Annotated in this window: 59 protein-coding genes and 2 pseudogenes (2 of these 61 running past the window's edge); 30 read left to right on the top strand and 31 right to left on the bottom strand. The window is 57.8% G+C overall.

Annotation, left to right across the window (positions count from 1 at the left end; all coding sequences use genetic code 11):
- A protein-coding gene (locus GVL50_RS10425; protein WP_159812805.1) for an aminotransferase class V-fold PLP-dependent enzyme crosses the window boundary here: on the bottom strand, positions 1–561 show its start. Its footprint begins 621 nt before the window's first position; only the first 561 of its 1,182 coding nucleotides appear in the window; the start codon lies at positions 559–561; its stop codon lies off the left edge, out of view.
- Positions 562–589: 28 nt separating this feature from the next.
- Complete coding sequence (locus GVL50_RS10420; RefSeq protein ID WP_003213031.1) at positions 590–826, bottom strand: DUF3820 family protein; 237 nt, start codon at positions 824–826, stop codon at positions 590–592.
- 205 nt (positions 827–1,031) lie between these two features.
- On the opposite strand from GVL50_RS10420, the gene GVL50_RS10415 reads away from it, so the two are divergent.
- Positions 1,032–1,499 carry a PA2169 family four-helix-bundle protein gene (locus tag GVL50_RS10415; RefSeq protein WP_038369175.1) on the top strand — a complete coding sequence of 156 codons (468 nt, stop codon included), beginning with the start codon at positions 1,032–1,034 and terminating at the stop codon, positions 1,497–1,499.
- A gap of 139 nt (positions 1,500–1,638) precedes the next feature.
- On the opposite strand, the gene GVL50_RS10410 is transcribed toward GVL50_RS10415, so the two are convergent.
- Both GVL50_RS10410 and GVL50_RS10405 read right to left on the bottom strand, forming a co-directional pair.
- Entirely contained in the window at positions 1,639–2,109 is a 471-nt protein-coding gene (locus tag GVL50_RS10410; RefSeq protein WP_053123003.1) for a MaoC family dehydratase, read from the bottom strand.
- Positions 2,110–2,151: 42 nt separating this feature from the next.
- Entirely contained in the window at positions 2,152–3,096 is a 945-nt protein-coding gene (locus GVL50_RS10405; protein ID WP_159812803.1) for an alpha/beta hydrolase, read from the bottom strand.
- A 199-nt stretch (positions 3,097–3,295) separates the two neighbouring features.
- On the opposite strand from GVL50_RS10405, the gene fadD2 reads away from it, so the two are divergent.
- Both fadD2 and fadD1 read left to right on the top strand, forming a co-directional pair.
- Positions 3,296–4,984, top strand: coding sequence for a long-chain-fatty-acid--CoA ligase FadD2 (gene fadD2, locus GVL50_RS10400; RefSeq protein WP_159812801.1), 1,689 nt, complete (start codon positions 3,296–3,298; stop codon positions 4,982–4,984).
- Positions 4,985–5,331: 347 nt separating this feature from the next.
- Complete coding sequence (gene fadD1, locus GVL50_RS10395; protein ID WP_159812799.1) at positions 5,332–7,029, top strand: long-chain-fatty-acid--CoA ligase FadD1; 1,698 nt, start codon at positions 5,332–5,334, stop codon at positions 7,027–7,029.
- Positions 7,030–7,264: 235 nt separating this feature from the next.
- Here fadD1 and GVL50_RS10390 read toward each other — a convergent pair whose 3' ends face one another.
- Positions 7,265–7,642, bottom strand: a complete 378-nt coding sequence (locus GVL50_RS10390) for a hypothetical protein (protein ID WP_008082340.1) — start codon at positions 7,640–7,642, stop codon at positions 7,265–7,267.
- A 198-nt stretch (positions 7,643–7,840) separates the two neighbouring features.
- Between GVL50_RS10390 and GVL50_RS10385 the strand changes: the two genes are divergently transcribed.
- From GVL50_RS10385 to def, 3 genes are all read left to right on the top strand, one after another.
- Positions 7,841–8,032: a CsbD family protein gene (locus tag GVL50_RS10385; protein ID WP_053122994.1), complete on the top strand. Its 192-nt coding sequence runs from the start codon at positions 7,841–7,843 to the stop codon at positions 8,030–8,032.
- Between the two features lie 165 nt (positions 8,033–8,197).
- On the top strand, positions 8,198–9,154 hold the full coding sequence (locus tag GVL50_RS10380; RefSeq protein ID WP_053122992.1) for a YihY/virulence factor BrkB family protein: 957 nt from the start codon (positions 8,198–8,200) through the stop codon (positions 9,152–9,154).
- Complete coding sequence (gene def / locus GVL50_RS10375; protein WP_053122989.1) at positions 9,151–9,690, top strand: peptide deformylase; 540 nt, start codon at positions 9,151–9,153, stop codon at positions 9,688–9,690. The genes GVL50_RS10380 and def overlap by 4 nt, the downstream gene beginning before the upstream one ends.
- Positions 9,691–9,771: 81 nt before the next feature.
- On the opposite strand, the gene GVL50_RS10370 is transcribed toward def, so the two are convergent.
- On the bottom strand, positions 9,772–10,179 hold the full coding sequence (locus GVL50_RS10370; protein ID WP_159812797.1) for a GNAT family N-acetyltransferase: 408 nt from the start codon (positions 10,177–10,179) through the stop codon (positions 9,772–9,774).
- Between the two features lie 324 nt (positions 10,180–10,503).
- Here GVL50_RS10370 and GVL50_RS10365 point away from each other — a divergent pair, with 324 nt between their 5' ends.
- The 6 genes and pseudogenes from GVL50_RS10365 (at position 10,504) to GVL50_RS29420 (ending at position 15,958) form a co-directional block, all read left to right on the top strand.
- The gene (locus GVL50_RS10365) at positions 10,504–11,445 is read left to right on the top strand and encodes a fatty acid desaturase (protein ID WP_159812796.1); all 942 of its coding nucleotides are present in this window, start codon (positions 10,504–10,506) and stop codon (positions 11,443–11,445) included.
- A 143-nt stretch (positions 11,446–11,588) separates the two neighbouring features.
- Positions 11,589–12,380, top strand: a complete 792-nt coding sequence (locus tag GVL50_RS10360; RefSeq protein WP_159812794.1) for a phosphate/phosphite/phosphonate ABC transporter substrate-binding protein — start codon at positions 11,589–11,591, stop codon at positions 12,378–12,380.
- Positions 12,381–12,567: 187 nt separating this feature from the next.
- Entirely contained in the window at positions 12,568–13,095 is a 528-nt protein-coding gene (locus GVL50_RS10355; RefSeq protein WP_159812792.1) for a sigma-70 family RNA polymerase sigma factor, read from the top strand.
- A complete protein-coding gene (locus tag GVL50_RS10350) occupies positions 13,092–14,105 on the top strand; it encodes an ABC transporter substrate-binding protein (protein ID WP_159812790.1) in 1,014 nt (337 codons plus the stop codon). The genes GVL50_RS10355 and GVL50_RS10350 overlap by 4 nt, the downstream gene beginning before the upstream one ends.
- A gap of 533 nt (positions 14,106–14,638) precedes the next feature.
- A pseudogene (locus tag GVL50_RS29425) lies at positions 14,639–15,415 on the top strand (PAS domain-containing protein); the annotation flags it as partial.
- 3 nt (positions 15,416–15,418) lie between these two features.
- Positions 15,419–15,958 carry a methyl-accepting chemotaxis protein gene (locus GVL50_RS29420; RefSeq protein WP_246541585.1) on the top strand — a complete coding sequence of 180 codons (540 nt, stop codon included), beginning with the start codon at positions 15,419–15,421 and terminating at the stop codon, positions 15,956–15,958.
- A gap of 117 nt (positions 15,959–16,075) precedes the next feature.
- Here the strand turns inward: GVL50_RS29420 and GVL50_RS10340 are convergent, their stop codons facing one another.
- Positions 16,076–17,494 carry an MFS transporter gene (locus GVL50_RS10340; RefSeq protein ID WP_159812787.1) on the bottom strand — a complete coding sequence of 473 codons (1,419 nt, stop codon included), beginning with the start codon at positions 17,492–17,494 and terminating at the stop codon, positions 16,076–16,078.
- Positions 17,495–17,619: 125 nt separating this feature from the next.
- On the bottom strand, positions 17,620–18,060 hold the full coding sequence (locus tag GVL50_RS10335) for a PACE efflux transporter (protein WP_053122973.1): 441 nt from the start codon (positions 18,058–18,060) through the stop codon (positions 17,620–17,622).
- A gap of 121 nt (positions 18,061–18,181) precedes the next feature.
- On the opposite strand from GVL50_RS10335, the pseudogene GVL50_RS10330 reads away from it, so the two are divergent.
- A pseudogene (locus tag GVL50_RS10330) lies at positions 18,182–19,054 on the top strand (LysR family transcriptional regulator).
- 121 nt (positions 19,055–19,175) lie between these two features.
- Here GVL50_RS10330 and GVL50_RS10325 read toward each other — a convergent pair.
- Positions 19,176–20,207, bottom strand: a complete 1,032-nt coding sequence (locus GVL50_RS10325) for a LacI family DNA-binding transcriptional regulator (RefSeq protein ID WP_053122969.1) — start codon at positions 20,205–20,207, stop codon at positions 19,176–19,178.
- Positions 20,208–20,422: 215 nt separating this feature from the next.
- On the opposite strand from GVL50_RS10325, the gene GVL50_RS10320 reads away from it, so the two are divergent.
- Together GVL50_RS10320 and GVL50_RS10315 are read left to right on the top strand one after the other, a co-directional pair.
- The gene (locus tag GVL50_RS10320) at positions 20,423–20,956 is read left to right on the top strand and encodes a gluconokinase (protein ID WP_159812785.1); all 534 of its coding nucleotides are present in this window, start codon (positions 20,423–20,425) and stop codon (positions 20,954–20,956) included.
- A gap of 82 nt (positions 20,957–21,038) precedes the next feature.
- Positions 21,039–22,394, top strand: coding sequence for a GntP family permease (locus GVL50_RS10315; RefSeq protein ID WP_159812783.1), 1,356 nt, complete (start codon positions 21,039–21,041; stop codon positions 22,392–22,394).
- Positions 22,395–22,557: 163 nt separating this feature from the next.
- Here the strand turns inward: GVL50_RS10315 and alaC are convergent, their stop codons facing one another.
- A complete protein-coding gene (alaC, locus tag GVL50_RS10310) occupies positions 22,558–23,775 on the bottom strand; it encodes an alanine transaminase (RefSeq protein WP_159812781.1) in 1,218 nt (405 codons plus the stop codon).
- Between the two features lie 138 nt (positions 23,776–23,913).
- On the opposite strand from alaC, the gene GVL50_RS10305 reads away from it, so the two are divergent.
- The 3 genes from GVL50_RS10305 to GVL50_RS10295 all read left to right on the top strand — a co-directional run bounded on the left by GVL50_RS10305 (position 23,914) and on the right by GVL50_RS10295 (position 25,748).
- Positions 23,914–24,576 (top strand): LysE family translocator, encoded by a 663-nt coding sequence (locus GVL50_RS10305; RefSeq protein ID WP_159812779.1) that lies wholly within the window; start codon positions 23,914–23,916, stop codon positions 24,574–24,576.
- 67 nt (positions 24,577–24,643) lie between these two features.
- Complete coding sequence (locus tag GVL50_RS10300) at positions 24,644–25,138, top strand: GyrI-like domain-containing protein (RefSeq protein ID WP_053122959.1); 495 nt, start codon at positions 24,644–24,646, stop codon at positions 25,136–25,138.
- 121 nt (positions 25,139–25,259) lie between these two features.
- Positions 25,260–25,748: a GNAT family N-acetyltransferase gene (locus tag GVL50_RS10295; RefSeq protein ID WP_159812777.1), complete on the top strand. Its 489-nt coding sequence runs from the start codon at positions 25,260–25,262 to the stop codon at positions 25,746–25,748.
- A gap of 274 nt (positions 25,749–26,022) precedes the next feature.
- On the opposite strand, the gene GVL50_RS10290 is transcribed toward GVL50_RS10295, so the two are convergent.
- A complete protein-coding gene (locus tag GVL50_RS10290) occupies positions 26,023–26,508 on the bottom strand; it encodes an N-acetyltransferase (protein ID WP_159812775.1) in 486 nt (161 codons plus the stop codon).
- Between the two features lie 141 nt (positions 26,509–26,649).
- Here GVL50_RS10290 and GVL50_RS10285 point away from each other — a divergent pair, with 141 nt between their 5' ends.
- The 3 genes from GVL50_RS10285 to GVL50_RS10275 are packed head-to-tail and all read left to right on the top strand — an operon-like array spanning position 26,650 to position 28,682.
- Positions 26,650–27,075 carry a nuclear transport factor 2 family protein gene (locus GVL50_RS10285; RefSeq protein ID WP_159812773.1) on the top strand — a complete coding sequence of 142 codons (426 nt, stop codon included), beginning with the start codon at positions 26,650–26,652 and terminating at the stop codon, positions 27,073–27,075.
- 40 nt (positions 27,076–27,115) lie between these two features.
- Entirely contained in the window at positions 27,116–27,460 is a 345-nt protein-coding gene (locus GVL50_RS10280; RefSeq protein ID WP_053122952.1) for a YciI family protein, read from the top strand.
- Complete coding sequence (locus tag GVL50_RS10275; RefSeq protein ID WP_159812771.1) at positions 27,453–28,682, top strand: RNA polymerase sigma factor; 1,230 nt, start codon at positions 27,453–27,455, stop codon at positions 28,680–28,682. The genes GVL50_RS10280 and GVL50_RS10275 overlap by 8 nt, the downstream gene beginning before the upstream one ends.
- 120 nt (positions 28,683–28,802) lie before the next feature.
- On the opposite strand, the gene GVL50_RS10270 is transcribed toward GVL50_RS10275, so the two are convergent.
- Complete coding sequence (locus GVL50_RS10270; RefSeq protein ID WP_159812770.1) at positions 28,803–29,528, bottom strand: SDR family oxidoreductase; 726 nt, start codon at positions 29,526–29,528, stop codon at positions 28,803–28,805.
- Positions 29,529–29,639: 111 nt separating this feature from the next.
- Between GVL50_RS10270 and GVL50_RS10265 the strand changes: the two genes are divergently transcribed.
- A complete protein-coding gene (locus GVL50_RS10265) occupies positions 29,640–30,476 on the top strand; it encodes a LysR family transcriptional regulator (RefSeq protein WP_159812768.1) in 837 nt (278 codons plus the stop codon).
- A 120-nt stretch (positions 30,477–30,596) separates the two neighbouring features.
- On the opposite strand, the gene GVL50_RS10260 is transcribed toward GVL50_RS10265, so the two are convergent.
- Positions 30,597–31,451 carry a LysR family transcriptional regulator gene (locus GVL50_RS10260; RefSeq protein ID WP_159812766.1) on the bottom strand — a complete coding sequence of 285 codons (855 nt, stop codon included), beginning with the start codon at positions 31,449–31,451 and terminating at the stop codon, positions 30,597–30,599.
- 89 nt (positions 31,452–31,540) lie between these two features.
- Here GVL50_RS10260 and GVL50_RS10255 point away from each other — a divergent pair, with 89 nt between their 5' ends.
- Positions 31,541–31,978 (top strand): multidrug/biocide efflux PACE transporter, encoded by a 438-nt coding sequence (locus GVL50_RS10255; protein WP_159812764.1) that lies wholly within the window; start codon positions 31,541–31,543, stop codon positions 31,976–31,978.
- 117 nt (positions 31,979–32,095) lie between these two features.
- Here the strand turns inward: GVL50_RS10255 and GVL50_RS10250 are convergent, their stop codons facing one another.
- Positions 32,096–32,854: an SDR family NAD(P)-dependent oxidoreductase gene (locus tag GVL50_RS10250; RefSeq protein WP_159812762.1), complete on the bottom strand. Its 759-nt coding sequence runs from the start codon at positions 32,852–32,854 to the stop codon at positions 32,096–32,098.
- Between the two features lie 121 nt (positions 32,855–32,975).
- Here GVL50_RS10250 and GVL50_RS10245 point away from each other — a divergent pair, with 121 nt between their 5' ends.
- The gene (locus GVL50_RS10245) at positions 32,976–33,872 is read left to right on the top strand and encodes a LysR family transcriptional regulator (RefSeq protein ID WP_159812760.1); all 897 of its coding nucleotides are present in this window, start codon (positions 32,976–32,978) and stop codon (positions 33,870–33,872) included.
- Between the two features lie 144 nt (positions 33,873–34,016).
- Here GVL50_RS10245 and GVL50_RS10240 read toward each other — a convergent pair whose 3' ends face one another.
- Together GVL50_RS10240 and GVL50_RS10235 are read right to left on the bottom strand one after the other, a co-directional pair.
- The gene (locus GVL50_RS10240) at positions 34,017–35,630 is read right to left on the bottom strand and encodes an inorganic phosphate transporter (protein WP_159812758.1); all 1,614 of its coding nucleotides are present in this window, start codon (positions 35,628–35,630) and stop codon (positions 34,017–34,019) included.
- Positions 35,631–35,881: 251 nt separating this feature from the next.
- Positions 35,882–36,904: a transporter gene (locus tag GVL50_RS10235; RefSeq protein ID WP_159812757.1), complete on the bottom strand. Its 1,023-nt coding sequence runs from the start codon at positions 36,902–36,904 to the stop codon at positions 35,882–35,884.
- Positions 36,905–37,111: 207 nt separating this feature from the next.
- Here GVL50_RS10235 and GVL50_RS10230 point away from each other — a divergent pair, with 207 nt between their 5' ends.
- Positions 37,112–37,552 carry a hypothetical protein gene (locus tag GVL50_RS10230; RefSeq protein ID WP_159812755.1) on the top strand — a complete coding sequence of 147 codons (441 nt, stop codon included), beginning with the start codon at positions 37,112–37,114 and terminating at the stop codon, positions 37,550–37,552.
- Positions 37,553–37,756: 204 nt separating this feature from the next.
- Here the strand turns inward: GVL50_RS10230 and GVL50_RS10225 are convergent, their stop codons facing one another.
- Together GVL50_RS10225 and GVL50_RS10220 are read right to left on the bottom strand one after the other, a co-directional pair.
- Complete coding sequence (locus GVL50_RS10225) at positions 37,757–38,062, bottom strand: PepSY domain-containing protein (protein WP_159812753.1); 306 nt, start codon at positions 38,060–38,062, stop codon at positions 37,757–37,759.
- 156 nt (positions 38,063–38,218) lie between these two features.
- The gene (locus GVL50_RS10220) at positions 38,219–39,346 is read right to left on the bottom strand and encodes a glycerophosphodiester phosphodiesterase (RefSeq protein ID WP_159812751.1); all 1,128 of its coding nucleotides are present in this window, start codon (positions 39,344–39,346) and stop codon (positions 38,219–38,221) included.
- A 220-nt stretch (positions 39,347–39,566) separates the two neighbouring features.
- Between GVL50_RS10220 and GVL50_RS10215 the strand changes: the two genes are divergently transcribed.
- Positions 39,567–39,893: a DUF2025 family protein gene (locus GVL50_RS10215; RefSeq protein ID WP_159812749.1), complete on the top strand. Its 327-nt coding sequence runs from the start codon at positions 39,567–39,569 to the stop codon at positions 39,891–39,893.
- A gap of 127 nt (positions 39,894–40,020) precedes the next feature.
- Here the strand turns inward: GVL50_RS10215 and GVL50_RS10210 are convergent, their stop codons facing one another.
- Together GVL50_RS10210 and GVL50_RS10205 are read right to left on the bottom strand one after the other, a co-directional pair.
- Complete coding sequence (locus GVL50_RS10210) at positions 40,021–40,326, bottom strand: antibiotic biosynthesis monooxygenase (RefSeq protein ID WP_159812747.1); 306 nt, start codon at positions 40,324–40,326, stop codon at positions 40,021–40,023.
- A complete protein-coding gene (locus tag GVL50_RS10205; RefSeq protein WP_159812745.1) occupies positions 40,323–41,024 on the bottom strand; it encodes a CTP synthase in 702 nt (233 codons plus the stop codon). Before GVL50_RS10205 ends, GVL50_RS10210 begins: the two co-directional genes overlap by 4 nt.
- A gap of 228 nt (positions 41,025–41,252) precedes the next feature.
- Between GVL50_RS10205 and GVL50_RS10200 the strand changes: the two genes are divergently transcribed.
- Positions 41,253–42,131: a LysR substrate-binding domain-containing protein gene (locus GVL50_RS10200; RefSeq protein ID WP_053122921.1), complete on the top strand. Its 879-nt coding sequence runs from the start codon at positions 41,253–41,255 to the stop codon at positions 42,129–42,131.
- Here the strand turns inward: GVL50_RS10200 and GVL50_RS10195 are convergent, their stop codons facing one another.
- The 3 genes from GVL50_RS10195 to GVL50_RS10185 form a co-directional block, all read right to left on the bottom strand.
- Positions 42,132–42,665 (bottom strand): DUF1003 domain-containing protein, encoded by a 534-nt coding sequence (locus tag GVL50_RS10195; RefSeq protein WP_159812743.1) that lies wholly within the window; start codon positions 42,663–42,665, stop codon positions 42,132–42,134.
- Positions 42,666–42,831: 166 nt separating this feature from the next.
- Positions 42,832–43,887, bottom strand: a complete 1,056-nt coding sequence (locus GVL50_RS10190) for a diguanylate cyclase (protein ID WP_159812742.1) — start codon at positions 43,885–43,887, stop codon at positions 42,832–42,834.
- Positions 43,888–44,044: 157 nt separating this feature from the next.
- Positions 44,045–44,653: a TetR/AcrR family transcriptional regulator gene (locus tag GVL50_RS10185; protein WP_159812741.1), complete on the bottom strand. Its 609-nt coding sequence runs from the start codon at positions 44,651–44,653 to the stop codon at positions 44,045–44,047.
- 214 nt (positions 44,654–44,867) lie between these two features.
- Here GVL50_RS10185 and GVL50_RS10180 point away from each other — a divergent pair, with 214 nt between their 5' ends.
- On the top strand, positions 44,868–45,911 hold the full coding sequence (locus tag GVL50_RS10180) for an MBL fold metallo-hydrolase (RefSeq protein ID WP_159812739.1): 1,044 nt from the start codon (positions 44,868–44,870) through the stop codon (positions 45,909–45,911).
- 12 nt (positions 45,912–45,923) lie between these two features.
- Here GVL50_RS10180 and GVL50_RS10175 read toward each other — a convergent pair whose 3' ends face one another.
- Together GVL50_RS10175 and GVL50_RS10170 are read right to left on the bottom strand one after the other, a co-directional pair.
- Positions 45,924–46,244: a helix-turn-helix domain-containing protein gene (locus GVL50_RS10175; protein WP_053122912.1), complete on the bottom strand. Its 321-nt coding sequence runs from the start codon at positions 46,242–46,244 to the stop codon at positions 45,924–45,926.
- Positions 46,231–46,599, bottom strand: coding sequence for a type II toxin-antitoxin system RelE/ParE family toxin (locus GVL50_RS10170; RefSeq protein WP_159812737.1), 369 nt, complete (start codon positions 46,597–46,599; stop codon positions 46,231–46,233). Before GVL50_RS10170 ends, GVL50_RS10175 begins: the two co-directional genes overlap by 14 nt.
- A gap of 360 nt (positions 46,600–46,959) precedes the next feature.
- Between GVL50_RS10170 and GVL50_RS10165 the strand changes: the two genes are divergently transcribed.
- Positions 46,960–48,477, top strand: coding sequence for an amidase family protein (locus GVL50_RS10165; RefSeq protein WP_159812735.1), 1,518 nt, complete (start codon positions 46,960–46,962; stop codon positions 48,475–48,477).
- Here GVL50_RS10165 and GVL50_RS10160 read toward each other — a convergent pair whose 3' ends face one another.
- Positions 48,478–48,795, bottom strand: coding sequence for an XRE family transcriptional regulator (locus GVL50_RS10160; RefSeq protein ID WP_159812733.1), 318 nt, complete (start codon positions 48,793–48,795; stop codon positions 48,478–48,480).
- 374 nt (positions 48,796–49,169) lie between these two features.
- On the opposite strand from GVL50_RS10160, the gene GVL50_RS10155 reads away from it, so the two are divergent.
- Positions 49,170–49,850 (top strand): hypothetical protein, encoded by a 681-nt coding sequence (locus tag GVL50_RS10155; protein ID WP_159812731.1) that lies wholly within the window; start codon positions 49,170–49,172, stop codon positions 49,848–49,850.
- A 165-nt stretch (positions 49,851–50,015) separates the two neighbouring features.
- On the opposite strand, the gene GVL50_RS10150 is transcribed toward GVL50_RS10155, so the two are convergent.
- The 5 genes from GVL50_RS10150 to GVL50_RS10130 form a co-directional block, all read right to left on the bottom strand.
- The gene (locus tag GVL50_RS10150) at positions 50,016–51,002 is read right to left on the bottom strand and encodes a hypothetical protein (protein WP_159812729.1); all 987 of its coding nucleotides are present in this window, start codon (positions 51,000–51,002) and stop codon (positions 50,016–50,018) included.
- 268 nt (positions 51,003–51,270) lie between these two features.
- The gene (locus tag GVL50_RS10145) at positions 51,271–51,984 is read right to left on the bottom strand and encodes an HNH endonuclease signature motif containing protein (RefSeq protein ID WP_159812727.1); all 714 of its coding nucleotides are present in this window, start codon (positions 51,982–51,984) and stop codon (positions 51,271–51,273) included.
- Between the two features lie 113 nt (positions 51,985–52,097).
- Positions 52,098–52,631, bottom strand: coding sequence for a Bro-N domain-containing protein (locus tag GVL50_RS10140; RefSeq protein WP_159812725.1), 534 nt, complete (start codon positions 52,629–52,631; stop codon positions 52,098–52,100).
- Between the two features lie 349 nt (positions 52,632–52,980).
- A complete protein-coding gene (locus GVL50_RS10135) occupies positions 52,981–54,231 on the bottom strand; it encodes a ribonucleotide-diphosphate reductase subunit beta (protein ID WP_064119947.1) in 1,251 nt (416 codons plus the stop codon).
- A gap of 562 nt (positions 54,232–54,793) precedes the next feature.
- Positions 54,794–54,951 carry the 3' portion of a DUF2790 domain-containing protein gene (locus GVL50_RS10130; RefSeq protein WP_053122884.1) on the bottom strand. The gene runs 103 nt beyond the window's last position, so only the last 158 of its 261 coding nucleotides appear in the window; its start codon lies beyond the right edge, outside the window; its stop codon occupies positions 54,794–54,796.

Raw genomic sequence — 54,951 nt, 5'->3', positions numbered from 1 at the left:
GGCCTGCACCGGCATCACCAGACCGCTGCGATGGGTGACGTGCGTGAGGGCCATCAGTTTCAGTTTCGGGTGACGAATAAAAGTTTCGCGGTAGGTGGCCAGCAGGCTCTCGAAAGTCGCCGGATGCGCGTGGTCAATCTCGATGACTTCGACGCCGCGATGCTTGGCTAGCCAGCGCATGGCACCTTTGACCGTGTCGTATTCGAGGTCGCAGATCAGCACCTGATCGCCGGGTTGCAGGCGGTTGTAGTTGCGGATCAGCGATTGCAGGCCTTCAGTGGCGTTGCGGGTAAACGCCACACTCTGCGCGCGCACGCCGATCAGCTCGGCCAGTTGTGCGCGGATGTCGAGGTTGTCGTATTGCTCGTAGCGCTGGCGCACATACACCGAATTGCTGGTGTTGATCAGCTCGATGTTGCGCTGGTACTCCTCGATCACCGTGCGCGACATGCGTCCGAAGTAACCGTTCTCCAGATTGATCGGGCCGGGTTGGACGTCATAGCGGCCGACAAACATTTGCCAGAAAGCTTCATCACGGGCGCGCAGGGTGTTATCGGGCATGGCGGCTGGCTCTATAGAGGAGGGCGCTTCAGTGGCGCGGGGCGGGTTTGCCATGTTTGGCACGCAGCGGTTCGAGCAGCTCGGACAAACCGTTATGGTCGATCTCCTGCATCAGTGCAAGCAATCCGCCGAGTTCGCCGTGCGGGAAACCTTCACGGGCGAACCAGTTAAGGTAAGGGCCTGGCAGGTCGGCGATGATCCGGCCCTTGTACTTGCCGAAGGGCATTTCTCGGGTGATCAGCAGTTCGAGTTTTTCGGGATTCATCAAAAGGATCGTCTGGCTTCAAATCAGATTGGAAAATACAGGCATTCTGCATGCAGGCCAAATGACAGATCATGCAAATAACCGCAATACAGATAGTTCATTTATCTTTAAGTTATTGATTTATAATTGTTTTATTCCTGAGTAAAAACTGGCACGCACACTGCAATATCCCTTGCATCTTCCACCGATCGCAAGGAATTGAAAAATGACCGACATGAATAAAGAAGCCATCTCTGTACTCAATGACCTGATTGAAACCAGCAAGGACGGTCAGGAAGGGTTCAAGACTTGCGCTGAAGACATCAAGCACCCAGAACTGAAAACCCTGTTCGTGACCCGCTCCGCCGATTGCGCTACCGCTGCAGCTGAGCTGCAAGCTGAAGTTCGCAAACTGGGCGGCGATCCGGAAACTTCCACCAGCGTCAGCGGTGATCTGCACCGTCGCTGGGTCGACGTTAAAGCGATGTTTACCGGCAAAGACGAAGAGGCTGTGCTGAACGAAGCCGAACGTGGTGAAGACCATGCGCTGAAGGCTTACAAAGAAGCACTGGAAAAAATCAACAAGCACAACCTGGTGGGCATTCGTGACCTGGTTGAACGTCAGTACCACGGCGTACAACGCAACCACGACCAGGTGAAAGCCCTGCGTAACCAGGCTCGCGCACGCTCTTAAGCGTACGCCAGTAACAAAAAACGCCAGCTAGTCTGGCGTTTTTTTATGTTTGTTTTAAAAGCAAAAGATCGCAGCCTGCGGCAGCTCCTACAGGGACGCATTCCAATGTAGGAGCTGCCGAAGGCTGCGATCTTTTAAATCAACCGATGCTGATGGCCGGCAATGTCGGCAACGTCACCGTCTGCTGTTTACGCGGTGCCAGAATCTCTGCCTCACCATCCACCACCAACTCATCACGCTGGTTAAACACGCGAGTAGCAATGCGCACGCGAAACTTCGGCAGCTTCTCAAGAATTTCCAGACGCACTGTCAGCGTGTCGCCGATCTTCACCGGCTTCTGAAAGCTCATCTGCTGACCGATATAAATAGTGCCCGGCCCAGGCATTTCGCACGCCACGGCGGCGCTGATCAGCGCCCCACTGAACATGCCGTGAGCGATGCGCTCCTTGAACATGCTGGCGGCGGCGAACTCGGCGTCCAGGTGCACCGGGTTGTGGTCGCCGGACATCGCGGCGAACAGTTGAATGTCGCGCTCTTCGACGGTCTTGCTGTAGCTGGCGGTCTGGCCGACTTCGAGGGCTTCGTAAGGGATGTTGGTAACCTGGGTCATCGGTCTTGATTCCTGTGACGGATTAAATAAATCCACAAAAAATTATTCGCTGCGTTGCGGGCGCGGATGGCTGAGCACCTGATCGATCCAGGCCAGCACATCGGCAATCACCTCATCGCGATTGGTTTCGTTGAACAATTCGTGCCGCGCCTGCGGGTAGATCTGCAGTTGCAGGTTCTGGCTGCCGGCCGAGCGCAAAGCGTTGGCCAGATCAGTCAGACGCTTGCCTTCACTCACCGGATCACATTCGCCGCCAATCACCAGCAACGGCAGGCCCGGGTTGATCTGGGCGAGATTGGACGCTTTGCTGATTTGCTGCAAGCCACCGAGCAGGTCGATCCACAGCTGATTGGTGCAGCGAAAGCCACACAACGGGTCGTTGGCGTACAGGTCGACTTCAGCCGGATCGCGGCTGAGCCAGTCGAACGGCGTGCGCACCGGTTTGAATTTTTTGTTGAACGAGCCGAACGACAACCACTCGATCAGCGCACTGCGCCCCTTGCCGCCCTGACGCAGTTTTTCCAGTCGGGCGATCTGCCGTGCCGCGCCATAAAGCGCCACTGGCTGAAAGTTCGAACCGCTGAGAATCGCCCCCTGCAAACTGGCGCTGTGGTGCAGCAGATAGGCCTGCGCGAGATAGCTGCCCATGCTGTGGCCGAGCAGGATGATCGGCACGCCGGGGTGCTGCTGGCCGATGTGTTGATTGAGGCTCGCCAAATCACCCAGCACCTTGCACCAGCCATCGTCGTCGGCGAAATGTCCGAGCGTACCGTGTTCGGCAGTTTTGCCATGTCCGCGCAAATCAGGGGCGTAGACGCCATAACCTTTGTCGCAAAACGTGTCGGCCAAACGGGCATAGCGGCCGCTGTGTTCGGCCATGCCGTGGGCCAGCAGGATCACCGCTTTCAACGGCGCGGCGGGCAGCCATTGGTTGACGAACAGGCGGCTGCGGTCACTCGCGTCCAGCCATAGGGTGTGGTGGATCATGGCGATTCCTTTGCTCAGAGTCGGCACATTGTATAGCGCGTCTGATCAGCCCACGCCACGGCAGGAAGATTCACACGATCAATGACGGCTTTGCCCGTATTTGCCTCAATGGCCATAACTGCTAGTGTCCGTGAAGCTCCGCTTTTTCAGAAATGACAGAAAGCGGCCCGGATCGGCTCAGGTAAAGAGGACAAGAACAATGCAACCTGATTTCTGGAACGACAAACGCCCGGCCGGCGTACCGCTGGACATCGACATGGGTGAGTTCAAGTCGGTGATCGAGGTGTTTGAGCGCTCCTGCAAGAAGTTCGCGGATCGCCCGGCATTCAGCAACATGGGCGTGACCCTGACCTACGCCGAGCTCGAACGTCAGAGCGCCGCTTTCGCCGGTTACCTGCAAGCGCACACCGATCTGGTGCCGGGCGATCGCATCGCCGTGCAGATGCCCAACGTCCTGCATTATCCGATTGCCGTGTTCGGTGCCTTGCGCGCCGGGCTGATCGTGGTCAACACCAACCCGCTGTACACCGCGCGGGAAATGCGTCACCAGTTCAAGGATTCCGGCGCACGTGCGTTGGTGTACCTGAACATGTTCGGCCAGAAAGTCCAGGAAGTGCTGCCCGATACTGACATTCAATACCTGATCGAAGCGAAGATGGGCGACTTGATGCCCACCGCCAAAGGCTGGCTGATCAACACCGTGATCAGCAAAGTGAAAAAAATGGTGCCGGCGTATTCGCTGCCGCAGGCGATCTCCTTCAAGAGTGCGCTGCGCATGGGCCGGGGCTTGGGCATCAAGCCGTTGAAGGTCAGCCTCGACGACATCGCCGTGCTGCAATACACCGGCGGCACCACCGGTCTGGCCAAGGGCGCGATGCTCACCCACGGCAATCTGGTGGCGAACATGCAGCAAGTGCGCGCGTGTCTGGCGCAGCTCGGGCCGGACGGTCAGCCACTGCTGCGCGAAGGTCAGGAGGTGATGATCGCGCCGCTGCCGCTGTACCACATCTATGCGTTCACCGCGAATTGCATGTGCATGATGGTCTCGGGCAACCACAACGTATTGATCAGCAATCCGCGCGACATTGCCGGGTTCATCAAAGAGCTGAAGAACTGGCGTTTCTCGGCGTTGCTGGGCTTGAACACACTGTTCGTTGCGCTGATGGATCACCCGGATTTCAAGACCCTGGATTTCTCCAGCCTGAAACTCACCAACTCCGGCGGCACCGCGCTGGTCAAAGCCACCGCCGAGCGTTGGGAGCAGATGACCGGTTGCCGCATCACCGAAGGCTACGGCCTGACCGAAACCTCGCCGGTGGCCTGCACCAACCCGTACGGCGATCAATCGCGCCTCGGCACGGTCGGTTTGCCGGTGCCGGGCACGTTGTTGAAAGTGATCAACGATGATGGCGTCGAGCAGCCAATGGGCGAGCGCGGCGAACTGTGTATCAAAGGCCCGCAGATCATGAAAGGTTACTGGAACAAACCCGAGGCCACCGCCGAAGTGCTGGATGCCGAAGGCTGGTTCAAATCCGGCGACATCGCGGTAATCGATCCGGACGGTTTCGTGCGCATCGTCGATCGCAAGAAGGACATGATCATCGTCTCCGGTTTCAACGTGTACCCGAACGAGATCGAAGACGTGGTGATGGCCCACCCGAAAGTCGCCAACTGCGCGGTGATCGGTGTGCCGGACGAGCGTTCGGGCGAGGCGGTGAAGCTGTTTGTGGTGGCGCGGGAAACCGGCGTCAGCCTGGAAGAGCTGAAGGCGTACTGCAAAGAGAATTTCACCGCGTACAAAGTGCCGAAGCACATCGTGCTGCGCGAGTCGTTGCCGATGACGCCGGTAGGGAAGATTCTGCGGCGTGAGTTGCGCGATATCGCTTAACGCCTGAAAACAAAAAGATCGCAGCCTTCGGCAGCTCCTACTGGAAACGCATTCCATGTAGGAGCTGCCGAAGGCTGCGATCTTTTGCTTTGAAGCCCCCATTTTGCGGGACTTTCAAGGTGTTCTAGGATTTTTGCTCTAAAATGACTGTTAGCAAGTCTTGAGTCATAAATATGACTGTATGGGCCGCTTTTGGCTCTAGTCGACCCTCGGCAAAGCTGCTACTCTCGGCGCGCTTTGTGACTTCTCGGCCTATCAAAAAGCCAGATTCACCAATACAAAACACACACCAATAATAATCGCATCAAATGCGGTGAAGAATTCGCGTTGCTGAGGAGTGGGCTTCCATGAACGAAGACTTTTGGAAGGATAAGTACCCCGCTGGAATTGCTGCCGACATCAATCCAGATGAGTACCCGAATATTCAGGCAGTGTTGAAGCAGTCCTGCCAACGCTTCGCCAACAAACCGGCTTTCAGCAACCTGGGCAAGACAATCACCTACGGTGAACTGTACGAATTGTCCGGTGCGTTTGCCGCGTATCTGCAACAGCATACCGACTTGCAGCCCGGTGATCGAATCGCCGTGCAACTGCCCAACGTTCTGCAGTACCCGGTGGCCGTCTTCGGTGCCATCCGTGCCGGGCTGATCGTGGTCAACACCAACCCGCTGTACACCGCGCGGGAAATGGAACACCAATTCAACGACTCCGGTGCCAAAGCCCTTGTTTGCCTGGCGAACATGGCGCACCTGGCCGAAACCGTGGTGCCGAAAACCGGCGTCAAACACGTTTTCGTCACCGAAGTTGCCGACTTGTTGCCGCCGGTCAAACGCCTGCTGATCAACAGCGTCATCAGGTACGTGAAGAAAATGGTGCCGGCTTATCACCTGCCGAAAGCCATCAAGTTCAATGACGCATTGAGCAAAGGCCAAGGCCAGCCTGTGGCCGAAGCCAACCCGCACAGCGGCGATGTCGCGGTGCTGCAATACACCGGCGGCACCACCGGCGTGGCCAAGGGCGCGATGCTCACCCACCGCAACCTCGTCGCCAACATGCTGCAGTGCAAGGCGCTGATGGGCTCGAACCTCAATGAAGGTTGCGAGATTCTGATCACGCCGCTGCCGCTGTACCACATCTATGCGTTCACCTTTCATTGCATGGCGATGATGCTGATCGGCAACCACAACATCCTGATCAGCAACCCGCGCGACCTGCCGGCGATGGTCAAGGAACTGTCGAAGTGGAAGTTCAGCGGTTTCGTCGGCCTCAACACGCTGTTCGTGGCGCTGTGCAACAACGAAGGTTTCCGCAAGCTGGACTTTTCGGCACTGAAGGTGACTTTGTCGGGCGGCATGGCCCTGCAACTGGCCGCTGCCGAGCGCTGGAAAGCGGTGACCGGTTGCTCGATTTGCGAAGGTTACGGCATGACCGAAACCAGCCCGGTCGCCACGGTGAACCCGATCCAGCATATTCAGATCGGCACCATCGGTATTCCAGTGCCATCGACCCTGTGCAAAGTCATCGACGATGCCGGTGTCGAGCAGCCAATGGGCGAAATCGGCGAACTGTGCGTCAAGGGCCCGCAAGTGATGAAGGGCTACTGGCAGCGTCAGGAAGCCACCGACGAAATGCTCGACAGCGACGGCTGGCTGAAAACCGGCGACATCGCGCTGATCCAGCCGGACGGCTACATGCGCATTGTCGATCGCAAGAAAGACATGATTCTGGTTTCCGGTTTCAACGTTTATCCGAATGAACTGGAAGACGTACTGGCGACCCTGCCGGGCGTGTTGCAGTGCGCGGCCATTGGCATCCCGGACGAGAAGTCGGGCGAAGCGATCAAGATTTTCATCGTCGCCAAACCGGGCGTGACGCTGACCAAGGAAACGGTGATGGAGCACATGCGCGCCAACGTCACCGGTTACAAGGTGCCGCGTTCGGTCGAGTTCCGCGATGCACTGCCGACCACCAACGTCGGCAAGATCCTGCGCCGCGAACTGCGCGATGAAGAGCTAAAGAAGATCAAGGCCAAGTCCGCCGCCTAAAACACAAAGCCCCGCAGATGCGGGGCTTTTTGTTGGTGCGGAGCATGGCTTGGGTTATGCGTTGAACCTGCCCCTCACCCCAGCCCTCTCCCGAAGGAGAGGGGGCCGATCGCGTGCAGTTCAAAACCTGAGTTCGACTCGATATCCCATGTCGGCGTACCTCGCCCAAACACCTCGGTCAGTTCCCTCTCCCTTGGGAGAGGGCTAGGGTGAGGGGAGGGGAGCGGCACTGATCCTACTGACGGAACGGCGCAAAATTCACATTAGTCCCCGCCGGACGCATGTCCTGCAGATACGAATCCTTGTCTGCACTCAATTCCAGGCTCAGCGCCGCTTTGCGCTTGCCTTCGTTGCGAATCACCAGCCCTTCGAGCTTTTCACGCAGAAACACCGTCGGCACTTTCAGGTGCAGCAGTTCGTCGGTGGCCGGCGTGTGCATCAGCAGGTGAATCCACTCGTACTGACCAATCGCCAGGCGCGACACTGGCAGGTCGAACCACCAGATGTTGCGGTTGCGGTTCAGTTCGGCGAAGTGGCAATTGTTGGTGCCGAGCACGGCGCCGCCCAGTTCCTTGTTTCTACGGGCGATGGCGAGCGTTTTATCGAGTTTCATAACATTCCTGCAGGATCGGTTCCTGGCGCGTGGCGCCCTTATGTTGCGCATTCTCGGGGCATTGCACGCAAACATAAAGCCCAACCTGTTCGTCGCGACGAAATGATCCGGCGAAAAATAAATGAAACTTGGCGCAAACCCGGCCAGTCAATCATTACGTACTGACTTTTCCCCCTAATTGCACCAAGGAGAAACACCATGAGTAGCACAGGCGATAAAGTAAAAGGCATGGCCAACGAAGCGGTCGGCAACGTCAAGCAAGGCGTCGGTAAAGCCACCGACAACACCAAGCTGCAGGCCGAAGGCAAAGTCCAAGAGAAAAAAGGCGAAGCCCAGCAAGCGGTCGGCAAAGCCAAGGACGCTGTCAAAAAAGGCGTCGACAAGGCGTAATCCAGCCTTGAACGAAAGACACGAGCGGCCATCCAAGGATGGCCGTTTTTGTGTCGAAACCCTGCTGGCACCCACCAAGGTTCGCCAAACAGGCTACCTTGATGTAAAAAACGGCCCCTGAGTCGCCACGACTTCAAACCTGTATTGCGGCGAAAGGAGACGCGAATGATATTTCCAGACATGAAAGGTCTGCCCCTGCACCGAGTGATGGTGCGCACGGTCACTGAATTCGTCGATGACGAAATGTCGACCTACGCCTCGGCACTGGCCTACCAGATGCTGTTCTCGCTGTTCCCGTTCATCCTATTTCTGATCGCCCTGATCGGTTTCCTGCACCTGCCGGACTTCTTCTCCTGGCTGCGCCTGCAATCGGAACTGGTGCTGCCACCGCAGGCACTGGAATCAGTCAACCCGGTGATCGACCAGTTGCAGCAGTCCAAGGGCGGCTTGCTCTCGGTCGGTATCGTCATCGCGCTGTACACCGCGTCTGCCGGCGTGCGCCTGATGATGAGCGCGATGAACGCGGCGTATGACGTGGTCGAAGGCCGACCAATCTGGAAGCGCTTTCCGCTGTCGGTGGTCTACACCGTCGGCATCGCCGGCATGCTGCTGATGGCCGCCGCGCTGATGGTGCTCGGCCCGCAAGTCATGGGCTGGATTGCCGCGCAAGTAGGGCTGGAAGAGGTCATCGTGACCATCTGGACGATCGCGCGCTGGCCGGTGATCGTGATTTTGATGATGGTTGCCGTGGCCCTCATCTATTACGTAATGCCGGACGTCAAACAGGAATTCCGCTTCATCACTCCGGGCTCGGTATTGGCCGTGGTGGTGTGGATCATCGCCTCGTTGGGTTTCGCGTTCTACGTGAAAACCTTCGCCAACTACAACGCGATGTATGGCAGCATCGGGGCGATCATCGTGCTCTTGCTGTATTTCTACATTTCCGCCGCGGTGCTGCTACTCGGCGCGGAGATGAATGCGGTGATCGAGCACATGTCCAGCGAGGGCAAAGACGAGGGCGAGAAAGTCCCCGGCGAACTCGATGAACAACCCAAACAACACGTCTCGGGCCTGGGCCGCGATCACTCGCTCAAGCCGGACACTGACGAAGCCACATCATGATCCGTGAAATCCTCAAAATGGGCGACGAGCGCTTGCTGCGCATCGCCCCGCCGGTGCCTCCGGAAATGTTCAACAGTCCTGAGTTGTGGCAACTGATCGACGACATGTTCCAGACCATGGAAAGCGTCGGCGGCGTCGGTCTGGCCGCGCCGCAGATCGGCGTCGATCTGCAATTGGTGATCTTTGGTTTCGAGCACAGCGAACGTTATCCGGACGCCGAAGCCGTGCCGCAGACGATCCTGATCAACCCGCTGATCACGCCGTTGAATCCGTTGATGGAGGAGGGGTTTGAAGGGTGTTTGTCGGTGCCGGGTTTGCGTGGCGCGGTGGATCGTTATCAGCAGATTCGCTACGAGGGTTTTGATCCGAAGGGCGAGCCGATCATGCGTGTGGCTTCAGGTTTCCATGCGCGGGTGGTTCAGCATGAGTGCGATCACCTGATCGGCCGGTTGTACCCTTCGCGGATTACTGATTTCAGCAAATTCGGTTTCACCGAAGTAATGTTCCCGGATCTCGATCCCACAGCTGACGATTAACCAGAATCAAAAGATCGCAGCCTTCGGCAGCTCCTACAGGGATAGGTGTAGGAGCTGCCGAAGGCTGCGATCTTTTGATCTTCACCCCAGGCCCATCGCAATCATCGGCTTGCTCCGCGCATACCGGCTCAATCGCTCCGCCATCGCCTGCGGCAACTCAGGATCGAACCGGAACCCGCGCCGCTCGTAAAACCCGCGCAAATCCGGATGACAGAACAGCCACACCGGTTCCGTCACGTGCTGCACCGCCGCCGCGATCAACTGCGCCGCAATCCCCTGATCCCGACACCCCGGATCAACAAACAACCCGGTCAACCAATGCCCACCCGCCACCGGTCGTAAGCACAACGCCGCAACAATTTCCCCACGTCGCGCCACCCACAATTGCGCATCACGCACGGCTTTCATCGAGGATTGGTGGCTGCGGTAAAACTTGTTCATCAACGGCCAGAGAGACGCGTCGAGCAGGCTGTATTGGGTATCGGGCATGGGTTCTGACTGTCGGTAGATTTCGCGGCGATTATAAAAGAACGCGCGCGTCTGGATAGGTGTATACCTGAGCTCACATCCCCTGTGAGTGGAGTACGCATCATGTCCAAAGGTATGGATTCAAAGAAAGCCGCGAAGAAGAAACCGGCCAAGACCGCGATTGAAAAACGCGCGGAGAAGAAGGCCAAGAAAACCGATATTTTCGGTCATTGATCACGCCTTTCGGAAGCCCGGTTCTCGGGCTTCCCTGTTGATCCAAAATAATCTGCAAGATTCTCGGTGGTCGTTGCACAGAAAGGGAAGGAACCCGCTGCGAGCAACGCCATGTCTCATTATTTCGACGCCGCCCACCGTCAACACATCGAAACCCTGCGCCAACGTTTTACCGCTCGCAGCGACTGGCCGACCTGGCTGTTGTTGATCGGCGTGTATGGCGGCTGGTTTGCAATCATGTTGAACAGCCACTGGCTGGGACGGGGTTTAAGTACCGTGCTGCTGATTCCGCTGCTGGTGCTGTGGCTGTCGGTGCAACACGAATTGCTCCATGGTCATCCGACGCGCTGGATTCGCTTCAATAAAATTCTCGGCTATGCGCCGTTTGCCGTGTGGTATCCGTACACGCTGTATCGCGACAGCCATCTACTGCATCACCGCGATGAGGATCTGACGGTGCCCGGTGTCGATCCGGAAAGCCGTTACCTGACGCGGGGGCGCTGGCAGGGCAGTTCGCTGTTTGAACGCAGCTTGCACTGGCTGAATAAAACCGTGCTCGGGCGTTTCGCCATCGGTGCGCCGTTGGGCTTGCTGGCGTTGGCGAGTGAAGAATTGCAGCGGCTGAAAAACCGTGAGCGCCAAGCCTGGCTGATGTGGCTGACGCATGGCGCGTTCACGCTGCTGATGTTGTGGTTTATCGCGCGCTACAGCGTGTTGCCGGTGTGGCATTACCTGTTGTTGATCAGTGTGCCGGCGCTGTCGATTGCGATGATCCGCTCCTACTATGAACATCGACCGCACGCGCAACCGGAGCAGCGCACGGTGCTGAATGAAGCTGGGTGGCCGTGGCGCTGGCTGTTTCTTAATCTGAATTTTCATCTGGTGCATCATGATTTGCCGGGGCTGGCGTGGTACGACTTGCCCAGGGTCTATCGCGCACATCGTGAGCAATGGGTGGCGAGGAGTGGCGGGTTTCTGGTGCAAGGGTATGGGCAGTTGTGGCGGGAGCATGGCGTCAGACCGATCGATAGTCCCGAGCATCCTTATCACTAACCTCAGGCCCCCCACACAACCCCCTGTGGGAGCGGGCTTGCTCGCGAATGCGGTGGGTCATTCAAAGTATTTTTTACTGATTCACCGCTTTCGCGAGCAAGCCCGCTCCCACAGTTGGAAATTTGTTGTCAGGAAATATGCGTATGACTCAACACCACGCCGAACTCCTCATGTACACCGCCCCCGAGCCCATCCGTGTGGCCAACGAGCGCTGGCTCGCGCGCATCCTTGACCACCTCGGTCACACGCGCCTGAGCGCTGAAACCCTGTCACTGCCCGAACTCTGGTTATCCCCCAACTTGCTACTCACACAAACCTGCGGCTATCCATTGATGACGGCATTAAAAGGCCAGGTTCGTGTGATCGGCCGCCCACGCTACGAACTCCCGGACGCGAGTGCCGGCAACCATTGCAGTCTGATCCTCAGCCGCGCCGATGACTCACGCAAAACCTTGCCAGCCTTTCGCGACAGTCGCGGCGTGATCAACAGTGAAGATTCCAACAGCGGCATGAACCTGTTGCGCCAACGCCTCGCCCCGTTGCATCGCGATGGGCAATTCTTCTCCACGGTCGGCATCAGCGGCGGTCACCGTGAAAGCCTGCGCTGGTTGCGTGAAAAGCGCGCAGATCTCGCCGCCATCGACAGCGTCACCTACGCCTACCTCGCGCAGCATGCGCCTGAGGAAGTCAGGGGACTACGTGTTGTTGGACGCAGTGCGTTCAGTCCGACGTTGCCTTTTATCACCGTCGCCAGTGCTACAGACGAACAGATCGAGCGGCTGCGACAAGTGATGAATCAGTCGTTGCACGAACTTCCGGATGTTGTGCAAACGTTGGGATTGCCTGAGGTGTTGGCGGCGGGAGAGGGTGATTATCAGGTGGTGCTCGACTATCAGCGTGAGGCTGAGGAGTTGGGGTATGGCCGCTTGCGTTGAAAGATCGCAGCCTTCGGCAGCTCCTACATAATCCTGTAGGAGCTGCCGAAGGCTGCGATCTTTTGATCTTGTATTCCATAATCGAATATAAAAATGAAATTTAAATATTATTAATGCATAAGGCGCCTTGCTACGATCGCGCCACCGGAACACCGGACATTCAGCGACCCCTAACCCAGGAGCCCCTATGTCCGGCGCCGACCTTTCCCACCGCCAACACCTGGCCGGCCTGTTCCGCGCCCATCACCACTGGCTTTGCACCTATCTGCGTCGGCATCTGTACGACGCGGCGAGCGTTGAAGACATCGCCGCCGAAACCTTCGCGCAACTGCTTGAATCATCATCCCTGACCGCGATCCGCGAACCCCGCGCCTTGCTCACCACCGTCGCGCAACGCCTGCTTTATCAACACTGGCGCCGCGCGGATTTGCAGCGTCGACATCTGCAAACATTTGATGAGGAGGGCACCGCGTCGCCCGAACATCTCGCGCAACTGTCGCAAACCCTGAAGCGCCTCGATCACACCCTGCAACGCCTGCCCGGCAAAGTCCGTTCGACCTTTCTGCTCGCCCGCGTCGATGGCCTGACCTACCCGCAAATTGCTGCCGAACTGGGCATCTCCCAGCGCTCGGTCAGCGTGTACATGACCCGTTCCCAAGCCCTGTGCGATCGCCACAGCGCCAACCAATTCCTACAAGACAAGAGGTCTGCATGAGATCGATCAAAACCCTGCTCGGCGGTTCGCTGCTGGCGCTGAGCCTGAGCGTCGGCGTTGTTTCAGCGGCGGAGAAATCCGCGCCGATTCACTTCGGCGACATCACTTGGGAGAGCGGCAGTTTTATCACCGAAGTGCTGCGCCTGATTGTCGAAAAAGGCTACGGCTACTCGACCGATACGCTGCCGGGCAGCACCGTCAGCCTCGAAGCAGCGTTGGCAAAAAACGATATTCAAGTGATCGGCGAAGAGTGGGCCGGGCGCAGTCCGGCGTGGGTGAAGGCTGCTGCTGAAGGCAAAGTATTCGGGCTCGGCGATACAGTGAAAGGTGCCACCGAAGGCTGGTGGGTGCCGGAATACGTGATCAAGGGCGACCCTGAGCGCGGCATCAAACCCTTGGCGCCGGAACTGAAATCGGTGGCGGATCTGCCGCGCTACAAAGACCTGTTCCGTGATCCCGAAGACCCGAGCCGTGGGCGTTTCCTCAACAGCCCGACGGGTTGGACATCGGAGATCGTCAACACTCAGAAGCTCAAGGCGTATGCGCTCAACGACAGCTTCGTCAACTTCCGCACCGGCTCCGGCGCGGCGCTGGATGCCGAGGTGGCGTCGTCGATCAAACGTGGCAAACCGGTGCTGTTCTACTACTGGTCACCAACGCCGCTGCTCGGGCGTTTCAAACTGGTGAAACTCGAGGAACCGCCGTTTGATGCCGAAGCCTGGAAGACCTTGGCCGATGCCAATAATCCGAATCCCAAAGGCACGCGGTCGATGCCGGCGAGTCTGGCGATTGGCGTGTCGGCGCCGTTCAAGGCGCAGTACCCGGAGCTGGTGACGTTTTTTGAGAAGGTCGACTTGCCGATTGATCTGTTGAACCAGACGCTGGCGGGGATGAGTGAAAAACGTTTGCAACCGAGGGTGGTGGCGCAGACGTTTTTGCGCGATCAGCCGCAGGTGTGGAAATCGTGGGTGCCCGCAGAAGTGGCTACCAAAGTCAGCACCAGCCTCTAATTCCCAACGCCGCCCCCCCCCCTGTAGGAGCTGCCGAAGGCTGCGATCTTTTGATCTTGAAAAAATCAAAGTCCAAAGATCGCAGCCTTCGGCAGCTCCTACAGGGGGCTGTTCATTTTCCGCTGAACCGATTCTTGTGCAAAAAGTCCTCACTACTGGCCGACTAGTGGCCTTGCGCAAGGTTTTGCGCTAGCTATGCTGCTCTGTAACTAACTATGTCGACCGTGCACGGTTAGTCTGCAAATTCATGCTGCCAGAGTGCGCAACCCAAGGCACCGACACTGAACCAACAAGGAGCGTTTTTTAAATGGAAGTTCTTCAACGCGTTAGGGCTGGCCCGCGAGCGGGCTATCAAGAGAAGGATGTCTTGATTAGAGCGTCGCTGCATGGACTCTCCGATTGACCATCATTTATCACCTGACAACTTCCTCCCGTGGAGGAATGCGTGTGCCTGTTCTTTGGAACGTAGTGGTGGATCGTGAAAGACCTGAACTTTCATCAAATCAAAAGTCCGCGCGGAAGGTGATACAACCATGTTTAACCTACATCACAAGGCTGACCTGCTGGAAATCGAACGATTCAGCTGTGCCTTGACCGAGGCCAATGCCAAGTTGGCTGCGATCAGCCGTTCGATGGCGATGATCGAATTCACCCCCGACGGCATCGTTCTGGATGCCAACGAAAACTTCTGTAAAACCATGGGCTATGGCGCCGATGAAGTGCGCGGCAAACATCACCGGATCTTCTGTGAGGAAGCGTTTTACCGCAGCGAGGAATACGCCAAGTTGTGGCGCGACCTGGCCCGTGGTGAACCGATCAGCGGGACGTTTCTGCGTTTGAACAAAAGTGGCAAGGAAGTCTGGCTCGAAGCCAGTTACATGCCGGTGTATGGCCCGGACAAGCAAGTTAAAAGCGTGATCAAAGTCGCGTCCGACATTACCGCGCGGATTAACAAGGAGCATGAAGAAGAAGCCATGCTCGCGGGGATCGGTCGCTCGATGGCCGTGATCGAGTTCACCCCGGAAGGCAATGTCATCACCGCCAACGACAACTTTCTCAAGACCATGCAGTACTCGCACAACGAAGTCGTTGGGCATCACCACAACATGTTCTGCCACCGCAGCGAATCCGAATCGTCGCAATACAAAGCTTTCTGGGCTTCGCTCAATCGCGGCGAATATCACTCGCACCGTTTCGAGCGCAAGAACAAGTCCGGGCACATGGTTTACCTCGAAGCCTCATACAACCCGCTGTTTGATGCCAAGGGCCGCTTGTACAAAGTGGTCAAGTTCGCCAGCGACATCACCCAACAAATGACCACGCTGCAGAACGCTGCGGAATCGGCCCACAGCACCTCGGTACAAAACGACGCCTGCGCGCAAAAAGGCTCACAAGTCGTGCAGCAAACGGTGCAGATCATTCAGGACATTTCCCGCGACCTCAACGAAGCGGCAGTCAGCATCGATGCGGTGAGCAAACAGTCAGACATCATCGGCACCATCGTCCAGACCATTCGCGGGATTGCCGATCAGACCAATTTGCTGGCGCTCAACGCCGCGATCGAAGCGGCGCGTGCCGGCGAGCACGGGCGCGGGTTTGCCGTGGTGGCGGATGAGGTGCGAAGCCTGGCGGCAAGAACGAGTCAGGCTACTTTAGAGATCGTCGACGTTGTACGGCGCAACCACGACCTGTCGCTGAGCGCGGTGTCGAGCATGCAGTCGAGTCTCAGCCGTACCGGACTTGGTGTGGAGCTGGCGAACGAGGCGGGGGCAGTGATTCAAGAGATTCAGCAAGGCTCACGTCACGTCGTCGATGCCATCAGCCAGTTCAACGAAACCCTGCAACTGAACTGACACCACACCGCCCCCTGTAGGAGCTGCGGCACGCTGCGATCTTTTGATCTTGATCCTATAAATTCAGATCAAAAGATGAGGATCAAAAGATCGCAGCGTGCCGCAGCTCCTACAGGATCAGGCAATGTTTTCCAGCGCCAGATTACGCGTGCGCGGGCCGAAGTAGCCGATGGTCAGCATCACGATCAACATGCTGCTGGCAATGAACGCCAACACGCCGGGCGTGCCAAAACTGTCGAGAAAAAAGCCGATCAGCAGGCTGCTGAACACCGTCGACAAACGACTGAACGAATAGCAGAACCCTACCGCGCGGGCGCGAATGTTGGTCGGGAACAGTTCGCTCTGGTACGAGTGATAACTGAAGCTCAGCCAGGCGTTGCAGAAGGTGATCATCACCCCGCAAAAGATCAGCCCGAAGGCACTTGTCTGCAGCGCGAATAACGTACCGAAGGTCATCGCACCGAGGGCCGAGCCGACGATCTGCCATTTGTTCTCGAAGCGGTTGGCGAACTTGACGAACAGCAGCGGCCCGAGCGGGTAGGCGAGGGTGATGATGAACGCGTACATCAAACTGTGGGTGACGCTCACGCCCTGGCCGGACAGCAGCGCCGGCAACCAATTGCCAAAACCGAAAAAGCCGATCGCTTGAAAGACGTGGAAGACGATCAGCATCAAGGCGCGGCGGCGATAGGGCGGTTGCCAGATATCGGCGAAACGACCCTTGCCTTCAACATCGACCGACACGGTTTCCGGCATGTCCAATGGCTGGCCATGATCCTTCTCGCAGCGTGCCTCGATGTTATCGAGAATCCGGTTGGCTTCGTCGAATCGACCGTGCTGCGCCAACCAGCGCGGCGACTCCGGCAGACGCTTGCGCAACCACCAGATAAACAGCGCAAACACCGCGCTGGCCAACACCACCCAACGCCAGCCGGACACACCGAACGGCGCCTGCGGCACCAGCCACCACGACATCAACGCCACCGCCGGCACCGACAGAAACTGCACGAAAAACGCGAAGGCGAATGCGGAACTGCGCATGCGCTTGGGCACCAGTTCCGAGAGGTAAGCGTCGATGGTCACCAACTCGATGCCCAAACCGATGCCGACCAGAAAACGCATGCAGATGATGCCCAGCGCCGAACTCTGAATACCCATCAACACCGTCGCCACGGTGTACCAGACCAGCGCGAAGGTGAAGATCGCGCGGCGACCGAAGCGATCCGCCAGCGGACTGAGCAGACTGGCGCCGAGGAACAGGCCGAGAAACGTCGCCGAAGCGAACGCCGCTTGATCGGAGAAACCGAACACGCCCTGATTGCCGGTGGCGAAGATGCCGTCGCGGATCAGTCCGGGGCTGATGTAGGCGGTCTGGAATAAATCGTAGAGTTCGAAGAAACCACCGATCGACAGCAGCGCCACCAATCGCCAGATCGTCGCGACAGCGGGGAGACGGTCGATACGGGCGGAAACTTCGGCAGCGCGGATCGGGTCGATGCCGTCGCTTTGCGCGGCGGCGGGGGCGTGTGCAGTCATGGGCAGATCCATTTTTTATTGATGGAAAAGCTTAGCCTGCTATCGGAAACCACGGATTGTGAAGATCAGCGATTTGCGCCGGAAAACTGCTGATTTCTTGCAATATCTGCTTACGAATTAACGATTTATGCCGCAGCCGCCGAATCCGGCAGTGCCGAGGCCGGCAAACCGAAAATCCGGTCGAACAGCCAGTTGAACGCGAACGTGTAGCACGGGATGAAAATGATCAGCGCCAGATCCAGCAGAAATGCCTGCACCAGGCTGATGTTCATCCACCAGGCAATCAACGGAATCAGGAACACGATCAAGGTCAGTTGAAAACCGATGGCGTGGGCGATGCGGCGTTTCACCGTGCGCGTGCGCGACACCTGACGGCTTTCCCAGCGCTCGAACAATGAGGTGTAAATGAAGTTCCAGGTCACGGCGATGGTGGTGATGATCACCGCGAGTGGCCCGGTGCTGCCCGGCGAAGTGCCCGACAACAGCGCCAGACCGAGGGCGGAGAAGGTCATGCCGATCACTTCGTAAAGCGACACGTAGACCAGTTTGCGTTTGACGCCTTGCATGGGAATTGCCTCTTTCTTGCCGTTTGTTGGCCAGCGGGACTGGCGAAGGCGACGAAAGATAGCTTCAATAGGGCTGACAGAAAAAGTCAGTAGCTTTCAGTTTTGGTGATAGGTAGATGAAGTGAATTTCAACAGCGATAGCATCGAGTTGTTTCTTGCGGTGATTGAGCGCGGCTCGTTTTCGGCGGCGGCTCGGGCATTGGGTCGGGTGCCATCGGCGGTGAGCATGAGTATTGGCAACCTTGAGGCTGAACTCGGTTATCTGCTGTTTGACCGCAGTCATCGCGAGCCACAACCCACGGCGATGGCGCTGTCGTTGGTGCCGCACGCGTGACTGATCGCCGAGCAACTCAAGCAACTGCAAGTGCACGCGGTGGAGTTGTCGTTGGGGCTGGAGAGCAAGTTGTCGATTGGCGTGGTTGCGGACATTGATCGGCGGCGTTTGCTCGCGGCGATCAAGGTGATCGCCGAGCGTCATCCGCTGCTCGACATCGAAGTGCTGACCGCGCCGCAGGATGACGTTTTGGCGATGCTGCACAGTGGTCGTGTCAGTGTGTGCCTGGCGTTCGCCGGGTTAAGCATGAACGTGCTGGAGCGTTTTCAGTTCGTCGGCAGCGAACGGATGATCGCCACGCTGGCGGCGGACAGCCCGTTGTTGCGGGGGCAGGATTTGTTTCTGGAAGATCTGGTGCATGTGCGGCAGATCATCGTCGCCAGTCGCGACTTGCCGATCAGCGAGACGCGGCCGTTGGTGGCAGAGTCGTATTGGCGCACCGACAGTCTTGAGACGGCGATGGAGATGGTTGAGGCGGGATTGGGCTGGGGCAATTTTCCGTTGTCGGTGGTGCAATCGCGACTGGATAACGGCCGGCTGAAACGCCTGAATTTCCGCAACATCGAAAACGGTCTGGTGATGCCGGTGCATGCGGTGTGGCTCAAAAGCCAGCCGCTCCAGAAAGGCGCACTGGCCCTCGTTGATCTGTTGAGTGGTTGATTGCTCCCACGCTCCGCGTGGGAACGCAGCCCGGGACGCTCTGCGTCCCTTCACCGCCGAACGCGGAGCATCCGTTGAGGCATTCCCACGCAGAGCGTGGGAATGATCGGATTGCGAAGCGTCAGGTACTTTCGCGAATCTTCAGTTCGAAGCCCATGTCTTCCACCGGGCGCGCGACCGAGTTGCCGGCCATCAACGTCAACATCTGCTCCGCCGCGCGCCGCCCGATCGCCTCACGTGGGGTGTTGATGCTGCTCAAGCGCGGCACCATGTGTTCGGACATCGGCAAGTCGTTGAAACCGAGAATCGCCACCTGCTCGGGAATCTTGATGCCGTTGCGCAGCGCTTCTAATAAAGCACCTTGCGCCAAATCGTCGTTACCAAAGAAGATCGCATCAACATCCGGATGCGCCGCGAGCAACTGCAAAAACAATTCCCCACCCAAGCCCACCGACGAAGCACGCGGCGTCAGCACTTCCAGATCCGGGTCGTAACGCCCGGCCTTCTGCAGTGCTTTGCGGAAACCCTCACCGCGCAACAACGTACGTTGATCGAGTTGCGCGCCAATGTAAGCAAGACGCTTGCGCCCACGAGAGAGCAAATGCTCAGCCGCCGTCTCCCCGGCACTCAACTGCGAAAACCCGACGCAATTCACCCCGGCAGCGCTGTCGAGTTCCATCATGTACACGCAGGGAATGTTGCTCGCCTCAATCATCCGCCGCGAACTTTCCGTGCGATCAAACCCGGTCAGCAGAAACCCGCGCGGCTGGTACGCCATGTAATTGCGCAGCAGGTTTTCTTCTTCATCGCGGGAATAGTGGAAGTTGCCGATCAGTACTTCGAAGCCCTTGGGCGTGAGCACCCGATGAATGGCTTCCAGCGTGTCGATAAACAAAAGGTTGGATAACGATGGCACCAAAACCACCACCGAATGGCTCTGCGCCGAGGCCAGAGCGCGGGCGGCAGGGTTGACCACGTAGTTGAGTTCGAGGGCGGCTTTGCGGACTTTTTCTACCAGTTCGGTGGCCACGGTGCTGACCCCACGCAAGGCGCGGGAGGCGGTAATCGGACTGACACCGGCCAGGCGGGCAACTTCATTCAGGGTGGGACGGCCGGTGGTGCGGGTATTTTTATCGTTTTTAGGGGTGGTCATCGACGGCTTGCCAAACAAAAATCAAGGCACTAAGGTAGCGCTGTCCTGATGCAGCTGTAAATGCGTAAGCGAGGTCCTGCCTGATCTTCGCTTTTTGGCGTTGGGCGCAAACCTGCTGCAACCCAAAAAAACGACAAGAAGGCGTCGGCAACTTCTGCCTGTGCACTAGAGTCATAGCTAGCAAAGGTAGCGCTGTCTGCGCGCTGAGGTGTTATATGAGTCATCCCATCACCGCCCTGGTCATCATGGGCGTTGCCGGTTGCGGCAAGACGTGCGTCAGCGAGGCCCTGTGCCAATTGAGCGGCGCCACTGCCATTGAAGGCGATACTTTCCATCCGGCCGCGAACATCGAAAAGATGAGCGCGGGGATCCCCCTGAACGACGACGACCGCGCCGGCTGGCTCGACAGCCTGTGCGTCGAATTGCGTCGCGTCGATGCGCTGGGCAAACGCCCGGTGCTGACCTGCTCGGCCCTTAAACACAGTTATCGCGAAGTGTTGCGCAGCGCCTTGCCGGGCCTGGGCTTCGTGTTTCTTGAGTTGACCCCTGAAGTCGCCGCTGAACGTGTGTCCCACCGTCCGGGCCACTTCATGCCGGCCACGTTGATCGAAAGCCAGTTCGCCACCCTCGAATCGCCAGTAGGCGAGCCGTTGACCCTGGCGCTGAATGCTTCGATCCACAACGTTGAAGAACTGGCGTCGCAGGCTCACGTCTGGTGGCAGGCCCACGGTCTGAAACAGGCGGTATGAGTGTGTTGAAAGAGATAGCGCTGTCCTCACGATTTCTGTTTAACCCGCTTTAATAACAACAACAATCCAGGAGACACCCCCAATGTTTGGCATGTCCCACGACGCGTTTCTGCTGCTTGATGCAGTGGTCACCGTGATCGGACTGATTGTCCTGATCACCAAGTTCAAGCTGCACCCGTTTATTTCCCTGACCATCGCTGCCGCGTTCCTCGGTCTGACCTCCGGCATGCCGATCGGCACCATCATCAAAGCGTTCCAGGACGGCTTCGGTGGCGTGCTCGGTTTCGTCGGCATCATCCTCGCGCTGGGCACCATGCTCGGCAAAATGATGGCTGAATCGGGCGGGGCGGATCAGATTGCCCAGACCCTGATTCGTGCGTTCGGCAAGGACAAAGTCCAGTGGGCGATGATGTTCGCCGCGTTTCTGGTCGGCATCCCGCTGTTCTTCGAAATCGGTTTTGTTCTGCTGATTCCACTGGTGTTCATCGTGGCGCGCCGCACTGGCGTGTCGATCATCAAGATCGGTATCCCGCTGCTCGCCGGTCTGTCCGCCGTGCACGGTCTGGTGCCACCGCACCCGGGCCCGCTGCTGGCTATCGGCGTGTTCGGCGCGGACATCGGCAAGACCATTCTTTATGGTCTGATCGTGGCGCTGCCAACCGCGATCATTGCCGGTCCGATCTTCGGTACCTTCATCGCCAAGCACATTCCGGGTCACCCGAATCAGGAACTGGTCGATCAATTGGCCCGTGAAAACGATGACTCGGCGAGCCTGCCGAGCTTCGGTATCACCCTGGTTACCGTGCTGCTGCCGGTGTTCCTGATGCTGCTGAAAACCTTCGCCGACGTCGCGCTGCCGGACGGTCACTTTTTCCGCACCTGGATGGACATGATCGGTCACCCGATCTCCGCACTGCTGCTGGCGTTGCTGCTGTCGCTGTACACCTTCGGTCACAAACAAGGCATCGGCTCGCAACAGATGCTCAAGTGGCTGGACGCAAGCCTGGCGCCAACCGCCGCGATCATTCTGATCATCGGTGCGGGCGGTGGCTTCAAGCAGATGCTGGTGACCAGCGGCGTGGGCGACGTGATCGGCCACATGGCGGTCAGCGCACAGATCTCGCCGATCCTGCTGGCATGGCTGGTGGCGGCGGTGATCCGTATCGCGACTGGTTCGGCAACTGTGGCGACCATCACTGGCGCGGGCATTGTGGTGCCGGTGGTGGGGATGATTCCGGGCGTTAACCGTGAGTTGCTGGTACTTGCGACCGGCGCCGGTTCGTTGATCCTGTCGCACGTGAACGACGCCGGTTTCTGGCTGGTGAAGCAGTACTTCAACATGACCGTGGCCGAGACGTTCAAGACCTGGACGGCGATGGAAACCATCCTGTCGGTGGTTGCGTTGGGCTTCATTCTGCTGCTGTCGCTGTTCGTTTAAGCGCTTCTTGCAGACACAAAAAAACCGCAGCGATGCGGTTTTTTTGTGGGTGATCGTTCCCACGCTCTGCGTGGGAATGCCTCAATGGACGCTCTGCGTCCGCTTTGGGACGCGGAGCGCCCCGGGCTGCATTCCCACGCGGAGCGTGGGAACGATCAGTGCGTCAGGCGGAGGTTTTCGGGGCCAGGCCATCGGCACGGAACATCCCGCGAATGCCGCGTACAGCCTGACGAATGCGGTCCTGGTTTTCGATCAGCGCAAAGCGCACGTGATCGTCGCCATACTCACCAAACCCCACCCCCGGCGAGACGCAAACCTTCGCTTCAGCCAGCAGTTTCTTGGCGAATTCCAGCGAACCCAGATGCGCATATGCCTCGGGAATCTTCGCCCAGACATACATCGACGCCTTCGGATTCTCGACCATCCAGCCCAGTTCATGCAGGCCTTTCACCAACACGTTACGACGCTGACGATACTGCTCGGCGATGTCGCGCACACACTGCTGATCACCTTCCAGCGCCGCGATCGCCGCGACTTGCAGCGGGGTGAACGTGCCGTAGTCGTGGTAGCTCTTGATCCGCGCCAAGGCGTTAACCAGTTCCGGATTGCCGACCATGAAACCAATGCGCCAGCCCGCCATGTTGTAGCTCTTGGACAGGGTGAAAAACTCCACCGCGATGTCCTTGGCGCCCGGCACTTGCATGATCGACGGGGCTTTCCAGCCGTCGTAGACGATGTCGGCGTAGGCCAGATCGTGAATCACCAGCACATCGTATTGCTTGGCGAGGGCGATCACCCGTTCGAAGAAATCCAGCTCCACGCACTGCGCGGTCGGGTTCGACGGGAAGCCGAGGATCATCATTTTCGGCTTCGGAATCGAGCCGCGAATCGCTCGTTCCAGCTCATCGAAGAAGTCCACACCCGGCACCAGCGGCACCGAACGCACTTGGGCACCGGCAATCACTGCACCGTAAATATGAATCGGGTAGCTCGGGTTCGGCACCAGTACGGTGTCGCCCTGATCGAGGGTCGCCAGCATCAAATGCGCGAGGCCTTCCTTGGAACCGATGGTGACAATGGCTTCGCTTTCCGGGTCGATATCGACTTCGTAGCGTTGCTTGTACCAGTTGGAAATCGCCCGGCGCAGGCGCGGAATGCCCTTGGACGTCGAGTAACCGTGGGTGTCTTCGCGTTGGGCCACTTGTACGAGTTTTTCGACAATGTGCGGCGGCGTGGCCCCGTCGGGGTTGCCCATGCTCAAGTCGATGATGTCTTCACCACGACGACGCGCGGCCATCTTCAGCTCGGCGGTGATGTTGAAAACGTAAGGGGGGAGTCGATCTATGCGCGCAAAGCGGCGCGGCGAACCTTGTTCGGCCATTGTTGCCTCGGATAACGTAAGCGCCCGGAACCGTCCGAGCGACGCTGGTCACTGCGGTGACCTGTGGCGGAAGATAAGGTCAGTGATGGCATACTGTCCAGCCCGTTTGTTAACAAATTTTTCCAAGGAAAATGGTTGATGGAATTCACCAGCGGCTTCTTGCTGAGCCTTTCGCTGTGCCTGGATATCGGCGTGGCCAACATCGCAATGATCACATTGGCGATGCAGCGCGGTTACTTTCAAGGCTTCGCGCTGGGCCTTGGCACCTGCGTCGGCGACTTGATTTATGCGGTGCTGGCGCTGGCCGGGATGACAGTTCTGCTGCAATACGAAAGCGTGCGCTGGGTGCTGTGGATCGGCGGTTCGGCGCTGCTGATCTACTTTGCGGCGAAGATGATTTACTCGGCGATCCATCACGAAGCGCTGCTGGCCGAGACGGCGGAGGTGGGGCAGAACTCCCATCGCAAGGAATTCTTTCGTGGGATTTTTCTCGCCATGTCGTCGCCGAGCGCGATTCTTTGGTTCGCTGCGGTGGGCGGCACGCTGATCGCCCGCTCCGGTGGCGGTGGCCCGGTGAGTTCGGCGCTGTTCCTCGGTGGTTTCCTCTGCGCCGGGCTGCTCTGGTCGGCCGGTTTGTGCTTTGCTGCCAGCCACGGTGGCAAGCTGTTGGGTGATAAGCTTTTGCGCTATTCATACATAGCATCTGCAGCGATCTTCTGCTATTTCGCAGTCTACGTGATCGTATCCGGCTACAACGAATTCGTCGGTTCCGGTGCCGTCGAGCAGTTGCATTCGCTGTAACCGTGCGAAACGGGTTTGGCTTTCTATACTCCCAGCCGAACCCCTTTTTTGTGCCAGGAGTCGAGTCATGGATGAGCAAACACGCGTCGAAGTGGCTGAACCTCGCTTCGAACATGGACACTTCCTGCTGATTGCAGGATTTGGCGATCGATTTACCCAAGACACCGCCAAGGACATCCCGGCGCTGTGGGAGAAATTCCTGCCGCACCTGGGACGAATTCCCGGGCAAAAAGGCGAAGTGACCTACGGCGTGTGCTGCAATTTTGACGGCAAGGGCGGCTTCGATTACATCGCCGGCGTGGAAATCACCAAGCTCGACGAACTGCCGCAGGACGTCTATCGCTGGGTCGAAGTGCTGCCCCGTCAATACGCGGTGTTCGAACACAAAGGGCCGCTCGATCAGTTGCCGCAAACTCTGCAATACATCTACAAAACCTGGTTGCCGACCTCTCACTACGTCGAGCTGAATGCCCCGGAACTGGAGCGTTACAGCGCCGATTTCAACCCGCGCCTGCACACCGGCAAACTGGAAATCTGTGTGCCGGTCGATACCAAGGCCTGAGCCGACAGTGATGAGGCGGATCAAAGGATCCGCCTCATGCGTTTGCGCCGTGTGCGGATCGATATGCCCCCGCGATTCCTTTATGCTTTCAGCACTTTCTTCTGCTGATTTCCGAGCCGCCATGAACACCGTCATCCGCAACGTCACCGCCGTCGACCTGGATCGCTGCTACGCCATCGAAACCGTTGCCTACGAAGGCGACGAAGCCGCCACCCGCGAGAAAATCGCCACACGCATCGCCACCTGGCCGGAAGGCTTTGTCGTGGCGGAAGTGGATGGCGTGGTGGCGGGTTTCGTCAATTCGGGCGCGGCGTTTGATGTGCAGATGTCGGATGAGGCGTTCAAAGAGTTGATCGGCCATGACCCGAAAGGGCCGAACGTGGTGATCATGTCGGTGGTGGTGCACCCGGATTATCAGGGGCAAGGGTTGGCAAAGCGTTTGATGGCTGCATTTATCGAGCGCATGCGCGGGATGGACAAGGCGACGATTCATTTGATGTGCAAGGAAAAGCATATTCCGCTGTACGCCGGGTTTGGCTTTGCCTACATCAAACCGTCGGAGTCGGATCACGGCGGGATGGCGTGGCACGAGATGATCCTGACCCTCTGACAACACCGCAAAACCCATGATCGTTACCACGCTGATCGTTCCCACGCTCTGCGTGGGAATGCCTCCCGTGATGCTCTGCGTCACGACTTTGGGACGCAGAGCGTCCCCGGCTGCATGCCCACGCAGAGCGTGGGAACGATCATCAAAAACCGCTTGTGGGAGCAGTGGTGTGTTCAGGCCATGTGTCAGAAAGGGCGGTCTGCTTGCGCACCGCCCGCTCGTGCGGCAGTCAGTAAATCGCTTCCAGCGCTTCGACTGAGTCGATCATCCTTACTTAGAAAACCAGCCCCATGCGCCGTTCGTAACCGATCCGGCCCTTGTACGCTTCGCCGCTGTCGACGTAGCCGTGCTTGGCGTACAGCGCAATCGCCGCGTCGTTATCCGCGTCCACCGACAACTCCAGCCCTTTGATCTCCGGCCAAGCCTGACGCGCGACCTCGGGCAGCGCTTGCAGACACGCCTTGCCATAACCCTTGCCCTGCGCGCGGCGATCAACCTGCAACGCATGCAAGGTGGCGCTGTGTTCATCGGCCCAGGCCGGCAACACGGGCGGGCGCTTGAGCAGCAGAAACGCCACCGGCACTTCATCCGCCAGCAAGGCAAAACCCTTCACGCCGGGGCCTGGTTTCGACAACAAGGTGTGCAACGCACCGTGAATATCGCCGGAGAACTTGATCTGCTCGGCATGGATTTCAATCGCCTCGACTTGCTGACGCTGCAAAGCATTCAGGCTGTCGTACGGCACGAGTTGGGCTGACACGGGAATTTCCTTTTTCCTACAAAGATAAGCCTCGGATTCTAGCGATTTTGGCCTCAGTGGAAATTTTTTGTTTCGCCTGTCGATCTGCCGATCCACCAAGCGACTAAGGGTGTCTTCACAACAAAAACCACGGAGAACACCATGAGCGCACAAAGTGATATCCAGACCCTGATCAACACCTACCGCGACGCCGTGATGAAAAAGGACGTAGAGAAAGTCATGGCGCTGTACGCCGACGACATCGTCTCGTTCGACGCGATCAAGGCCCTGCAATTCAAGGGCAAACCGGCGTACCGCGAACACTGGGTCGCGTGCATGGAAATGTGCCCCGGCCCGCACATTTTCGAATTCAATGAAATCGCCATCGAAACCGCCGACAACATCGCCTTCGCCCACTGGGTGGCTAACTGCGGCGGCACCAATGAAAAAGGCGAAACCCAGAGCTGCTGGATGCGCGTCACCGCCTGCTATCGGCAGATCGGCGGGGCGTGGAAAATCGCTCACGAACACTGGTCGGCGCCGTTCGATCCGATGAGCGGCGCGACCCTGTTCGATGTGCAACCCTGATCTTCAGCCATAGTTGATCCGTCCGCTTCAGGAGAACGCCATGAAGTATTTATGCTTGGTCTACAGCGATGAGCGCTTGCTGCATTCATCGCCCGACAGCCCGGAAGACGCCGAATGCTGGGCCTACGCCGAGTCGATTCAGGGCAGCGGGCGAATGGTTGCCGCCGAGGCCTTGGAGTCAGTGCAGACCGCCACCACGGTGCGTATGCGCAACGGCAAAGTGTCGATCACCGATGGCCCGTTCGCGGAAACCAAGGAGCAACTGGCCGGTTTCTACCTGATCGACGCCAAGGATCTCAACGAAGCGATTCAGGTCGCCGGCAACATTCCGGCGGCGCGGGTCGGCAGCGTTGAAGTGCGCCCGGTACGGCAGTTGAATGTCTGAGGTTCGGGCGCGGGTCGAGCAGGTCTATCGCGAAGACTCGCGGCGGATTCTGGCGACGCTGATTCGCCTGCTGGGTGATTTCGACCTCGCCGAAGAAGCCTTGCACGAAGCGTTCTTCGTCGCCGTCGAACGCTGGCAGCGCGACGGCGTGCCGGAAAATCCGCGCACCTGGCTGGTCTCGACCGGGCGCTTCAAGGCGATTGATGTATTGCGCCGCCGCGCCCGGTTCAAAGCCTCACAGCCGATGTTGCTGGCGCAACTAGAAGAACTCGAACAGGCCGACTGGAGTGGCGAAGACGTGGAAGATGATCGTCTGCGGCTGATCTTCACCTGTTGTCACCCGGCGCTGGCGGCGGATGCGCAAGTGCCGCTGACCTTGCGCGAAGTCTGCGACCTGACCACCGAAGAAATCGCCCGCGCATTTCTCTCGGCGCCGGCGGCGATTGCCCAACGCATCGTGCGGGCGAAAGCCAAGATCCGTGACGCGAAAATCCCTTATCAAGTGCCGAGCCTGAGCGAATTGCCCGAGCGCCTCGACAGCGTGTTGCGGGTGATTTATCTGGTGTTCAACGAAGGCTATTCGGCGTCGGTCGGCGCTGAACTGACCCGCGAAGATCTGACGCGTGAGGCGATCAGGTTGGGGCGGTTGTTGATGGAATTGCTGCCGGAGCCGGAAGTAATGGGGCTGCTGGCGATGATGCTGTTGCACGAATCACGACGCTCGGCGCGCACCTCGCCGAGTGGTGAACTGGTGCTGCTGGATGATCAGGATCGCGCGTTGTGGGATGCCGGGTTGATCGCTGAAGGTTGCGCGCTGGTCGAGCGCGCGCTGACCACGCGACGGTTTGGGCCTTATTGTTTGCAGGCAGCGATTGCGGCGGTGCATGCCGAGGCGCCGACGGCGGCGGAGACGGATTGGGAGCAAATCGTTGGTTTGTATGACGTGCTGTTGCGGGCGGTGCCTTCGCCGGTGATCGAGTTGAATCGAGCGGTGGCGGTGGCCAAGCGCGATGGGGCGTTGGCGGGGTTGCAGTTGATTGAAGGGATTTTGGCGCGGGGCGAGTTGCAGGATTATCACTTGGCGCATTCGGCGCGGGCGGAGTTTTGTCGGCAGTTGGGGCGGGTGGAAGAGGCGCGGGAGGCGTATTTGCGGGCTCTGGAGTTGACGCGGCAGGAGCCGGAGCGGAGGTTTATCGAGGGGCGGCTTGGTGAACTGGGTTGAGCTGAAATCTTCACTGGCACTGCCGGCCTCTTCGCGAGCAAGCCCGCTCCCACAGTTGATTGCGTTCCAAATGTGGGAGCGGGCTTGCTCGCGAAGGGGCCATTAAGGCCAACCAATAAATCAGGCCTGCTGCCGGGTCGCGGCCATCACTATCTCGCGAATACACACCCCCTGCGGCTGCCCATACGCATACTCAATCGCCGTCGCCACATCTTCAGCACTCAACACCGTGCCGCCCATGTCCTGTTTCCAAGCCTGATACCCAGTCTTGATCGCCTCATCCGTGGTGTGGCTCAGCAACTCAGTTTCAACCGCCCCCGGCGCAATCGTCGTCACACGCACATTGTGCGGCGCCAGCTCCTCGCGCAGATTCTCCGACAACCCATGCACCGCAAACTTGGTGCCGACATACGCGACATGGTTCGGGAACGTCTTGCGCCCGGCCACCGAACTGACGTTGATAATCGTCCCGTGCTTACGCTCGATCATCCCGGCCACCACTGCGTGTACACCGTTGAGCAGACCCTTCACATTGACGTCGAGCATCTGATCCCACTGCGCCGGATCCTGCTCGCTCATTGCGCCCAGCAACATGACGCCAGCGTTGTTGATCAACGCATCTGCCGGGCCGAATTGCGCTTCGGCTTCAACCACCGCCGCGAGCAGTGCGCTGCGATCGGTGATGTCGACTTTGCGGCTCAGGCTGTGCGGCAGCGCCAACGCTTCAAGGCGTTCATCGCGACGCGCGAGCAACAGCAGCGGATGGCCGGCCGCGCTCAAACGACGGGCGGTGGCTTCGCCGATGCCCGAACTGGCACCGGTGATGATGATCAATGGCTTGCTCATGGGTGAACTCCTGAAATAAGTATTTCAAATGACTGAACGATGGGCGCAGTATATTTAGCGCCGTTGCGGCTGAAAAATGCCTTATTCCTCTGTCTGCTATCGGAATCTCCTATGGATATCCGTCATCTCAAAGCCTTCCTCGCCGTGTTCGAAGAACGCAACATCACCGCCGCCGCGCAGCGCCTGTTTATCAGCCAGCCAACGCTGTCGGTGACGATCAAACAGTTGGAGGAAGAGCTCGGCGCGACGTTATTCGTGCGCCAGCCGCGCGGTGTCGAAGTCAGTGATGAAGCGCGGTTGCTGTATCCGCAAGCGCGGCGAATGGTCGCCGACGCCGAGGCGCTGAGCCGAATGTTTCGCGGCCGCGAAAACCGTGCGCCGCTGACCCTCGGCATCGAGGGCGACATCGCTGCCAGCCACATCGAAGCCTTTGTACGCATGGCGCATCTGGCATTGCCGAATCTGTTGCTGACGATGGAGGAGGGCTGTCAGGGTGATGGACGCTTGGCGGTCGAAGAGATGTGTTGCGAGGACGAATTGTTCCTGCCGCTGTGGGAAGAATCCTATGTGATGGCGCTGCCGTTGAATCATCCAATGGCGGCGGTGCAAGCGAATTGGGTGCCGATTGAGGATTGGATTACCTGTCCGCAGCATCCGTCGCATCAGCGCTTGATGGCGTTGTACGGGCGTTCGCCGGAAGCGGTGGCGGGGCATGCCGGCTCGTTGCAACAGGCGTTGCACATGGTGGCGGCGGGAGTTGGCGTGGCGATGTTGCCGCAGTCATTGGTGACCGGACATGCGCGGGTGGTGGTGCGCCCGTTGCACCTGCCGGCACCGACGCGAAGGGTGGGGTTGTGTTATGCGGCGCAGGCGCTGGAGCTGCCGGCAATGCGTGGGTTGCATGAGTATTTTTTGTTGAATCGACCGGTGATGATTGAGGCTGCTTGATTGGGTGTCTGGGGTGACGCCTTCGCGAGCAAGCCCGCTCCCACAGTGTCCGAGTCGCATACAAAATCAATGAACACCTCGATACCTGTGGGAGCGGGCTTGCTCGCGAATGGGGCACCGCTATTCCAGCATCTTGTTAAGCAACCAGCTCCCCGCCGGCCCCGGCGGATACAGCCGCGACCACAGTGCATCGACAAACACCGGTTTCGGCCAGCCACGCACTTTCAACTCCACCAGCAAATCATTGCCAAACCGTTGCGCCAGCCAACGCGGCAACGGCGCCCAGCCAAAACCCTTTTCGGCCATTTCCAGCAACATCAAATAACTCGGCGCCGACCACACCCGGCCTTTGCCACGACTGTCATAGGGATTAACGATGGTCGCCAGGCGCAGCTCGCGATGCAGCTCCAAGGTGTGCTGATCAATGTGCTCAAGCGTCGCCAACGGATGATCGCGATTGACGAACAGAGCGATTTCCGTGCGTTCGGCCACGGTCGAGGTCACCAGATCTGGCGGATAATTCTCCTGCATCTCCGCAAAGGCCAGATGCGCACGACCGCGTTGCACCAGTTCAATCAAGTCATCGCATTCGGCGATCAAACATTCCAGCTCCAGATCCGGATAACGCTGCTCAAACCCAACCAGCGCCGCTTCAAAACGATAGGACTGATACGTGTCGGAAATCGCCACGGTCAGCTTCGGCTCGACACCCTGGGACAACTGCCGCGCGGTCATTTCCAGACGACTGGTCGCCGCCAGAATCGCCTCCGCTCGTTGCAACATCACATGGCCCGCGGGGGTGAGCGTCGGTTTTCGGCTGCTGCGATCAAACAGCACCAGATCCAGATCGATCTCAAGGCTGGCCACTGCCGCGCTGATGGTCGACTGGCTGCGCCCGAGTTTGCGCGCCGCCGCCGAAAACGAACCTTGGGTCGCCGCTTGCACAAACGCCAACAGCACTTCTTGCGAGGCCATGAACTATCGCCTTGATCGATGGTTATTGGTTATGAAGTATCGGTGTGAGGGTAGATCATGGCAACCATCTTCACTCAAGGAGTCAGGCAATGACTGCCCCTAAATCCATCACTGAACGTATTTTCCAGGCCGTTGGTTTCGAACTGCTGGCCATTCTGATCTGCACGCCGCTGCTGGCGTGGTTGATGAAAAAACCGATGCTTGAGATGGGCGCGGTGACGGTGTTAATCGCGATGCTGGCGCTGGGCTGGAACGTGGTGTTCAACCGCTACTTCGACCGGGTACTGGCGCGGATGAATGTTGCGCATAACGCCTGGGTGCGGGTGGTGCATGCGCTGCTGTTCGAGGGTGGTTTGATCGTGATGGGCGTGCCGCTGATTGCGTGGTGGTTGTCGGTGAGTCTGTGGCAGGCGTGTTTGCTGGATATCGGCGTGCTGCTGTTCTTCCTGCCGTACACCTATGTGTATCACTGGGCGTACGACGTGCTGCGCGAACGCTTCATGACCCGTGGCGTTTGCCAAGGCTAACTCGATCCTCGTGTAGGAGCTGCCGAAGGCTGCGATCTTTTGATCTTGATTTAAAGGGCAAAATCAAAAGATCGCAGCCTTCGGCAGTTCCTACAGAGGTAGGTGTTTTCAGGGACGTTAGAGGAACATCCCGCCGGAGGCTTCAACCCGCTGGCCATTGATCCATTGCGCACCCGGCGACAGCAACAACGCCAGCGCCCCGCCAATATCATCCGGCTGACCGGCGCGTCCCAGCGCGGTGTTGTCCGCGACCATCGCATTCACCGCCGCATTATCGCGAACCGTCCCGCCACCAAAGTCAGTTTCAATCGCGCCTGGCGCCAACGTGTTCACGGCAATCTGCCGCGCGCCCAGCTCTTTCGCCTGATAACGAGTCAGCACTTCAATCGCGCCTTTCATCGCCGCATAAGCACTGGCGCCCGGAATGGTGAAACGCGCGAGGCCGCTGGAGATATTGATGATGCGTCCGCCGTCGTTAATCAGCGGCAAGAGTTGCTGAGTCAGGAAGAACGGCCCTTTGAAATGCACGTTCATCAGCATGTCGAATTGCTCAACCGTGGTCTCGGCGAAGCTCACGTGCAAACCGACCCCGGCGTTGTTGATCAGGAAATCAAAACGCTCACATTCAAATTGTTCGCGCAGCGCTTGCTCAACCTTCGCGCCGAACCCGGCAAAGCTGTCGCTGCGACCGACGTCCAGTTGCAGCATCACCGCTTTGGCGCCGAGTTTTTCCAGCTCCACGACCAGCGCCTGCGCTTCATCCGCGCGGCTGTGATAAGTGCCGATGATGTCGACGCCTTGGGCAGCAAGGTGCAGGGCGGCGTTTTTGCCGAGGCCACGACTGGCGCCGGTGATCAATGCGATTTTGCGGTTCATGGGACTTCCTCGATGCTGGTGAGTGGTGATGGGACTCAGTTTATTTGTCCGCCAATAGGTGATAAACAGACTGAAATCGGAATCACTGATCGGCTCAGCCGAACAATCGTCAGGTGCTTACATGAACAAACTGGAACTGCTGCGCACCTTCGTCCGGGTCAGCGAACTGTCGAGTTTCACCCTCGCCGGCGAGAGCCTCGGCCTGCCGCGCTCTACCGTGTCCGAACACGTGCAGGCACTCGAAACACTGCTCGGCACGCGCCTGTTGCAGCGCACCACGCGCAAAGTGCAGGCGACGCAGGACGGTTTGGTGCTGTACGAGCGCAGCAAGGATCTGCTTTCGCACATGGACGAGATTGAAGGGTTGTTCCGCCAGGATGAGGCCTCGCTGACCGGGCGCATTCGGGTCGACATGCCAAACATTCTGTCGCGACGTCTGGTCATGCCGCTGTTGCCTGAGTTCATGGATCGTCATCCGAATCTCGAACTGGAAATCAGCAGCACCGACCGCCGCGTCGATCTGCTCAGCGAGGGTTTTGATTGTGTGGTGCGCATTGGCGCGCAGCCGGATCAATCGGTGGTCGTGCGGCATTTGGGCGATTTTTCGATGATCAACTGCGCGAGCCCGGCTTACCTTGAACGCTATGGTGTGCCGCAGACGCTGGAGGATCTGGCGCAGCATCGGCTGGTGCATTACGTCGGCGTAATGGGTTCGCGTTCGGAAGGGTTTGTGTACGAGGAGGGTGGTGAGGTTAAGCGTTTGCCGATGGCGGGCAGTGTGACGGTCAACAGCACGGATGCTTATGAGTCGGCGTGTCTGGGCGGGTTCGGTTTGACCCAAGTGCCACACTCGGGCATGAAGCCGCATTTGGATAACGGCGAACTGGTGACGGTGTTGCCGCAGTTTACGGCGCCGTCGATGGCGATTTCGTTGTTGTATGCCAGGCAGCGACATTTGCCGTTGCGCGTGCGGGTGTTCATGGATTGGCTCGGCGATGTGATCCGCTCAACCCTCTAACCCACACCTTGCACTCAAACCTCACTGGATCTCTATCTGAAACGGCTACCTGTAGGAGCTGCCGCAGGCTGCGATCTTTTGATCTTTAAAAACAGGATCAAAAGATCGCAGCCTTCGGCAGCTCCTACAGGGAATTGTTGTGGGTCAGAAGATTTGGGTGAACAGCCAGTAGAGGCTGCCCGACAGCAGGATCGCCGCCGGCAACGTCAGCACCCACGCCATCAGCAAATTGCGGATGGTCTTCATCTGCAACCCGCCACCGTTGGCAACCATCGTCCCCGCCACACCCGACGACAACACATGCGTCGTCGACACCGGCAAACCAAACATATCCGCCGCGCCAATGGTCAGCATCGCCACGGTTTCCGCCGACGCACCCTGGGCATACGTCAGGTGCGTCTTGCCGATTTTCTCACCCACCGTCACCACAATCCGCTTCCAGCCAACCATGGTGCCAAGCCCCAGTGCGATGGCCACGGCGATCTTCACCCACAGCGGAATAAACCGCGTGGCGTTGTCGATCTGTTGCTTGAACAGTTGCAGTTTGCTGCTGGTGTCGGCGTCGAAATTGCCGACCTTGTTCTTGTCCATCAGGCGAATACTTTCGCTGGCCAAGTACATGTCGTTACGCACGTTGCCCATGGCTTCGGCCGGGACTTTCGCCAGCGAACCGTAGCCCCGGACTTCTTCGCCAATGTGCCCGGTGAGGGCGGCGAGGGCGGGGATCAGTTGCGGCGTGGCTTCCTTGCTGCGCACGTAATCGGAAAGGATTGGACGCGGATCAGCCGGCGCCGGCTGCGGCGCACTTTTTACCAACGCTTGCTGGGTGACTTGCGCCACAGCGGCGAACTGCAGCGATTGTTCCTCGGGCATGGTGCGGTTCAAGGCGTACGCCATCGGCAGCGTGCCGACCAGAATCAACATGATCAGGCCCATGCCTTTCTGGCCGTCGTTGGAGCCGTGAGCGAAGGACACGCCGGTGCACGTGGCGATCAGCAAACCGCGAATCCACCAGGGCGGCGGCGCGTTGCCTTCCGGTGCCTTGTACAGCGAACGATTCTTCACGAACGCGCGCAGCGCCAGCAGCAACAGCGCCGCGCAACCGAAACCCACCAGCGGTGAGAGCAGCAGCGCGTAACCAATCTTGGTCGCCTGCGCCCAATCGACACCGCTGGTGCCGTCGCGGCCGTGCATCAAGGCATTGGCCACGCCGACGCCGATGATCGAACCGATCAGCGTGTGTGACGAAGAAGCCGGCAAACCCAGCCACCAAGTGCCGAGGTTCCACAGGATCGCGGCGATCAGCAGGGCGAAGATCATCGCGAAACCGGCCGACGAACCGACCTGCAAAATCAACTCAACCGGCAGCAACGCGATGATGCCGAACGCCACCGCGCCGCTCGAAAGCAGCACACCGAGAAAGTTGAAAAAACCCGACCAGACCACCGCGACATTCGGCGGCAGCGAGTGGGTGTAGATCACCGTAGCAACGGCGTTGGCGGTGTCATGGAAACCGTTGACGAACTCGAAGCCCAGCGCAATCAGCAGCGCCACGCCGAGCAGCAGGAACGGCGTCCACGTCGTGACAACCGTGCCGAGTTCGTGCATGTCGTGCATCAGGCTGTAGGCGGTGAACAGCATGCCCATCGCCAACACGGCGAAAAAGATCACGTAGGTGAACGGGCTGGTTTTCTTGTCGAGGACGGGCCTGCCGCTGGGGGCGGATGTGTGGCTGGCGGTCAGGGAGGGAGTAGCCATGAGCGGACAATCCTCAGCGAGGGAAGGAATGTCGCCCATGATCATTGCAGAATGTTACAGAGAGACTGCGGCAGATCAGTATTTGCTCTATTAGCCCCGACCACTGATCTGAAGAACGATGCAGATCCCCTGTGGGAGGGGGCTTGCTCGCGAAAGCGGTGTGTCATCCAAAATGATTGTGTCTGACACACTGCCTTCGCGAGCAAGCCCGCTCCCACTAAGGATCTGTGGTGGACACAGAAAAGAGGAGCTCAGTAATCACCTCTTTTACGAAACGCCCACCGCCCCGCAATCACGGTAAACGTCGCCACCAGCGCCACCAATATCCAGAACCCTTCCGGATCCTGCGACAGTGGCACGCCGCCCACATTCATCCCGAAAAAACCGGCAATGATGTTGATCGGCAACGCCAGCACCGTTACCACGGTCAGGGTAAACAGCGTGCGGTTGCTCTGTTCGTTGAGGTTGGCGGCGATCTCTTCCTGGAGCAATTTGATCCGCTCACCCAGCGCCGTGAGGTCGTTAATAATCAACGCAAACTCTTCAGTGGATTTGCGCAGCTCCTTGACGTCCTCCTTCTGCAACCACGGCGGCGGCCGATTGAGCAGGCGCAACAGCGAACCCGGTTCCAGCGCCAACAGCCGTTGCAGCCGCACCAGCACCCGTCGATTGGCACCCAGTTCCGCACGGTTGGTCGACAGCTTTGAGGAGAGCAATTCATCCTCGACCTGATCCACACTCATACTGGTTTTGCGCACGATTTGCGTCAGCACCTCACCCTGATCCCGCAGTAAATGCACGAGCAATTCCGACGGCGAACGAAAGCGCTCGCCGGCCTTTACCGACGAACGCAATTTATCCACCGAGTGCAGCGGTTGCAGGCGCGCGCTGACGATCAATTTGCTGCGCACGCAGACCCACAATGTCGACACGTCCGACGACACCATGCTGCTGAGGTTGAACACCACATCGTTGACCACCGCCAGCAACGCCGAATCGACATGCTCGATGCGCGTCGACCGCGAGCCTTCATGCAACGCCTCGAAAAACTCTTCAGGCAATTGCAGATGACTCTTCATCCAGCGCTCGCACGCGGCGTGCGCCAAATTCAGGTGCAGCCAGAGGAATTCGCCGCCGTCGCTGTCGTCCTGCAAACAGCGTAATGCCGTCGCCGAATCCACTTCGCGGCCACGTTCGCCGGGCAGAAAACGAAAACCGTAGAGCAGGCCAAACAGATCGGGATCGCGATGACTGATGTCGAGGCTGTGGTTCATGGCGGCTCGCTGCGAGGAGGGCGTCTGGCGTGGGGTTTACAGATTCACCTGCTCGGCATCTTCGCAATCGTGCGTGACGGTTTTGTGACCGCTCGATGACGGGGTGACATGTACCGATTTCGATACCGTGTGGGTACACAGTCGATCTCAATTCATCGCGACCCTGGTCGATGACCGGTTATCTATCACCGGCATTGGAGTATTTCCATGGTCAGCATCAGCTCTGTTTCGATCAATCAGACTGTCACTACGTCCACCAGTAAAACCACGATCAACGACGTTGGCGACGACACCACCACCGCCGCGACGGCAACTGCGAGTGCATCCGGCGATGCGCCGAAAGCGGCGGGCGGCACGGCACCGGCGGGGGATAGCAGTTCCAGCAGCAGTGAAGAATCGGATTCGGTGAAGGAGCTGCGCAAGCAGATTGCCGAGCTGCAAAAGCAATTGCAGCAACAGCAGCAGGCACTGCAAGCGGCGCAGGCGAAGCAGGAAAGCGCGGATGCCAAAGCGGCGGACGTGGCGGCAGCGCAGGCGCAGATCACCACGACTTCGGCTTCGTTGCAGACGGCTACGGCGTCGTTGTTGCAGGCGTTGCAGGATTCGGGGTCGAGTACGTCGGGGGCGTTGGTCAGCACTTCGGCCTAAACATAATTTCAGGTCTTACTCGATCAACTGTGGGAGCGGGCTTGCTCGCGAAAGCGATATGTCAGTCGACATCAATGTGGCTGAACCAACGCTTTCGTGAGCAAGCCCACTCCCACAGTGGATCGGGGGCGCATACGTATTTTGTGGCGGATATGAAAAAGCCGCACGATCTTTCAATCGTGCGGCTTTCGCTAGTGCGCTATATCAGTGGTCTTGCTTGTTGCTCAGCACTTTACCGGTAGTGGCGTCGAAGTCGACATCCCACTCAGTGCCATCGGCCAGGCGCAGTTCAACTTCATACTCATAACCATTGAAGTGGTTATCCAGATCGGTGTCAGTGATGGTCGCACCCGGGTGCAGTTTCAACGCTTCAGCGTTCATCGATTCCAGCGACTTGATCTTGCCTTCCTTCACCAACTGAGGGATCTGGTCGACGCGAACATCAGCTTGGGCCAGGCCAGCGGTCAGGGTCAGAGCAGCGGCAGTAAACAGGGCAGTCAAAGTTTTCATCGGTTCAATCCTTTAGTGGTGTGTCTAATTGGGTGAGCTGTTTAAGTGAGTTCAGGTTAACCAGCGCAACTTAACTCACCCTTAAAAACTTGCACCGCCAACAAACAGCTCTTACAGGAGCGCGCCTGCTCGCGATGCAGACAACTCGATCGCCAATCAATAACCGTTGTTCTTCAACACCTGATCAACACTGCCGGCCGCCGGACGCTTATAGAACTTCAACAGTTCGCTGGCGCGGTTGGTGAAGATGCCGTCGACACCCGCCGCCATCACTTTCTCGAAATCCACCGGCTCATCGACGGTGTAAACGTGAACGAGCATGCCTTGATCGTGGGTGTACTTATTCATCCACGGTTGCACCAGATCCGAATAGCTTTGATCGCCGCTGTTGGTCAACTTCGCGGAAGGGCCGGTGCCGATTGCACCTTGCGCCTTGGCATAGTCGACCCACTGCTTGAACTCGGCTTCGGACTTCGGCTCCTGTTTGCCGTAGAAAACGTTTTTGTCCTTCTCGCCCGACTCGGCAAAGGTCACTTTCGACTTCGGTTCGATGCTGCCTTCGCCGACCCACAACAGCAGGATTTTCGGCACTTGCGGCATTTCTTTTTCCAGCAGTTCGAGGCTGTTTTTCTCGAACGTCTGCAGGATCACTTTGCCTTTACCCTGACCCACGCCCAACGGGCTCTTCGCCAGTTTCGAACCGGCCGGGCTCAGCCAGCCGCGATCCTGCAGTTTTTCCTTAAGGTCATGTTCGATGCCCGGGAACAACTGCGGCTCTTTGGTTTCGATGTAAAGGCCTGGTTTGTGGTGCGGGTTGGCCTGGGCGATGTTGATGATTTCGTCCAGGGTCAGAATTTTCAGCCCGGCATAAGAAGGACGCGCGCGCTCCGGGTACTTGGCGTTGAACCAGCTGCCGGCGTCGAGGGTTTTCAGTTCGGCCATGGTGAAGGCGTTGGCCGGGCTGTCCTTGCGATCCGGGAACTTGCTCGCGACGTCGGTGGTGCGCTGCAGGTTGTTGTCGTGCAGGGCGAACAGCACGCCATCCTTGCTGCGCTGCAAATCCATTTCCAGATAATCAGCGCCGAGATCGCGGGCCAGTGCATAGGAGGCGGCGGTGGATTCCGGTGCATCGAAGGACGCGCCACGGTGAGCGATCACCGCCGGGTGCGGAATGCCATGCGCCCCGGCCACGGCGTCGGGATTGCTCTGGCTGGCGGCGTGCGCCTGACCGAATCCGAGCAACAGGCTCAGCATGAGGGCGCTTTTGGTGAAAGTGGCGGGCATGTTCGAGATCCTTTCGCGGGTCTGTTTCAAAGACGTACCTTTTAACAACTGAATCGATTGCGTGCTATCGCCAGACCGACATAAATGTATTAAAACCGAATTTTCCTACAATTCTGCTCGCCAACTGCAGTACGCTTGCCCTCGGCAGACGCCCCGGCAGAGGGCGCGCCACTCGATCACCTTGCGTGTAAACCATCGATCACTTTTCGTGAGGTTTACCATGCGCATCACCTCCCAACTCATCTGCCAGGCTGCCGACGACCTCAAGGGTTTTGTTGGCCTCAATCGTAAAACCGGTCAATACATCGTGCGTTTCAGCGAAGATTCGTTCGGCATGGACGTCGCCGATGACGGCATTATTCCGACCAGCGAATTTGTCTGGGCGCCGGCGACCGAGCAGACCATGACGCTTAAACGTGAGTTGATTCAGTTGCTGCTGGATCAGCATATCGATGAGCGGATCAACATTACCGAGCCGTTGCGGGTGTATATGCAGAAGGTTGAAGTGCCGGAGATTGTGGCGGTGCGCAGCTTGGTGCGTGGTTGAGATTTTGCGGTGACTGAGAGGGCCTCTTCGCGAGCAAGCTCGGCTCCTACAAGGATTGGTGGCGCTCGCAAATCTTTTGTAGGAGCCGAGCTTGCTCGCGAAGGCGGCCTAGACTGCGCCGCCACCCTCACTGCCCAAACCGATACTCCCGCTCAACCCTGCAAACCCGCGTATGAAACTTCGAATACCAAATCGATCGCCCACGCTCCTGAATCACCCGATGCTCAGGATTCTGCCGCCACGCAAGAATCGCCGCCTCACTCTCCCAATACGACACGGTAATGCCTACACCATCCGCCCCACGAACCGACTCCACACCGAGATACCCCGGTTGCATATTCACCAGTTCTTCCATGCGCTCGGCGGCTGCGGCATAACCGTTATCACCCTCAGTGCGCGTCGAGGTGAAGATCACCGCAAAACACGAGGTCATTGCTGTGCCTCCACGCAAGCTTCGACAAACGCCCGCACCAGGGGCGGGATTTTGCCTTTGAGCGCTGCGCGTTCCGGCTGGAACAACGTCGCGACGAAGAACCGATGATCCTTGAGCTCGATCGCACGTAAATCCCCCACCGAATCATGCCCTGTGGCGTGTAGGCCATTGCTCAGAAGCTCACCCTCGAACTGCGGATTCACACCGTAGCGGCAGCGATAGCCTTCCTGGATTTCCGACGTTTCGTACGCCTTCGCGATCAACGAACCGGATACCAGATGAATGCTGTCCACCGCTTCGACCAGTGAACAGGTCAACGGCGTGAGCAAAGCACGTTCGGATTCGGGCGAGGTTTCGCCATGCTCGGCATCGGCCCAGCCCAACACGTTGCGGGAAAATTCCAGCACAGCATGTTGAAAGCCGCCGCAGGTGCCGAGGAAAGGGCGCTGCTGCTCGCGGGCAAAACGAATGGCGCGCAGAGCGCCGGCTTCGCTTTTGTAAGGGCTGGCAGGGACGCACCAGATGCCATCGAAACGATCCAGCCCGGTATCGGCATAGATCTCGTCGGTGGCCAGCCATTCGAAATGCACGGGGCGGGCGAGGTGTTCAGCAATCAGCCCAAGGGCGACGGGGATGGCCTGATGGGCCGTCACCTGCGGGTCGTAATCGCCGATGAGGGCGATGGAAACAGCGTCCATGTAAATTCCTTTTTGAATAGATCGATGAACCCCTGTGGCGAGGGGATTTATCCCCGTTGGGCGGCGAAGCGGCCCCAAGATTTCAAGAGCGACGACTGCTTCGCAGCCGAACGGAGATAAATCCCCTCACCACAAATTTTCGCATTTGCTTTGAAGAGGGTGTGATTGCCCGCTAACGCCACTCACTATAGATTGGCGCTCACGCACTCAATATTGGCGTTTCCCCAAGTGATCAATGCAGCGGCGCACTATCAGCTCGACTACCCCGATCTGGCCCTGATCCTCGCTCTAACGCGCGCCGGCTCTCTGGCCCGCGCATCTCAGCTGTTAAAAGTAGACGTCTCTACCGTGTTTCGCGCCGTGCGCCGTCTCGAAGCCGCACTCGGTCAGCAACTCTTCGAAAAAAGCCGCGCCGGTTACCTGCCGACCACCCTCGCACAGAACCTCGCCGAGCAGGCCGAACGCGCCGAGCAGGCCCTCGAAGCGGCACGCATTGGCGTGGAGCAGGGCGGTGAAGTGATCAGCGGCACGGTGCGTCTGACCTGCACCGACTCGGTACTGCAAGGCCTGCTGCTGCCGGCGCTGGCGCAGTTCATGCCCAACTACCCGGCGCTGACCATCGAACTGAGCACCTCCAACGACTTCGCCAACCTCAGCCGCCGCGATGCCGACATTGCCCTGCGTCTCACGCGCACACCGCCGGAGCACTTGGTCGGACGGCAACTGGCGAAGATTTCCTACAGGGTCTGTGCCAGTCCGCGCTATCTGCAGAACGTCGATCCTACAGATCTGGCCGCGCTGACCTGGATCGCCCCGGATGACTTTCTGCCCGATCACCCGACCATCGCCTGGCGCCGTCAGCACTTGCCCGGCGTGGTGCCGGGTTATCGCTGCAACAGCATGCTCTCGGTTACGGAGTTGGTACGCGCCGGGCTCGGTGTGGCGGCATTGCCGGATTTTCTGATGGGCGATGACCTGCAAGCCTTGAGCGAACCGTTGCACGGTTACGACACCGCGCTGTGGCTGCTGACCCGTCCGGATTGCCGGGCGTTGCGCTCGGTGGTCACGCTGTTCGATGAACTTGGGCGGGCGCTGCGTCTGCCGTGATCAGCGCTGCGCAGACTGGCGCATGTGATCGTGCATCTCGCTGGTGAGACTTTCGATGCGCTCGGTCAGGCTTTTGGTCATTTCAGTGAGGCGGGTGTTTTGCTCCAGCAATTCCAGTAACTGCGCAGTGTTCTGTGCCGCTTGAGCCTGGCGCTCAGTGTTAGCTCGCGCGAGGTCTTCACGGTGCTGGGCATCGGCGTCGGATTGCGCCTTGTCGCGCGCGGCCTGGCGGGTTTGCGCGAGCAGAATCAGCGGCGCGGCGTAGGCCGATTGCAGGCTGAACGCGAGGTTGAGCAGGATGAACGGGTAAACGTCGAACGTGGTCACGCCGAAAACGTTGAGGCAGACCCACAGCAACACGATCAGGGTTTGCGCGCCGAGAAATGTCGGCGTGCCGAAGAACCGCGCAAAGACCTCGGCGCGCAAGGCGAAGGTGTCGTTGCCGAACGTGGTGGCGAGGTGGGCGTGAGGGCGGTGGAAGCGCAGGTGATCGGTGGGGTCGGTGGTGGGTTTTTCCGATGGGGCAGGGGTCATGATGGGCTCGGCGGGGTTGGGTGGCTGTGCATCACTATAGTCTTGCGTTGTGGCTGCCGGCCTCTTCGCGAGCAAGCCCGCTCCCACAGTTTGACCGAGTTTCGTCAGTAGGAATGCGGTTCAAATGTGGGAGCGGGCTTGCTCGCGAAGGCGGCGCCACGCTCACTCAAACTCTCGCGTCATGCGCCAATGCGACACTGATCGTATTGCGCCCCGTATGTTTCGCCGTATACAACGCCTTGTCCGCATCCTCCAGCCAATCCACCGCGTCCTTATACCCGGCCTGATAGCGCGCCAGGCCAATACTCAAACTCACCCGCAAATCCGGCACATCCGGATGGCGATACTGCTCCAGTGCCTCGCGCAACTTCTCCATCAACACCTCGGCTTTGGCCAATGGCAACGTCGGCAGAATCACGCAAAACTCATCACCGCCATAACGCCCGGCCAACTCGTATTCATCGAGCACACGCTTGAGCTCCTGACTCAATTGACGCAGCGCGGCATCGCCAACGATGTGCCCATAACTGTCGTTGATCACCTTGAAATGATCGATGTCGATCAACGCCAATGTGGCCTGCGTGTTGTGCTGACGGCACTGCTGAAACTTCAGATGCAGCAGGTCTTTCCAGGCGCCGTGATTGAGCAGGCCTGTCAGGCTGTCGGTACGGCTGAGCGCGCTCAACGCACGTTTATGCTGGGACAGTTTGATCGCCAGTCGATAACAGACCATGCCCAACGCCAGCGGATACAAGGTGAGCATCGGCAGGCAGGCCCAGACTTGCGCCTGTGTCATCGTCAGACTGAATTTGAAACCGAAGATCGACCAGCCCAGCAACACGCCGACGAGTTGGGCGAGGGCGCCAAACACGAACAAACGCTGGCCACCGGCCGCCACGTTGTTCATGGTCATCATCGACAGAATGGTCACGGTCGCCAGCGGATTGAACTGAAAACTCGCCGCCCAGAACCCGCCGCACAGCGAGTCATAAAGCATGTTGCGGCGCTCGGCCTGATAGGGGAACGCAGAGCGCGTGGAGATCTGATACGCCAGATGCGGCCAGGCAAAGCCGTTAAACAGCAACAGTGCCCAGATCCAGCCCGGCATGTTCAGCGGATACAGCGCGGCGCCGACACAGAAAAACCCGACGCCCAGACCGATGATCCGGGGCAGGTAAATACGTCTGGCGAATGACAAGCCTTTGCCGCGATTGTTTTCCATGGTGTCCTGCGCGAGATTCGTCCTGAAATACTTTGCAGTATATTTCCTCAGGTCGACCGTCTGTCGGTCGATTGTCGGACATTGTCATTTATTCCAACGGGAATGATCAGTGTCCTTCCGAGCCATTAATCGATGGCTCACGCAGGAGAGCGGCGACTTAGAGCTGATAACAGCCGAGAAACATGTCCAGAGCCGATTCAACGACGGTGTTCTGCATCTCGGCATCCAGCGGCGGTTGGCCCATGGAAATCTGTGGCCAGAAGCCAAACGACTTCAGTAGGCCTTGCACCTGATGCGCGGCGAATTCCGGATCGACAGGCTTCAATCGACCGTCGGCCACCGCTGCACGAATCCACACCGTCAGGCCTTCTTCACGTTCGCCCATGCGCGCCACCATGTTCTGCGCACGCTCCGGGGAATGAATGGTGGCGGCAATCGCCACCCGCGCCAGGCCGAGGAAATTGTCGTCGGCCATCATCTGCAATTTGGCCAACAGCATCTGCCGCAGCTGCTCGCGCAAAGGCTTGTCGGCGCAATACGGTTCGCGCATTTCTGCGCTGATCCGCGCCCACAACTGATTCAGAATCTCGGCGAACAACTCTTCCTTGCTGGGGAAATGGTTGTACACCGTTCGCTTCGACACACCCGCCGTCGCGGCGATCTTATCCATGCTGGTGACCTCGAACCCGTTGGCACGAAATTCGGCAATCGCCGCCTGAATAATGGCTTCGCGTTTACGGTCGGTGAGGCGCTGTGGAGCTGTCATAAGTACGCTTCGGCAGGAAGTGAATGAAATTACACTCGGTAGTTTACTTGTCATCGTGTTTGATGCAACCTAGAAACTACACCGCTCAGTGTAATGTTGCGTTAATCCTCGCAACCTAAAAAAAGACAGTTCGGCCTGTGCGTGCAGCCTTGGCCATTTATCGTCCCACCGTGAAACGCCGTGAATTCCCCGGTTTTTCAGGAGTCATTCAGTCATGGCCAACCCAAATCCCGCTTCCACACCCGAAGCCTCACGTCAGGCTCAAGGGCTGTTCCGCAACCACGCGCCGGTGCAGCGCGAAGGCCTGCGCAAAATGTTGCGGATCATGTGGAACATGATCTTCCACAAACCCCGCGACACCCGGCCCGCCGCGCCGATCCCGGTGCAAGCGCTGACCCGCGAAGACCTGCTGGCCGCGCCGAACCACAGCGTCTATCGCCTCGGCCATTCGACCTTGCTGCTGAAACTGCGCGATAAATTCTGGATCACCGACCCGGTCTTTGCCGAGCGCGCCTCGCCCGTGCAATGGGCCGGCCCGAAACGTTTTCACCAGCCACCGATCAGCATCGATCAATTGCCGCCGATCGAAGCGGTGATCCTGTCGCACAACCACTACGACCACCTCGACTACCAAGCCGTACTCAAACTCGCCGACAAAACCAACTACTTCCTGACCCCGCTCGGCGTCGGCGACACCCTGATCAAATGGGGCATCGATGCCAGCAAAGTGCGCCAATACGACTGGTGGCAGGGCACCGAAATCGCCGGCATCCGATTCATCGCCACCCCGTCGCAACACTTCTCCGGTCGAGGCCTGTTCGACGGCAACAGCACACTGTGGGCGTCGTGGGTGATGATCGACGGCGACACGCGCATCTTCTTCAGCGGCGACAGCGGCTACTTCGACGGCTTCAAACGCATCGGCGAAGAATACGGCCCGTTCGACCTGACCCTGATGGAAACCGGCGCCTACAACGTCGAATGGCCACACGTGCACATGCAACCGGAACAAACCCTGCAAGCGCACATCGACCTCAAGGGCCGCTGGCTGTTTCCGATCCACAACGGCACGTTCGACCTGGCCATGCATGCGTGGCACGAACCGTTCGACCGAATCCTCGCGCTGGCGTGGGAGCGCAGTGTGACGATCACGACGCCGCAGATGGGCGAGGCGTTTAATCTGGCGCAACCGCAGCGGGGGAGTGCGTGGTGGTTGACGGTTGAAGGTGAGACTGAAGCAGCGGTGCAGGGCGCCTGACGCCTTATCGCGTCAAGCGAATACCACCTCAATACGCCCCTCTTTCCTTGAACGAGGGGCTGATTTCACCACTATTTGTACGTCTCGTCCGAGCCGGGAAAGACACTCCATCATCTTGGCTTCACTGATACCGCGAAATTTCCCGCGAAGCATTTCGGAGAGTTTGGGCTGAGACAAACCCAGAATTTCCGAAGCTTGAATTTGGGTCAGATGGCGTGCCTTTATGATTTCGCCGATCTTGGCCGCGAGTTGTGATTTGACCTGCATTTCACTGGCATTGGGCAAGCCGAGGTCTTGGTAGACGTTGCCGCTGCCTTCTTCAATTTCTATCATTTGATGATCCTTTGGCGTGATTCTGGGCAGCTCTAAGTCGGTTTCGGATTAGCTCAATGTCCGACTGAGCGGTTTTGATTCCAGACGTCGCCTTCTTCTGGAAACAGTGCAAAACGTAAACAGCGCTGTCGAAACGAACTGTGTAAACGGCGCGATAGGTGTTGGTATCGAAGTTCTCCACCAGTTCCAATACTCCTGCACCGCCAAAGCCCTTTAAAGGTTTTGCATCTGGGTGCTTCAGCCCATTTTGGGCGAGATCCAGTGCATAACCGAAAACGTCCTGCACGTCTGTGGGCATCTGCTTCAGGTCTTTTTTGCTGCTACACACCCACAAGAGCGGCTTCCTTGCACACATTCAAAATATACCTATGTTGGGATAATGGTCAACGATCCTTTTCATTGCTAACGCCTGGTTGAGACTTAGGCGTGATTTAGGGTGTGCTGGTTTTTTGTACAGTTAATATTTGCTGGAATCAAATGCGTTTTGTATGCGGGTGAAACCATTTTCCGATCTCAGATTTTCAGTGCACAAATGCTGGCTGAATCTGGAAGAAGCGGCGTCAGAAAAAGCCTCCGCCCCGTGTAGCGGCTACAAGTCAGGCTGACTTTTCCTACTGCTGATTGTCCTTGTTGCTGACAGCGCTTTCTGACGGTGTCGGTAGGATGTATCGCGAGTGAATGAGTCACTCGCGTTTTTCATACAAGGATGATCCACATGAAACACCCCTTCAAACGCCGCATATACACGCTGGCGCAAGCAATCCTGATTTCGCTGACAGCCACGACCATTGCCAACGCTGCCACCGCGAATACCCCGCTCGAATACGCCAGCATTACTGAACTCGGAACCCTGATGGCGAACAATGAACTGACCGCCGTCGCCCTGGTTGAGCACCTCACGCAGCGAATTGCTGACCTGGATAAACAAGGCCCGGCCCTTCACGCCGTTATCGAGCTCAACCCGAAAGCCCTCGATATCGCCAAGGCACTGGATGAAGAGCGCGCAGCAGGTCAGACGCGGGGCGCGCTGCATGGCATTCCCGTGTTGCTCAAAGACAATTTCGATACCGCTGACAGTCTGCAAACCAGCGCGGGTTCTTTAGCGATGGTCGGTCAGCCGGCTGCCGCTGATGCTTTCGTGGTTAAGCAATTAAGGGATGCTGGCGCGATTGTGTTGGGCAAAACCAACATGAGTGAGTGGGCTTACGTGCGGGACATGGATCTGCCGCATGGCTGGAGCGGTCGCGGTGGCCAAGGGAAAAACCCACATCTGGCGAGTGAAAGCACATGCGGTTCCAGCTCCGGTTCCGCCTCTGCTGTGGCAGCAGGTTACGGCCCAATTTCCCTGGGCACTGAAACCAACGGTTCGATCACTTGCCCGGCCTCGGCTAACGGCGTGGTTGGCGTCAAACCGACATTAGGTCTGTTAAGCCGATCCGGGATCGTGCCGATCACTCGACTGCAAGACACTCCTGGAACCTTAAGCCGAACCGTTCGCGATGCGGCGCTGACCTTAAACCTCATGCAAGGCATCGATGCAGCGGACTCGGCCACCTCGGGCGCACCGACAGGAATCGATTACACCGCGCTGCTGAGCAACGATGCCCTGCAAGGCAAACGCATCGGTTATCCCGTTGCATACGTCGGCGCCAACGGTAAGCCTCTGACGCCTGGCGTCGAATTTCTGATGGCCATGGCAGCGATGCAGGAACAAGGCGCCACGATCGTACCTGTGACTATCCGTTTTCCCTATTCCGCTGATTACATACCAAGTCTGATGGGCGGGATGAAACACGAATTGCCGGAATACTTCGCAAGCCGTCCCGACCTGCCAATTCAGTCGCTGCAAGCGCTGATCGACTTCAACAAAACCAATCCCGGCACTGAAGGTCACGGACAAACCATGCTCGAAGCGATCAACGATATGGACATGACCCATGATCAGGCACGTGCTTCGCTCGCAACCATCAGCGAAAAATTCAAGGGCGCCATCGACGAACAACTGCAAGAACACAATCTCGACGCAATGGTTGCCGAGGCCGACGGCTACTCGCAGTTCGCCGCCGCCGTCGCCGGCTATCCAGCGATCACTGTGCCATCGGGCATGGACGATGATGGACTGCCGACCTCGGTGTTCTTTTTCGGCAAAGCCTGGAGCGAGCCGCAACTGTTCGCCATGGCCTACAGCTATGAACAAGCCTCGGCCGAACTGCGTCATCCTGCCTTCAAGTAATCATCCGACCTGAGCAAAATCCCCACACTCGACAGCGTTCTGCTGCATAGCCTGGGGATTCAATTTACGGCCCGGCGCGAACCCTGGAAAGAACACCAACCCCTGCGCCTCCAAGCGATACGCCAATGCCAGACGCGCCGCATCGGCCACATCCTGCTGCGCCTCAAACCGCTGAATGTCTTCGACAGACACCTGGGCCTCGCGCGACAGCTGCTCAGCGCTCCAGCCCAGCATGGCTCGGGCCTGTACGCAGTGCGTCGGGGTAAACTGGAAAAGCGCGATATGTTCGAGAATGAGGTTCATCGCAGAAGTGGCCATGGTGTGCTCCGGGCTCAAGAGTGCTGATTGAAAATATACTGTGTTTTTGTACAGTTGTTTTCGGCCGGGATCAAACGCATTTTTTGATTTTCCCTAATTCGCCGCCTCCAACCAGACGGACGGTGCCTGACCGAGTCGTCGCTGCTCGCTGAAACTCGGCCCGGTCTGCGGGCGCAAGAACGATTGAAGGTAGGCAAGCTTACGGGTAACTGCTCCGTCGGCTGTGGGAGTGTTTGACGTGTGTTGGGACGTTGCAGAAAACTCCGACACCGTGTGGGTAGCTTTCCTTCAGGCGACACTGGGAAGGGCACGAGATCAGTGAAGTGGATACCCGGCTGATCTCAGATGGCCTCGGTATTCAAAAGAGAAAACGCATGTTGATCTTCAATTGCACCGAAGCCGCCAGCAAGTTTTTCAGCCGGGTTCACAAAGGCAAAAAAATCACGCCGGTGGACAACAACCCCCCGTCGAAGGCCATTGAAGATGACGAGGCCAGCAATTTCGTAGAGCAATGGCTAGTCCATGCAATCACGGTGCAACGTAAGCACGTATTGTTGGTTATCCATGTGAAAACCCGTTACTGCATGGTCTTCGCCGAGGCGAAAAAAGCCGACGCAGAAGGTTTCGTTGCCTGGTTTGCTGATCGTTGGCGTGAAGGATTGATCCGCGATGCGATCAATCACGGCTTTATGGATTGGGTCGATGCCGGTGTCATGCCGGAGCGCATGGATCAAGGCTGTCACGATTACAGGTTTTATCGGCGTAGCCATCGCAGTGCGCAAAAACACATTGATGAAATTGCCTGGTATTTCCAAGGCAGTGCATCTGAGTCGGGCTGTTTACCACCGGGTGAACGGGCAGCCATTGGTTTCGATGCTGCGATGAATGACACGCCCAGAAGCAGCAAAGGTCAGAAAGATATGTACTGGCCGAATGTCGAAATGGTCGCTCACTGGTTGCGTGAATATTGCGCAGTTGATGAGGCGGGTATCGAACGTGCCTTGAAGCGACGTCTGGAGGCGTGGCGAGAGATCAATGCTTGTCATAGGCGCTAGGGTGCAGCCCATGCTTGAGCAACTCGGGCGCGAAGTCATCAGTAATCACGCTCGTATGTTGCAGGGGGGGAATGCTGAGGAGTATGAGCGTCGCTCCAGCAGTTCTGTATCCCGACATAGTCAGCCTGCTGGTGCCGTCAACCTGCAACTAACCAAGGCTAACCGTCACTCCAGCCCCGGCGCCTCACGAATAATGAAGTGATCCAGGTTCTCGATATTGGCATTGAAGACCTCGAAAGGCTTTTCGGGGTTCTTCTTGCCGGGCACCTGCTTCAACTCCGGCGTCACCCCATAGAAGAAACAGAACAACGCCTTGTCGCTATCCACCGCGTGCTTGATCTCCTCCAGAAACGCCTTGCGCTTGCGGTAGGTGTCGATCAGCTTCTTGTTGAGATAAACACTCACCGGATACGGCTTCTTCTTACTGTCCTCGGGCTTCTTGAACCAGACCTTGTCCTCGAAATCGATACGAAAACTGGCACTGTGGAAGTCCTCGATCTTCTTGATCCGCCCCCAGTAAATCAGCCCCTTGTTGTCCGTCAGATACTCAACCTTCTTGAAGAACGAACTGTACGGCGCCGAATGCTCGCCGACCTTCAACGGCATGCGCTTAAGCAACTCCTTGTCCGCGAAGTTGGAAACAAAACACTCCACCGGATGCGCAAACACACTGGTCTTGTCCGGTGCCGATTCACGACTCGCCGACTCTTTACCACTCTCCGCCGCCGCCCGCACCGGATCATCGCGCAACACATCCGCCGCCCCCGCTGGCGCGGCAGGCTTGCGCACATATTCGCGCCGGGTCAGTAACAACTCCGATGGGAAGTGTTCCTCACGGCCGTCATCCACCTCGCCATCCGCCGTCTCAACGCCAGAAGCCAAAGCCTTCAAACTCACATACGGACAACCCGCCACATGCTGCGTAGTCGGCAGATTCTTGAAGTGCGGCGTGCGCACGTAATTCACGTTCTTGGCGTTGAACGTACCCAACTCATTGGAAGCCTCGAACGCCGAACGACAGGCATCGTAGGGGCACTGGAAGTGCTCCTTCGCGGAGTCGAACGCCACCGTCTCATCGAAATTGAGATCGCGAACATCATAGATCGACAACTTGTCGTCGAGGCTGAGGCAGTAGGCGAGATCGAATTTCATGGTGGGGCTCGGATCCTTGAGTGGGGGAGGGGTATTAATAGCGGGAGGCGGCGCGGGTTGCACTGATTGTTTTCAGGATGATGCGGGATTTGTGGGAGCCAGCCTGCTGGGGATTGGTGGCATCAACTCAATATCGAATCCAGACACCCGCCCGGCAGCAACACGTTTCAAATGTGGTGAGGGGATTTATCCCCGATGGGAAGCGGAGCTGCCCCAAAAGGCACCGGGTTAATAATGCCTAATTGGTCGAGTGCCGAATGCACTACCACTACTCAGTCTCTAACCCTGCGACTCTTTTATAAAACTCCGCAGTGAACTCATCTTTGTCGCTCGAGTAATGGCAGCGTCGATGGCAGTTCGGGCACAAGGCTACTGCATTGCTCGTACGGTCTGTCCCTCCGTTGACGAGATGTTTCACATGGTGGACTTCAAGAAATGGTTTGCCATCGGCATCCTGGAATGGCGCTTTTTGGCCACAACCCTCACACATGCCTTTAGAACGTTTCAGAACCCATTTTTTGACGTTTAGTTTGCGCGAAAGCCTAACTACCGTCGCGTTAGTCTGCTTTGGGTTTAGTACACCCGCGGGCGCATCATTCAATTCAGGTGCGGTAGGTTCGATAAACCGGAATTCTGTAAGAGGAGTGCGTCGTGGGGAGATGTGCCGTATCGCGTCCGTGTCTTTTTTGGCGAGGATTTCTTTGATACGCGTAATGACACCAGAACCGAGATTCTTCGCCGAAACATAGCCTGTAATTCGAGGCAGTCCCAACTGATCCATTACCGCAGAGATATTCTGCATGCGGTATTCGACTGAAGAGGAGCTGCGTCTGATTAGCGGGCCTTTCCGTAAGAGTCGGTTTTCGTCCGCTTTATTGAACGGCTGATTTTGCAGTTCAAGAACCAGCATTTTCAGATAAGCGTCAACAGAAGCTTCTAGCTCCTCATCACTCCAGCCAGATTTTTCTTTCGAGGTGTCCATACAATCGCCGAGGGTTGAAAACCCTCGGACGATACTGAGTGGCCATCACATCTGTCTACGAAAAATCCTACAGAAAATAGCGACGGATCCTGCACGATCCTACAAATCTGTCCCTAACCCATGGAGTGTTTCGAAGATTGAAATACCTGCGAAAACCTTCGCCACCAAGGTTTCCCTACCGCAGCCCGCCGTGAGGATTGGTCGTTTAATAGGTAAGGCATATCCCGAAGCCGAATCCAGCCCTCATCTTGCCAATGCAGCAAACACAAAGACATCTCCGGCCAATCCAACAAGCTCAACATTGGCCGATTGGAATTTCCCGAGTCCGCAGCATCGCGCAAGCTCGGCACGACCTCATTGGTCAGCCATTCCCGTAACAACCGATTTCCCGGAACGTAGTGATAGATCAACAGCGCGTACACCCCAGATTCACTGAGCATCAGATGCTGTTCAGGTTCTCGAAAGTACTCAATCCACATGACGCGGCGTTGATCGCTATCTAGCTTGTTGACCACCCGATCATTCAGATGGAAACCCATCAAGCGGCCAACATCACGAGCGGAGAACCAAGGCTGGTTCTCTAATAGAAGGGCATGCAGAGAAAGTTTGTGGCGAGAGAAGACGGTTACCGAGCATGGATAAGGCATATCTATGACCTCTACGTTTTAGATTTTGAGAGGGCCTGACCCCAACGTAGAGCGGACTTAAGAAATCCCAACGAGCAGAGCAGTTGCCACCGACGAATTACGCGTCTGTGTCACTGACCAAGCTTTCTACGTTGGGCGTTTCTTAGGCACCTGCGATAGAGCTTAGTAGTGCTCGTGGCAGGCTTCAATGGGAAGAGGCTGTAAGTGCTGTAGGAGATTGAACGCTGTGACGTAGGCGTAAATATGATTACCAATCGCCCATAAAAAAGCCCCGATCAGATCGGGGCTTTTTTGCTTTCTCGACTCGCCGACTCAAACCGCAATCGTCAAATCGTGCCAAGCGAGACTATTAGTCCCAGCTCAACGCACCACCAGTTTGGTATTCGATCACACGAGTCTCAAAGAAATTCTTCTCTTTCTTCAAGTCCATAATCTCGCTCATCCAAGGGAACGGGTTAGTCGTCCCTGGGTACTCTTCCTTCAAACCAATCTGGCTCAAACGACGGTTAGCGATGAACTTCAGATAGTCCTCCATCATCGCCGCGTTCATGCCCAGTACGCCGCGAGGCATGGTGTCTCGTGCGTATTCGATCTCCAGCTGCGTACCCTGCAGAATCATCTGGGTCGCTTCTTCCTTCATTTCGGCATCCCACAAATGCGGGTTTTCGATTTTGATCTGGTTGATCACGTCGATGCCGAAGTTCAGGTGCATGGATTCGTCGCGCAGGATGTATTGGAACTGCTCGGCGACGCCGGTCATTTTGTTGCGGCGGCCCATGGAGAGGATTTGGGTGAAGCCGCAGTAGAAGAAGATGCCTTCCAGAACGCAGTAGTAGGCGATCAGGTTGCGCAGCAGCTCTTTGTCGGTGTCCGGGGTGCCGGTTTCGAACTTCGGATCGGAGATCGAACGGGTGTATTTCAGGCCCCAGGCGGCTTTTTTCGCGACCGATGGGATCTCGTGGTACATGTTGAAGATCTCGCCTTCATCCATGGCCAGCGATTCGATACAGTACTGGTAGGCGTGGGTGTGGATCGCCTCTTCGAAAGCCTGGCGCAGGATGTACTGGCGGCATTCCGGGTTGGTGATCAGGCGGTACACGGCCAGTACCAGGTTGTTGGCAACCAGGGAGTCGGCGGTGGAGAAGAAGCCGAGGTTGCGCATGACGATGCGGCGCTCGTCGTCGGTCAGGCCTTCCGGGTCTTTCCAGAGGGCGATGTCGGCGGTCATGTTGACTTCTTGCGGCATCCAGTGGTTTGCGCAACCGTCCAGATATTTCTGCCAGGCCCAGTCGTACTTGAATGGCACGAGTTGGTTGAGGTCGGCGCGGCAGTTGATCATGCGCTTTTCGTCAACGGCGACACGGGCGGAGGCGCCTTCGAGTTCGGCGAGGCCTTCGGCGACGTCGAGGGAGTTCAGTGCAGCCTTGGCGCGGGCCACGGCGGCCGAGTCGTCGGCGGTCACGGCGCGGGCTTCGATCGCGGCGGCACCGCCAGCGTTATCGAGGCGATCCATGTTGGCTTCGGTAGCGTGGCCGGCGTTGGCGCCTTTCACTGCTGCTACTTCACTGTCTTCTTTGTCGAATTCGTCCCAGCTCAGCATGACGTGTCGTCTCCTGCGTGAGGGCCTGTCGCCCGTGTGAAACCTGATTGGTTGGTTTTTCACACGGTCGTACAGACCGCGTTGGATCTTAAGGAATCGTTTTTTGCAGTAGCTAACGCACGCATAAAACATTGTCTTGTACGGGTTTCTGAGAGCCTCTGATGGGCGCAGCGCGCGTTGAATGCTGCTGCGGGGCTTCAGACTGGCTATTCATCCCTGTAAGGGAATATTGCGGACCCGATTAGGGCGGCATTATAGGGAAAAAAAGCGGATGAGGTGGCACCATTCTGCGTAGAAATGGGTCGAGCGGAGGGGGGATTTCGGTCGGAGCGAGGGTTTACGGGGCTCAGAAAGGAATTGCCGAATGGAATTTTTTTTTGCGTATTGTTGCTCGTGGTTGCCACTTGGTTAACAAATAACCAAAAAACCGCGTTTTTCACTATATCTTGTGTTTTGCAACCCTTTTGACCGACTCCAGACACAACTGAGCCCGACCGAAGCCGGGCTGGAATCGACCCTCAATAAAGCGCTGAGAGATCCGATTCGGTGCAGTCTGCAATCATCAATTAGTGCAGCCGTTGCCCATCACGCTGTAACGCAGGATGTGGCGCTGGCCGGTGGAGTCGTCGTATTCCATTTTCATTGGCACAACTTCGCAGACATTCGGAACTTCGCTCATCGATACAACGTTGGCGATGTCCAGGTGGGTCGAGTAAGTGT

The sequence above is a fragment of the Pseudomonas sp. 18058 genome, from assembly GCF_902706155.1.
Taxonomy (GTDB): domain Bacteria; phylum Pseudomonadota; class Gammaproteobacteria; order Pseudomonadales; family Pseudomonadaceae; genus Aquipseudomonas; species Aquipseudomonas rustica.
Note: the sequence above shows the minus strand (reverse complement) of the source record. Positions and strands in the feature narration are given on the sequence as shown.

Coding starts and splice junctions, on each gene's coding strand:
- GVL50_RS10390 (WP_008082340.1), bottom strand. CDS start 7,642: ATGAAACTCGATAAAACGCTCGCCATCGCCCGTAGAAACAAGGAACTG.
- GVL50_RS10190 (WP_159812742.1), bottom strand. CDS start 43,887: ATGGAAAACAATCGCGGCAAAGGCTTGTCATTCGCCAGACGTATTTAC.
- GVL50_RS10365 (WP_159812796.1), top strand. CDS start 10,504: ATGTCTCATTATTTCGACGCCGCCCACCGTCAACACATCGAAACCCTG.
- GVL50_RS10165 (WP_159812735.1), top strand. CDS start 46,960: ATGAAACACCCCTTCAAACGCCGCATATACACGCTGGCGCAAGCAATC.
- GVL50_RS10235 (WP_159812757.1), bottom strand. CDS start 36,904: ATGAACCACAGCCTCGACATCAGTCATCGCGATCCCGATCTGTTTGGC.
- GVL50_RS10255 (WP_159812764.1), top strand. CDS start 31,541: ATGACTGCCCCTAAATCCATCACTGAACGTATTTTCCAGGCCGTTGGT.
- GVL50_RS10355 (WP_159812792.1), top strand. CDS start 12,568: ATGTCCGGCGCCGACCTTTCCCACCGCCAACACCTGGCCGGCCTGTTC.
- GVL50_RS10340 (WP_159812787.1), bottom strand. CDS start 17,494: ATGACTGCACACGCCCCCGCCGCCGCGCAAAGCGACGGCATCGACCCG.
- def (WP_053122989.1), top strand. CDS start 9,151: ATGATCCGTGAAATCCTCAAAATGGGCGACGAGCGCTTGCTGCGCATC.
- GVL50_RS10205 (WP_159812745.1), bottom strand. CDS start 41,024: ATGGACGCTGTTTCCATCGCCCTCATCGGCGATTACGACCCGCAGGTG.
- GVL50_RS10180 (WP_159812739.1), top strand. CDS start 44,868: ATGGCCAACCCAAATCCCGCTTCCACACCCGAAGCCTCACGTCAGGCT.
- GVL50_RS10300 (WP_053122959.1), top strand. CDS start 24,644: ATGGATGAGCAAACACGCGTCGAAGTGGCTGAACCTCGCTTCGAACAT.
- GVL50_RS10250 (WP_159812762.1), bottom strand. CDS start 32,854: ATGAACCGCAAAATCGCATTGATCACCGGCGCCAGTCGTGGCCTCGGC.
- GVL50_RS10405 (WP_159812803.1), bottom strand. CDS start 3,096: ATGATCCACCACACCCTATGGCTGGACGCGAGTGACCGCAGCCGCCTG.
- GVL50_RS10285 (WP_159812773.1), top strand. CDS start 26,650: ATGAGCGCACAAAGTGATATCCAGACCCTGATCAACACCTACCGCGAC.
- GVL50_RS10275 (WP_159812771.1), top strand. CDS start 27,453: ATGTCTGAGGTTCGGGCGCGGGTCGAGCAGGTCTATCGCGAAGACTCG.
- GVL50_RS10350 (WP_159812790.1), top strand. CDS start 13,092: ATGAGATCGATCAAAACCCTGCTCGGCGGTTCGCTGCTGGCGCTGAGC.
- GVL50_RS10265 (WP_159812768.1), top strand. CDS start 29,640: ATGGATATCCGTCATCTCAAAGCCTTCCTCGCCGTGTTCGAAGAACGC.
- fadD2 (WP_159812801.1), top strand. CDS start 3,296: ATGCAACCTGATTTCTGGAACGACAAACGCCCGGCCGGCGTACCGCTG.
- GVL50_RS10230 (WP_159812755.1), top strand. CDS start 37,112: ATGGTCAGCATCAGCTCTGTTTCGATCAATCAGACTGTCACTACGTCC.
- GVL50_RS10295 (WP_159812777.1), top strand. CDS start 25,260: ATGAACACCGTCATCCGCAACGTCACCGCCGTCGACCTGGATCGCTGC.
- GVL50_RS10360 (WP_159812794.1), top strand. CDS start 11,589: ATGACTCAACACCACGCCGAACTCCTCATGTACACCGCCCCCGAGCCC.
- GVL50_RS10270 (WP_159812770.1), bottom strand. CDS start 29,528: ATGAGCAAGCCATTGATCATCATCACCGGTGCCAGTTCGGGCATCGGC.
- GVL50_RS10380 (WP_053122992.1), top strand. CDS start 8,198: ATGATATTTCCAGACATGAAAGGTCTGCCCCTGCACCGAGTGATGGTG.
- GVL50_RS10245 (WP_159812760.1), top strand. CDS start 32,976: ATGAACAAACTGGAACTGCTGCGCACCTTCGTCCGGGTCAGCGAACTG.
- GVL50_RS10410 (WP_053123003.1), bottom strand. CDS start 2,109: ATGACCCAGGTTACCAACATCCCTTACGAAGCCCTCGAAGTCGGCCAG.
- GVL50_RS10370 (WP_159812797.1), bottom strand. CDS start 10,179: ATGCCCGATACCCAATACAGCCTGCTCGACGCGTCTCTCTGGCCGTTG.
- GVL50_RS10150 (WP_159812729.1), bottom strand. CDS start 51,002: ATGAAATTCGATCTCGCCTACTGCCTCAGCCTCGACGACAAGTTGTCG.
- GVL50_RS10195 (WP_159812743.1), bottom strand. CDS start 42,665: ATGACCCCTGCCCCATCGGAAAAACCCACCACCGACCCCACCGATCAC.
- GVL50_RS10420 (WP_003213031.1), bottom strand. CDS start 826: ATGAATCCCGAAAAACTCGAACTGCTGATCACCCGAGAAATGCCCTTC.
- GVL50_RS10210 (WP_159812747.1), bottom strand. CDS start 40,326: ATGACCTCGTGTTTTGCGGTGATCTTCACCTCGACGCGCACTGAGGGT.
- GVL50_RS10385 (WP_053122994.1), top strand. CDS start 7,841: ATGAGTAGCACAGGCGATAAAGTAAAAGGCATGGCCAACGAAGCGGTC.
- GVL50_RS10175 (WP_053122912.1), bottom strand. CDS start 46,244: ATGATAGAAATTGAAGAAGGCAGCGGCAACGTCTACCAAGACCTCGGC.
- GVL50_RS10315 (WP_159812783.1), top strand. CDS start 21,039: ATGTTTGGCATGTCCCACGACGCGTTTCTGCTGCTTGATGCAGTGGTC.
- GVL50_RS10305 (WP_159812779.1), top strand. CDS start 23,914: ATGGAATTCACCAGCGGCTTCTTGCTGAGCCTTTCGCTGTGCCTGGAT.
- GVL50_RS10280 (WP_053122952.1), top strand. CDS start 27,116: ATGAAGTATTTATGCTTGGTCTACAGCGATGAGCGCTTGCTGCATTCA.
- GVL50_RS10225 (WP_159812753.1), bottom strand. CDS start 38,062: ATGAAAACTTTGACTGCCCTGTTTACTGCCGCTGCTCTGACCCTGACC.
- fadD1 (WP_159812799.1), top strand. CDS start 5,332: ATGAACGAAGACTTTTGGAAGGATAAGTACCCCGCTGGAATTGCTGCC.
- GVL50_RS10320 (WP_159812785.1), top strand. CDS start 20,423: ATGAGTCATCCCATCACCGCCCTGGTCATCATGGGCGTTGCCGGTTGC.
- GVL50_RS10145 (WP_159812727.1), bottom strand. CDS start 51,984: ATGGACACCTCGAAAGAAAAATCTGGCTGGAGTGATGAGGAGCTAGAA.
- GVL50_RS10155 (WP_159812731.1), top strand. CDS start 49,170: ATGTTGATCTTCAATTGCACCGAAGCCGCCAGCAAGTTTTTCAGCCGG.
- GVL50_RS10335 (WP_053122973.1), bottom strand. CDS start 18,060: ATGCAAGGCGTCAAACGCAAACTGGTCTACGTGTCGCTTTACGAAGTG.
- GVL50_RS10135 (WP_064119947.1), bottom strand. CDS start 54,231: ATGCTGAGCTGGGACGAATTCGACAAAGAAGACAGTGAAGTAGCAGCA.
- GVL50_RS10140 (WP_159812725.1), bottom strand. CDS start 52,631: ATGCCTTATCCATGCTCGGTAACCGTCTTCTCTCGCCACAAACTTTCT.
- GVL50_RS10240 (WP_159812758.1), bottom strand. CDS start 35,630: ATGGCTACTCCCTCCCTGACCGCCAGCCACACATCCGCCCCCAGCGGC.
- GVL50_RS10215 (WP_159812749.1), top strand. CDS start 39,567: ATGCGCATCACCTCCCAACTCATCTGCCAGGCTGCCGACGACCTCAAG.
- GVL50_RS10260 (WP_159812766.1), bottom strand. CDS start 31,451: ATGGCCTCGCAAGAAGTGCTGTTGGCGTTTGTGCAAGCGGCGACCCAA.
- GVL50_RS10220 (WP_159812751.1), bottom strand. CDS start 39,346: ATGCCCGCCACTTTCACCAAAAGCGCCCTCATGCTGAGCCTGTTGCTC.
- alaC (WP_159812781.1), bottom strand. CDS start 23,775: ATGGCCGAACAAGGTTCGCCGCGCCGCTTTGCGCGCATAGATCGACTC.
- GVL50_RS10160 (WP_159812733.1), bottom strand. CDS start 48,795: ATGGCCACTTCTGCGATGAACCTCATTCTCGAACATATCGCGCTTTTC.
- GVL50_RS29420 (WP_246541585.1), top strand. CDS start 15,419: ATGACCACGCTGCAGAACGCTGCGGAATCGGCCCACAGCACCTCGGTA.
- GVL50_RS10170 (WP_159812737.1), bottom strand. CDS start 46,599: ATGTGTGCAAGGAAGCCGCTCTTGTGGGTGTGTAGCAGCAAAAAAGAC.
- GVL50_RS10325 (WP_053122969.1), bottom strand. CDS start 20,207: ATGACCACCCCTAAAAACGATAAAAATACCCGCACCACCGGCCGTCCC.
- GVL50_RS10415 (WP_038369175.1), top strand. CDS start 1,032: ATGACCGACATGAATAAAGAAGCCATCTCTGTACTCAATGACCTGATT.
- GVL50_RS10185 (WP_159812741.1), bottom strand. CDS start 44,653: ATGACAGCTCCACAGCGCCTCACCGACCGTAAACGCGAAGCCATTATT.